We start from the raw sequence: 52,738 nt of genomic DNA on the forward strand, positions 1-52,738 counted from the left end.
AGTGGAGAAATTCTTCTAAGCTTATTAATAATCCCCTCAGCAACTCATCGTTGTGTGATCCGTATTCTGTGTTTACGTCGTTATGACTTGTGATTAAAGCGGAGAAATCTTTGTAAGCTTATCAATAATCCTTCTCAGTAACTAACATTACTGTGTTTTTTACTTCTTATTAGATTATGGTGAAGTAGATGACAATATTTTGATTTTTCTAGTTAATGAATTGATTTTATTATTTTTTATTAATTAATTTGAATTGGTAGACTCTTTTAGTTAAGGGAAGAAGAAGATTAGATTAGCTCTAATTAATATCAAAAGTGTATAAGTTAAATCAGTATCTATAAATTATCATGAGTAGATAAAAAATATATAAAATCAGCTAGTTGCGTCTCTGCTATATTTGAAAAGAAATCAAGACAAGTTACTTGGCATGAAATTATTTCAATCACCCTTGAAATACTCGACAAGGTGCTTAACATTAGTTAGATTATTTAGCATTCTAGAAGTCTAAACGTATAAAAGTGTAAAAAGGGGATGAACGATGCCGATTCGTTTACCAGACGAGTTACCTGCTGTGAATTTCTTGCGCGAAGAAAATGTTTTTGTCATGACAACGACAAGGGCTAGCCTTCAGGAGATCCGTCCCTTGAAAGTATTAATATTAAACTTAATGCCCAAAAAAATAGAAACTGAAAACCAGTTCCTAAGGCTATTGTCGAATACACCTTTACAGGTTGATATTCAACTATTGAGAATTGACCAAAGAGAGTCAAAAAATACACCGATAGAGCATTTGAATAATTTTTATTGTGATTTTGAGGATATTAAAGGCCAAAATTTTGATGGCTTAATTGTCACTGGAGCTCCTTTAGGTTTAGTGGAATTTGATGATGTGTGTTATTGGAGCCAAATTGAAAAAGTGATTACATGGGCTAAAGATCATGTGACTTCAACACTTTTTGTTTGCTGGGCGGTACAAGCAGCATTAAAAGTGCTTTATGATTTGCCAAAATGGACACGTACAGAAAAACTTTCGGGTGTTTATCAACATGATACATTAGAGCCACATGCATTACTAACTCGGGGATTTGACGCCTCATTTTATGCGCCTCACTCACGGTATGCTGATTTTCCTGAGGAGCTTATTCGAGAGTATACGGACTTGGAAATACTAGCGAGTTCTGAAGAAGCTGGAGCTTACTTATTTGCGTCTAAAGATAAACGCCTTGCTTTTGTTACAGGGCACCCTGAATACGATAAAGATACGCTTGCTCAGGAGTATTGGCGTGACTTTGATGCGGGGATATCTCCAGAGATCCCATGTAATTATTTTAAAAATAATGATCCAAACAACCCGCCATTGATCAGTTGGCGGAGTCATGGGCACTTACTTTTTTCTAATTGGTTGAATTATTATGTGTACCAGATCACACCTTTCGATCTTAGTCACATGGAGCCGACTTTAGACTAAAAAAGAATCATTATTTTGCTGGTTTTTTAATAATCATTAGGAATGTGGGACTTTATTAATTTTTATGGGGTTAAATTCCAGTTAAAAGATCATTTACAGTATAAAAGCAGCTACTTTGTAGCTGCTTTTTTGTTTTTCGGACAAACTATTCTAATTATAAATCGTTTGATAATTACTTTATTTAACAGATAGTTAACATATATTATTTTAATAACGAAAATAAAAACCTAAAAAAATTTATAAAAAAACTCATATTTATCATTTAGTTATTAGTGTTTTTCATTAAAATGGAAATCGTTTTTGATTTATTTTGTTTTTGAGATTAAGCTTAATTCATAAACAAATATGAATGAGGGTTGCTCAATGGAACACCAATTATTAGCATCAGATTTAATATTTACTAAAGGAATAGCTGATCGAGATAATCGAGTATTACATAATGATTCTATTGAATTTCTTGTTCATTTAGTTGAGGTTTTTTTACCTCGCAGAAATAAATTACTGAAAGAAAGGCTGGAAAGACAGGCAAAAATTGATGCAGGTGAATTGCCAGGTTTTATTTCGGAATCGAATTCCATAAAAAATGAAAATTGGAAAATACAAAATATTCCAGAAGACTTACGTGATCGTCGTGTTGAAATTACAGGCCCTGTGGAACGCAAAATGGTTATTAATGCCTTGAACGCTAACGTTAAAGTTTTTATGGCAGATTTTGAAGATTCTCTTTCGCCTTCTTGGGAAAAGTTAATTGATGGGCAGATCAACTTAAGTGATGCTATTAACGGTGATATTTCCTATACCAATGAGAATGGTAAGGTTTATCAGCTTAAATCAGATCCTGCTGTATTAATTGCCCGCGTCAGAGGTTTGCACCTCGATGAAAAGCATGTGTTATTTGGTGACACGCCAATTCCTGGCGGGTTATTTGATTTTGCACTGTATTTTTTCAATAACTATCAAGCATTGTTAAAAAAAGGCAGTGGTCCTTATTTTTACATTCCAAAGCTAGAATCTTGGCAGGAAGCGAAATGGTGGAGTGATGTTTTTAGTGCTGCCGAAGACTTTGCAGGATTACCTCGAGGAACAATTAAAGCAACGGTTTTGATTGAAACATTACCTGCCGTATTTCAAATGGATGAGATCCTTTATCACATGCGCCACCATATTGTTGGATTAAATTGTGGACGCTGGGATTATATTTTCAGTTATATCAAAACATTAAAAGAGCACTCTGATAGGGTGTTGCCCGACCGGCAAGTCGTCACAATGACCCAAGACTTTTTAAGTGCATATTCTCGTTTGTTAATTAAGACGTGCCATCGTCGCGGGGCGTTTGCCATGGGGGGGATGTCTGCATTTATTCCGAGTAAAGATGAAGAAGAAAACCAGACGATTCTAGCCAAGGTAAGAGCTGATAAAGAATTAGAAGCAATAAATGGCCATGATGGCTCCTGGGTAGCGCATCCAGGTTTAGCTGATGTTGTCATGGCGGTTTTTGATAAGACACTTGGTGAGCGGGCTAACCAACTTGATGTGTCTCGTGATTCTGACCCAGAAATCACCGCTGAGCAGCTTTTAACACCTTGTTCTGGTGAAAGAACTGATGCTGGAATGAGAGCGAATATCCGCGTTGCAGTGCAGTATATCGAAGCTTGGATATCGGGTAATGGCTGTGTCCCTATTTATGGACTAATGGAGGATGCGGCAACAGCTGAAATTTCAAGAACCTCTATTTGGCAATGGATAAGGCATGGTAAATCCTTGTCAAATGGTGAAAAGGTAACCAAGGTTCTTTTCGAAGAGATGTTAGATGAAGAGCTTCAGGTTATCCAAAAAGAGCTGGGAGATAAGCGCTTTCAAAGTGGGCGTTTCAGAGAGGCGGCAGATTTAATGAGGCGCATTACAACGCAAGACGAGCTCATTGAGTTTCTGACTATCCCTGGATACCAATTATTAGACTAATAATTGCAAATATAACATTCGATAAACCCTACATATTTTTATAAAGGAAGTGGATCATGACGACATCGCGCTTAGAGCAAATTGCCCAATTAGAAAATGAATGGAAAAAACCACGTTGGAAAGGTATTACACGCCCGTATTCGGCTGAAGACGTTATTAAGTTACGTGGTTCAGTTAATTTGGAATATACATTAGCACGTAAAGGCGCTGAACGTTTTTGGGAACAGCTGCACGGGAAATCTAAAAAAGGCTATGTTAATGCACTTGGTGCATTAACGGGCGGGCAAGCTTTGCAACAAGCAAAAGCAGGCATTGAAGCGATTTATTTGTCAGGTTGGCAAGTCGCTGCTGATGCAAATACTGCTTCGAGTATGTATCCAGATCAGTCACTTTACCCTGTTGATTCTGTACCTTCAGTTGTGCAGAAGATTAATAATACTTTTCGTCGAGCTGACCAAATTCAATGGGCTAATGGGATTGGGCCAGATAACAAAGAATATATTGATTTCTTTTTGCCTATTGTTGCGGATGCCGAAGCGGGTTTTGGTGGAGTACTAAACGCCTTTGAATTAATGAAGAATATGATAGAAGCGGGTGCGGCGGCTGTACATTTTGAAGACCAACTTGCGGCAGTGAAAAAGTGTGGTCATATGGGGGGTAAAGTTTTAGTGCCGACCCAAGAAGCTATCCAAAAATTGGTTGCTGCAAGGCTAGCTGCGGATGTGTCTGGTGTTCCAACTATTTTAATTGCTCGTACAGATGCGGATGCTGCTGACCTTTTGACTTCCGATTGTGATGAGTATGATGCAGGTTTTGTGACGGGAGAACGTACATCAGAAGGCTTTTTCCGTACTAATGCGGGTATTGAGCAAGCGATCAGTCGTGGCTTAGCTTATGCACCATATGCTGACCTTGTTTGGTGTGAAACATCAAAACCTGACTTAGAAGCTGCAAGGCAATTTGCGAATGCTATTCATGCGAAATACCCTGGAAAGCTACTGGCTTATAATTGCTCTCCATCGTTTAACTGGAAGAAGAACTTAGATGATGCCACGATTGCCCGCTTCCAAGATGAACTCGCAGCTATGGGTTATCGCTTCCAGTTTATTACATTAGCAGGTATCCACAGTATGTGGTTTAACATGTTTGACCTTGCACATTCTTATGCCCAAGGAGAAGGAATGCGCCATTATGTAGAAAAAGTTCAGGAATGTGAATTTGCGGCAATGAATAAGGGGTATACCTTCTCTTCACACCAACAAGAAGTGGGCACAGGCTATTTTGATAAGGTGACAACTGTTATTCAAGGTGGAACTTCTTCAGTGACGGCTTTAACGGGGTCAACAGAAGAAGAGCAATTCTAGTCAGTATTTTCTTTATTCGGTGTTTCTGTTTATTTGATGTATCGGTTAACTTTCAGGCACGTTAAGTGCCTGTTTTTTCTTTAAAGAAATAAATGGGGGGTCAATATGATCCTGACAACTGAGCAGATCATCGCCCAAACAATCTTGCAGGGATTTGATGCGCAATATGGGCGCTTCCTTGAAATAACATCGGGGGCTCAAGAACGGTTTGAGCGGGCAGACTGGCATGCTGTGCAATCTGCGATGAAACAACGTATTCAACTATATGATCATCATGTTGGATTAGTTGTTGCTCAGTTACAATTTATGGGGTTAGTACAATCATTAACACCTGATAAATTGGCGTTAATCAAAAATGTTTATAAAACATTGTTACCTGATTATCCACGCTTTGAAATTGCAGAAAGTTTTTTTAACTCAGTATACTGCCGATTATTTCAGCATAGAGAACTGACCCAGGATAACTTATTTATCTTTACCTCGCAGCCAGCGAGGCGCTTTTCTTCTTCTCCGCGGCCTCTCGCGAGGGAATACCATGCGGATGATAATTTAGCTTCTTTGCTGTTTTCAATTTTGAGTGGGTTGCCATTAAGGTTACCTTGGAGAAATTTAAGTTTTGATATTCAATGTATTATAAAATCTCTTGAACATCAGTTTTTGAATGCTAATTTGCAAAAATGTAGCCTGCATATTGCAAATGAGCTGTTTTACCGCAATAAAGCAGCTTGGTTGGTAGGCAAAATTTATATTAACGATAAAGTGTATCCATTTTTATTACCAATTCATCAAGATGAACATGGCAAAATATATATTGATACTTGTTTAGTCACATTTGATGAGGTGAGTATCGTATTTGGTTTTGCTCGTTCTTATTTTATGGTATATGCCCCTTTTCCTGTAGCACTGGTGTTTTGGTTAAGGGAAATCCTGCCAAGTAAGTCGATTGCTGAGCTTTATATGGCGATTGGGTGCCAAAAACATGGGAAAACAGAATATTATCGAGAGTATTTAGCGTACATTAACTTTTCTAGAGAGCAATTTACCATTGCGCCAGGGGTTAAAGGGATGGTGATGTTGGTGTTCACTGCACCTGCTTTTGATCGGGTATTTAAAATTATTAAAGATACATTTGCACCGCAAAAAAATGTGACAAAAGAAAGGGTGCAAGAGTGTTATCGGATCGTCAAAGAACATGATCGAGTCGGGCGAATGGCGGATACCCAAGAATTTGAAAATTTTGTGATAAATAAAAGTGCGATTAGCCACGAATTAATGAGAGAACTGTTAAATGAAGCACCATCACAGATTGAAGATCTGGGGGACAAGATATTAATTCGTCATTTATATATGGAAAGAAAGATGGTGCCGCTGAATATTTACATGGATAACGCAAATGGTGAGCAGCTAAATAATGCATTGAATGAGTACGCCTGGGCAATTAAACAGTTGGCCGCTGCAAATATTTTCCCAGGGGATATGCTTTTTAAAAATTTTGGTGTCACACGGCATGGGAGAGTTGTGTTTTATGATTATGACGAAATTTGTTATATGACGGAGGTCAATTTTCGTCATATACCCGAAGCACAGTACCCTGAGCAGGAATTATCTGGGGAGCCGTGGTATAGCATCGGCGAGCATGATGTTTTCCCAGAGGAGTTTGCTTCATTTATTTGCCAAAATAGGCAAATTCGTGATTATTTACAGCAACATCATGCCGATTTGTTTTCAGCGGATTATTGGCAAACACGACAAAAACGCATTTTAAATGGTCATGTAGAGGATGTTTATGCATACCGTGAAGAATTACGTTTTTGCTATCAATTTAACGAATTACTACCTTGTTGAGTGGTCGTATTATCCCTTGTAAGGCGAGTTAGATAGAGACTCGGTGATAGCCGAGTCGTTGATAAATTTAGGCTTGTATACCTTGAATTGCATCTTGAGCTAACTGTGTGATTTTTTCATAGTTCCCAGAGTTCAATGCATCTTCAGGGACTAACCATGACCCTCCAATACAAAGCACGTTATCTAGAGCTAGATAGTCACGATAGTTAGTTAATGATATTCCACCAGTTGGGCAGAATTTTACTTGCGAAAATGGGCCTGTAATGGCTTTGAGTGCTTTAACGCCACCATTCGCTTCAGCGGGGAAAAATTTGAATTCTTTTAAACCATAATTCATACCAAGCATCAGCTCTGAAACGGTAGAAATACCTGGAATTAAGGGGATATTTCCTTGAACTGCGGCGGCTAATAGTTCTTCGGTTAAACCTGGGCTGATAGCAAATTGAGCACCTGCTTGGGAAACTTCCATGAGTTGTTTTGCATTAATGACAGTACCAGCTCCGACAATGGCCTCTGGTACTTCTTGAGCAATTAAACGAATTGCATCAATGGCACACTCAGTTCTTAGAGTCACCTCTAACACGTTGATACCACCATCAATAAGGGCTTTTGCGAGAGGTACGGCTTGTTCTAGTTTTTTGATAACAATGACGGGGACGACAGGACCTTGTTTAAGAATAGCCTCTGCTGACGTTTTCCAATTATTCATATTTTATTCCTATTAGTAAAAATAGATTAAAAATCAATACTGCAGGCGCCTTTTTCGGCATCAGATAAATTGCGTCTTAATGCACCGAAAAGCTCTCTGCCGCAACCCATATGCTTATCACTCAAGCCATGTTTACATACGGGACGTTTCGCGATTTCTTGCTCATCAATAAGGAGTTGTAGTTCACCAGTTAGCGCATTCACTCTGATCATATCTCCATCTTTGACTTTTGATAGGAGCCCACCAGTGTATGCTTCTGGTGTCACATGAATGGCAGATGGTACTTTACCTGATGCGCCTGAAAGTCGTCCGTCAGTCACTAGGGCAACTTTATAGCCCCTATCCATTAGCACACCAAGAGGTGGCATTAATTTATGAAGCTCTGGCATGCCATTAGCGGATGGGCCTTGAAAACGAACGACGATGATACAATCCCGATTTAAAGCTCCTGACTCAAATTGGGCGGCAATATCATTTTGATTATTAAAGACAACCGCAGGAGCCTCAATAATCTGATTTTCTTCAGGAACCGCAGATGTTTTCATCATTGCACGGCCTAAATTACCAGAAAGTAATTTTGTTCCACCATGATGGGAAAAAGGCTTATCAATTTGTGCAATGACTTCGGGATTATATGAATCTTTAGGGCCATCACGCCATTCTAAATGACCGTTATTTAGCCAAGGTTCTTGTGTATAACGGGAAAGGCCAAAACCTGCAACCGTGTTAACATTTTCATGTAATAGCCCTTTTTGTAGTAATTGATGAATTAATAATGCAACCCCCCCTGCTGCTTGAAACTGATTGATATCCGCCTGCCCATTTGGATAAATACGGCAAATCAGCGGGACAATCTCAGAGAGATCAGAGAAATCATCCCAATTAATGATAATACCTGCGGCACGGGCAATGGCAACGAGGTGCATGGTGAGGTTGGTTGAACCTCCCGTTGCAAGTAGGGCAACAATACCATTGACGATCACTTTTTCATCAACTAAATGCCCGATAGGTAAATATTGGCCTGATTGTTCAGTTAAACGAGTGATTTGTTGTGCAGCTGCGTTTGTTAATGCATCACGTAGGGGCGTTTCGGGAGGAACAAAAGATGCGCCTGGTAAATGTAAGCCCATGACTTCCATAACCATTTGGTTTGAGTTAGCTGTTCCATAAAAAGTACAAGTTCCAATACCATGATAGGATGCGGCTTCGGCTTCTAATAATTCGCTTCGGCCAACTTTCCCTTCAACATATAGCTGGCGAATACGCACTTTCTCTTTGTTGGGTAATCCTGTAGACATGGGACCTGCGGGAACAAAAATCGCGGGAAGGTGGCCAAATGATAAAGCACCAAGCATTAAACCAGGCACAATTTTGTCACAAATGCCTAAATATAGTGCACCATCAAACATATTGTGAGATAAGCCAATTGCTGTTGACATTGCGATGACATCACGACTGAGCATAGATAGTTCCATACCATCTTGTCCTTGAGTCACGCCATCACACATGGCAGGAACGCCAGCTGCGACTTGTCCGATAGAGCCTGCATTAAGTAATGCTTTTTTTAATTGTTCTGGGTAGTGATCGTATGGACGATGCGCAGACAACATGTCGTTATAAGAATTAATAATGGCAATATCCGCCCGAGTCATACTTTTGAGTATTTGTTTTTCTTCTGTCTGACAGGCAGCAAAACCGTGAGCGAGGTTACCACAAGCTAACGAAGCGCGATGAACAGTTGTGGTACGAGCCTGTTCAATTTTGCTCAGATAAGCGGCACGTGTTTGTGCTGAACGACAAATAATGCGTTGAGTGATATGTGCCAGTTCATCATGGATAGTGGTTAATGTCATGGTTTCAGAGATACTTTTGCTCATGATAATTGCTCCATAAGGCGGATAAAAAATAATGATTTCTACTTGGTTTTAGATTGTGTCTTGTTCATTCAGCAGCCGTTATTTTTTCAAAATCAAACATTGTTACCGGTAACATTGTTTAGCTAAAAAGTTTAAATAGCAATCATCAAAGTGAAAATTAAACACTAACTGTGACTTTAATCAAAATTAGCCAATCAACAGTTCTGTGCAGAAAAAGAGCAAATCGCATGCTATAGTGATAAAAATAAAGGTGTTAATGGCTGATTGATGCTATTTATACGATGATTGAGTTAAATGTAGCGGATAAAAATACAAGAGTCTTCGAATGCTAAAACACGTTGTTATTGTTGTAGTGTGGTTATATGCATCCATTGTGAATGCACAAGTAGCGCTATCCGCAGGGTCGTATACGGTTTTGATGAATATACTCAGCCAGCAACGTGAATTAAGTCAACATCATCAGCAAGCAGAAAAAGTTGAAATGATTACTCAGTCTTTAATAGGCACACCGTATAATAAATATACGTTAAATCAATCTCGGGCCACCATAGAAACACTCGTTGTGAACTTAAAAGCGATGGATTGTATGACGTTTATTGAATATACAGAGGCATTCAAACGCTCTGAAAGTTATGAGCAATTTATAACAAACTTAACAGATATTCGTTATGTTGATCAGAATATTAGCTTTACTAATCGGCGTCATTTTTTTTCGGATTGGGCACAAGAACCTAACCCAATCGCTTGGGATATTACTCAACAAATCAGTCCACATGCGGTAATGGTAAATAAAAGACTTAATTTGAATAACCAGGGTAGTTTTTTTATTGCAGGGGTGTCTGTAAAAGACAGGCTAATCCACTATATACCAGTGAGATTTGTTGATAATAATGTCATTAACCATTTAAAAACAGGGGATTATATTGGTATTTATTCTGAAAACAGTGGGTTGGATGTCTCACATGTCGGTATCATTATTAAACAAGGAGATAATACTTTATTTAGAAATGCATCGTCACTAAAAGGAAACTTAAAAGTCAGTGATACCGAGTTAAAGCATTATTTAGCAGGAAAACAGGGCATTATTATTTTTAGGGCAAAATAGATTAATTATCAAATCATAAGGATTAAAATAATAGCTATTTAATCATTTTTGCTGATTATTTGTCATAAATAAAAGGGAGTTTCATTTAGGTAGCCAATTAAACAGTTAGTTTCACTTTTTTTAAAAAATGAAATTAAATTAAGAATATGAATTGGTATGTATTTTTATTAGTTACTAATTATTACCAGTAACATTAAAAGTGTAAAAGGATATTAAATTATCGATTTGATCAATAAAGTATCACAATATATTTTAAATGCATTAAATTTAAAAAAAGCTTTTATAAAGCAATAGATTGCTTTATAAATAATACGAAAGTCTCTTTTTTTTGTATATAAAAAACAGGTTTACCTATCAATTTCTGTTATTTTGATTGTTCATAACTATTTTAAATGTATTCGATTAATTTTATAATGATTAATACTAGCTAAATTTTATTTTCTTATTTAGGAGATGGTTATGCATATCGTTAACAAGAAAAATATTTATGCATTATTGGGAAATCATTTACGAAAAGCTAGAGTGAGCAAGGGGTTATCTGGGAATGAGCTAGGTTCAGTTATTCAGTTAAGCCAGCAACAAGTATCTCGTTATGAGTTAGGAATTAACAAATTAAGTTTAGATAAATTAATTGAAATAGTCATTTTTCTAGATATCGATATTAATGAAATTACTAAATTGATCATAAAGCAGGTTGAGTATGAAAAAAATGAGCTAATACCAAGTTAAAAATTTTTTATGATATTTCAATAAATTTCATGGTTAATTTGCTGTATTAAAAAGTGATTCTACCTACAAGGAACTGATTTCTCATTTATTACGTTGCCTAATAAAAATAAATTAATGGATTGTACTTACTGTTATAAGTATCGTTATGATGATAAATTCTTAAGAGTGAAAAATATTCAAGTCTATTTTGCACAACTGTAATTAATTGAATTAATATTTTTTCAAATTAAAGCGATTAATATCTTCTTAATAATTTTTTGTATTTTTATTTCATTTTTTAAGTGGGTAACAACAAGCGCCTATTAGTAAAAAATGGTGATTGATGAAAGTTTTTTTGTTTCATTCTGAACATAAAAAATGTATTGTAGTATGAAAAACAAGCTTACTTATTTTTTCTATAAGAGATAGAAGAGGGTAGGTAAGCTTTAAAAAAATGCACCTATGCTAATTTATTCTACCTACAATTTTTCTATTAAGTTCTACTATAGAAAAGCTGTACGGTTTCTATAGTGTTATCGATAACCTTGTGTTTAAATATGCAACACACTACAGGTAGGATAAGGTTAAAGTTTGATGTTGAAATATATAGGGATATTTTTCATTTTCTTACTTGTTGGGTGTACAGCTCCCACGTCAAATAATGGTTATTACGTCGATAAACGCTACCCTTCTCAAAATACCAGTGAACGCATCCAGTATGTTATTTTGCACTATACGGTGTCTGATGATAATCATTCTATTAAAATATTGACGAAAGGTAAGGTCAGTTCTCACTATCTAATTCCAAGTCATCCAGATACTAAAGAGGGTAAACCTATTGTATTGCAACTCGTTCCTGAAGAGTTAAAGGCTTGGCATGCAGGTGATAGCCGGTGGCTTTACCATACCAGCCTGAATGATTCTTCAATAGGGATTGAAATTGTGAATGCTGGCTTTCAGGGAGATAAAAAAGGGGACAAAAGCTGGCCTCCTTTTAATGAGTCACAGGTTACAGCCTTAATTCCGTTATTAAAAGATATTATGCAGAGGTATAACATTCCTCCCGAGAATATCATTGGTCATAGTGATATTGCACCGTTACGTAAGCAAGACCCTGGTAGAGCCTTTCCATGGCAACGCCTTTCACAACAAGGTATCGGGGCTTGGCCTGATCCTAAAACAGTGAGTAAGTACCTTGCAGAACGAAATGTGAATGAGCCTGCTAATATACTTCGTCTCCAGAAAGCGCTGAAGTTTTACGGGTATTCAGGTATTCCGTTATCAGGTCAGTTGGATGTACAAACGAAAAAAACCTTACGTGCATTTCAATTACACTTCAGACCGCGGGATATTGAGGGGTTAGCGGATGCAGAGACAGAAGCTATCGCCCTTGCATTGATTGAAAAATATCGCGATATATCAAAATTTAAAGCCTTTGAGAGAACGAGGCAGCTAGAACATGTCCCTACTACACAGCAAGGGGATTAGTTTTTTAAACACCCTTGGTTTTACAGTGTGTTACCAATAAAAGTGCGGGTTTCCCCGCATTTTATGTTTCTGAGATGCTGAAACTAGCGATTTGCCCCATACTCGCGGCTAATTTCTTTTGCCGCTTTGATGACCATCGCACCTAACTCTGTAATGCGGTCATCTGTGATTCGAGATAACGGCCCAGAGATAGATATCGCAGCAAAAGCCTCTTTGTGTTCATCATAAATACAGGCACCAATGCATCTTAAGCCTAAAGCATGCTCTTCATCATCATAAGAAAACCCTTGTTTCTTGGCTTGCTGTAAATTTTCTTTTAATGCAGAAGGGTTGGTTAAGGTAAAGGGGGTATAAGCATGTAACCCTTTACGGCTTAAAAGTGGAATGAGCTTATCTTCAGGTAAATTAGCGATAAACGCTTTACCTGCACCAGATGCATGTAAAGGGAGTTTGCCACCAATTGGCGCAGACATGCGCATTAATGCAGTACATTGTACTTGGTCGACAATAACGGCATCGTACTCAGTATGGTCAAGAATCGCTAAATTGACGGTTTCACCAGATTCATCCATTAAACGACGTAAAATAGGGTGAACTAACGCTAACAAATTCCGACTTTCTAAGAAACTACTACCAATAATAAAGGCGTTGGAGGCGATAACCCACAAACCTAAGTCACCCGTTTGGCGTACAAAGCCGTGCTGTTCTAAGGTCATTAATAGCCGGTGTGTTGTTGAGTTTGGTAAGCCCGCTTGTAATGCGAGATCAGTTAAAGCAATGCCCCCAGTAGATTCAGAAATATATTCCAACAGTGTGAGTCCACGGCTTAATGATTGAACTTGCCCTGCTGCGGTTGCACCACTTGCTGGCCCTTTTGCTTTTTTAAGTTTTTTTGTAATTGGTGCCGTTGCCATTAAGCCTCTCCTGACTGTAATGAAATTTGATTCTATTATGAACTAACTAAGCTGAAAATACTCATCGGATCAGTGAGGAAGTGATCGTCACATAACCTGAGAAACTCTCATCATAACAGTGAATTTCAAACACAAAAGTTATGGTAGGATGTTAAGTGTAAAAATTTGACTTATTTCTCAGTGTTTCCGATCAGGAGGGCAGTGCAGTGTCCGAAAAAGTGAATCAATTAGAACAAGAATTAAAAAAACGTATATTGGTATTAGATGGTGCGATGGGGACAATGATCCAGCAGCACAAACTAACAGAAGAACAATTTCGTGGTGAGCGTTTTGCGGATTGGCCAAGTGATTTAAAAGGCAACAATGACCTGTTAGTCCTCACTCAGCCTGAGATCATTCGAGAAATTCATAGTCAATATTTTGAAGCGGGCGCAGATATTGTTGAAACCAATACATTTAACTCCACATCTATTGCGATGGCGGATTATAAAATGGAAGCAATTTCCGCAGAAATTAATGAAGTCGCTGCACGTATTGCTCGTGAATGTGCAGATGAGTGGACACGGAAAACCCCTGAAAAGCCACGTTATGTTGCTGGGGTATTAGGGCCAACCAACCGAACTGCATCGATTTCTCCAGATGTGAACGACCCTGCTTTTCGTAATATCACCTTTGATCAATTAGTTGAGGCATATAGAGAATCAACTCGATCACTTGTAAAAGGTGGCGTTGATCTGATCATGATCGAAACTATTTTTGATACGTTGAACGCCAAAGCAGCTATTTTTGCAGTAGAAACTGAGCTTGAAGCGTTGGGCGTGTCATTGCCTATCATGATTTCAGGAACAATAACTGACGCTTCAGGCAGAACACTTTCAGGGCAAACAACAGAAGCTTTTTATAACTCATTGCGTCATGCGCAGCCGATATCATTTGGGCTGAATTGTGCATTAGGGCCAGATGAGTTGCGTCAATATATTGCAGAATTGTCACGAATTGCTGAATGTTATGTGAGTGCTCACCCTAATGCGGGGTTACCAAATGCTTTTGGTGAATATGACCTTGATGCACAAAACATGGCGCAGCAGATCCAAGAATGGGCAAAAGCAGGTTTCTTGAATATTGTTGGTGGGTGCTGTGGAACAACACCGCTGCATATTCGTAAAATGGCGGAAGCTGTAAAGGGGATATCGCCCCGTCAATTACCCAGTTTACCTGTTGAATGCCGCCTTTCAGGGTTAGAACCGTTAAACATTGGGGCAAAATCGTTGTTTGTGAATGTGGGGGAAAGAACCAATGTCACAGGATCAGCAAAATTTAAGCGTTTGATTAAAGAAGAAAACTACCAAGAAGCCTTAGATGTGGCTCGCCAGCAGGTGGAAAGTGGTGCCCAAATTATTGATATTAATATGGATGAGGGCATGTTGGATTCCCATGCGGCTATGGTGCGCTTTTTGAATTTGATCGCGGGAGAGCCCGATATTGCTCGAGTGCCAATTATGATTGACTCCTCGAAATGGGACGTTATCGAGGCAGGCCTTAAGTGCATACAAGGCAAAGGTATTGTGAATTCCATTTCAATGAAAGAGGGAGTTGAGGCCTTTGTTGAACACGCCAAATTATTGCGCAAATACGGTGCTGCTGTTGTCGTCATGGCATTTGATGAGGTAGGCCAGGCTGATACACGTGAACGGAAAATTGAAATTTGCCGCCGTGCCTACCAGATTTTGACGGAAGAAGTGGGATTTCCCCCTGAAGATATCATTTTTGACCCTAATATTTTTGCTGTCGCGACAGGTATCGAAGAACATAATAATTATGCAGTTGATTTTATTGAGGTTTGTAAGGATATCAAAGAACAGCTTCCCCATGCGATGATTTCTGGTGGTGTTTCCAACGTTTCTTTCTCATTTAGGGGAAATGATCCTGTTCGAGAGGCGATCCACGCGGTGTTCCTGTATTACGCGATCCGTAATGGCATGGATATGGGGATCGTCAACGCGGGGCAATTAGCCATTTATGACGACCTGCCTACGGAGTTAAAAGATGCCGTCGAAGATGTGATTTTAAACCGCCGTGATGATAGTACGGAGCGTTTGTTGGAGCTGGCTGAAAAATATCGCGGTTCAGGCTCGGTTGAGCAGCAAGTTCAACAGGCGGAGTGGCGCAGTTGGGATGTGGAAAAGCGCTTAGAATATGCTTTAGTGAAAGGGATTACCGAATTTATTATTCAAGATACAGAAGAAACGCGCCAGCGTGCATCGAGCCCCATTGAAGTTATTGAAGGGCCATTAATGAACGGCATGAACGTGGTCGGAGACCTGTTTGGTGAAGGGAAAATGTTCTTACCTCAGGTGGTGAAATCGGCTCGTGTGATGAAACAAGCAGTGGCTTATTTAGAACCGTACATTCAAGAGCTTAAGCAGTCAGGTAGTAGTGCAGGGAAGGTATTACTCGCCACCGTAAAAGGCGATGTCCATGATATTGGCAAAAATATTGTTGGGGTAGTACTTCAGTGTAATAACTATGAAATCATCGATTTAGGTGTAATGGTACCATGTGAAACAATTTTAAAAACGGCGCGTGAGCAAAATGTCGATATTATTGGGTTGTCTGGTTTGATCACTCCATCTCTTGATGAAATGGTGCACGTCGCAAAAGAGATGGAAAGGCAAGGTTTTACATTGCCATTATTGATTGGTGGCGCAACAACCTCGAAAGCACATACTGCGGTAAAAATTGAGCCAAATTATACAGGGCCAACTACCTATGTACAGAATGCATCACGTACTGTTGGGGTTGTTGCTGCACTCTTATCTGAAACACAAAAAGAGGATTTTGTTGCGCGCACGCGTCGTGAGTATGACACTGTGCGTATACAACATGGGCGAAGAAGGCCGAAGACCCCACCCGTTACGCTGGATATCGCACGAGCGAATGCCGTGAATATTGACTGGCAAGCTTATCAGCCTCCTGTACCAAAATCGCTAGGCGTTCAAGAAGTTAGTGCCTCAATAGCGACCTTGCGAGAGTATATCGACTGGACGCCATTTTTTATGACATGGTCATTGGCAGGCAAATACCCGCGTATTTTAGAAGACGAAGTCGTCGGGTCTGAAGCTCGTAAGTTATTGAATGATGCCAATGAGATGTTAGATAGACTTGAAAAAGAGCATTTACTGATTCCCAAAGGTATTTTTGGCCTATTCCCTGCCAACCGTGTTGGTGACGATGTTGAAATTTATACGGATGAAACTCGTGCTAACGTTCAAGCGCGGAGTTTGAATCTACGCCAGCAAACCTTAAAAACGGATTTTCCGAATTATTGCTTATCAGATTTTGTGGCTCCAAAAGATAGCGGTAAAGCAGATTATATTGGGGCATTTGCTGTTACAGGTGGCCTTGAAGAGGATGCGCTGGCGGATGAATACGAAAAACAGCATGATGACTATAATAAAATTATGGTCAAAGCGCTGGCGGATAGGCTCGCGGAAGCATTTGCAGAATATTTACATCAGCAGGTGCGTACCCAATATTGGGGCTATGCGGCGGATGAAAATTTGAGTAATGAAGAGCTAATCCGCGAAAATTACCAAGGTATTCGTCCTGCACCAGGGTATCCTGCTTGCCCTGAGCACACAGAAAAAGAGAAAATTTGGCAGTTATTAGACGTTGAAAACCAAGTGGGGATGAAATTGACAAGCTCCTATGCAATGTGGCCAGGGGCGGCGGTATCGGGCTGGTATTTTAGTCACCCAGACAGTAAATACTTTGCGGTGGCGCAGTTGCAAAAAGACCAAATAATGGACTATTCACAGCGTAAAGGGATGTCGGTAACGGAACTGGAGCGCTGGTTAGCCCCTAACTTAGGCTATGACCCTGAAGATTGATAAAACAGTGTATTGATTTTTCAGGTGTTTGGCACCATCTTATGGATAAAGACATTAAAGGGGTCCAATGATGAGCTATGAATTTATTATTGAAAATGAACTGCCACAATCTGTGGCATTTCCTTATCAGAGCCAAAACAGTGCGGCACCTGGCACTTTTCTGATGAGTGAAGATGCGGTTAGTGCCATGATGAGCATCTTACAAATTATGGATAAGCTCGATACAGATGAGTCCCTTGATGAGCACTGTTTTAACCAAATTTGGTTAAAAAGTGAGTTAACCCCCGCACGTGCAGAAGAAATTTATTTGTTTTTGGAAGAACGTTTAGCGGTAGAACCCTTGCCTTCGCAAGAAGAGATTGCGGCATTTCATCAGGCACAAGTGGATGAAAACAAGCTACTATCGCAAGAAAGTAGCAAAGAGGGCATGATCCCAGTCCATAAGTTTTCCACTAATGATGGTTGGTTAGTGACGACGAAAGAGTGCGAATGGATAGCAGAGGTATTCGCTCCCGAGTTGGTGAGTGAAAACCACTTTGTGGTGTCGCAAATTTCTGAGTTATGCAAAATTAGCCATCAAAAACTGGAGCATTTACTGATTGAATGGGGCAAATTTAATTTATTTGCTAGTAAACATGGTGGTTACCGTGTTAATTAAGTTTCTGATGGTTTAATCTTTGATTTAGGTGGTGGTCATTTTAGTCGTGAATGAACATCACCTAAGCTTTTCGACGAAATTCCTTTCTAATCGTGTTTTTTCAGCTTGAATCCCTTATGAATTTTTTATTGGAGTGTTATGTTAGCAATATAACGCCAATGAATAGGTTGTGGTGATGAAATTACGGTATTTATTTTTAGTAGTTTGTTTGGGTATAACTTCTCTTGCTCAGGCGACTTCTGAAGCGCCTTCCACAAAAAATAAACCAGCAGAAACGACAGCGCAGAGTCGTGATGTGGTGCTTCCCGATGATTTTAAAGCTCAGTTAAGATCGGCTAAAGCAGGGGATGTTGATGCGATGGTGGATATTGGGCTTGCCTATATGGAAGGAACTGATTTTTTAAACATTGATGATAAAGAAGCTTATCGTTGGTTTAAAAAAGTGTCTGATTTGGGTAATACTGATGGGGATTATTATCTCGGTATGTTATTGCAAAATCAGGAAAAATATAAACAAGCTGAGCGTTGGTATCGGCGTGGTGCAGAAAAAGGGGATGCATATTGCCAATATGCGCTGGGCTACTTTTATGAGCATGGTTTAGGTGTTACGCAAAATTTCAAGCAAGCCAAAGCGTGGTATTCGGAAGCTGCAGAGCAAGAACATGCTAATGCACAATTTGCTATGGGGCTTTTTTACCATGATGGTCTTGGTGGGAATGTGGATTACCAAAAAGCTCGTGAATGGTATGAGCGAAGTGCCGTCAATAATATCGCCGCCGCCGTTAACAACCTTGCCGTGATGTATGAAAATGGTGAAGGTGTTGAAAAAAATGATGAAACCGCTATTTATCTCTATCGCCAAGCGGCCAATATGGGCTCTGCGATTGCGCAAAACAATATGGGTGACTTTTATCAACAAGGCCATTTGCTCATCGAAAAAAATGGCTATCAAGCAATGTACTGGTATAAACGAGCCGCCCAGCAAAATAACGTTGATGCGCAACTGGCTATTGCAAGTGCCTATGAATCTGGAGATGGCGTCGGGAAAGATTTAGCCGAAGCATTTGTTTGGTACGAGCGTGCTGCACAAAATGAGTCACTGGATGCGGGTATGAAAGTGGCTGAATTTTATGAAAAAGGATTAGGTGGTATTGAGAAAAACCCAGCAAAAGCCATTGAGCTATACAAAGCGTTAGCCAAGAATGAGTCTGATGATGCGCAAATTAAATTAGCGAAGATGTATGTTGCTGGTGAAGTAAATGATGTGAATATCAAGGATGTCGTTAATTGGCTGCAGCTGGCGGAAGACGATAGCCTTGAAGCCAAAAACCAATTAGCGATTTTCTATTTAACGGGAACGGGTGTTGCGCAAAATACACAGAAAGCACGCCAACTATTGGAAAAAGTGGCTTTTAAGAAAAATAGTGATGCGCAAAATAACCTTGCGGTGATGTATGCCCGAGGTGAAGGCGGAGAGAAAAACATTTTTCGTTCTGTGATGTGGTTTGAGCGAGCAGCAGAGTTAGGGAATGAAACGGCAAAACGTAATTTATCGCTCTTGCAGAATAATAAAGAGGTTAAGGCCTCGATGCTGCGCTATACCGATAATATCAATCAATCGATGGAAAACTTGAAAAAGCGTTAAGTTTCCAATTAAAAGGCGATCATGAAGATCGCCTTATCGTTTTTTGATCGGATCGTGTGGATTATTCGAATAAGTTACTGTGTAATGTACGAACGATATCTTCCGCATCATCACCTGGAACTAACAAGCAAATATTGTGGCTGCTTGCTCCGTAGCTGATCATACGAATATTGAAGGACTCTAATGCACCGAAAATTTGTTTCCCGAGTCCATTCACTTGCGACAGTTCATTACCGATAATTGCCACTAACGCTAAGTTTTCTTCCACTTCAACACGGCATAATGCAGAAAGCTCTGTCATGAGAGCGTTGGTGAGTAAGCTGCCATTTGTCCCTGTTGAACCTGTGGTATCTAACGTTAATGCAACGCTCACCTCTGAAGTGGTAATTAAGTCCACGGAAATATTGTGGCGCAATAAGATAGTGAAAATTTCTGCTAAGAACCCACGCGCATGCAGCATTTTCAGGCTATGTAATGTTAATAATGTTTGTTTACGACGCAGTGCCAATGCCCTAAATTGCGGTGGATTCGTGGTTTTGTCACTGACAATTGTCCCACCCGCTTCTGGAGCTTTACTGGAGCCTACGAACACAGGGATACCTGAGCGTACCGCGGGTAGTAATGTGGCTGGATGCAGAATTTTTGCCCCAAAAGTTGCCATTTCTGCCGCTTCATCGAAGGCGATTTCATCAATACGCTGTGCATTTGCTACTACGCGCGGATCAGTGCTGTAGATACCAGGAACGTCTGTCCAAATATCGACACGAGATAAATTCAATACTTCAGCCAATAGGGCTGCGGTATAGTCGCTACCACCGCGTCCCAATGTGGTTGTTCGGCCTTTTTCATCGCGGCCAATAAAGCCTTGCGTAATCACGACTGACTCGCCTAAGCGAGTTTGTAAGTGTTGTTCTGAAAGGGCTTTTAACTGGTTGAGATCAGGCTCAGCACGTCCAAAACTGTCGTTGGTTCTCATGATCTTACGCACATCAAACCATTGTGAGTTGGCATTGCGTTGGCGTAGAACTTCAACAAAAAGCAGAGTCGACATCAATTCCCCATGGCTTACCATTTCATCTGTCAATGCATCTGAAGTGGCAAGAGATGCAGAATCTGCTAAATGGGCAATGTTATCAAGTAAGCGATTGATTTCTTCACGAATAACCTCTGCAGTCTGTAAGTTATCAATAATTGCATATTGAATATCTTTAACCTTTTGCAGTAGCGCATTGCGTTTATCAGCGTCACAACCTTCAGCCAATTCAATCAATAAGTTAGTAATGCCTGCGGAGGCGGAAAGTACCACAACGCGCACGTTGGGGTTGGAAAGAACAATATTTGCGCTGTTGTTCATTGCCTCAAAGTTCGCGACACTGGTGCCACCAAATTTTGCAATAACAAACTGATTGTTGTCTGACGAAGACGCTACGGTATTCATGGTGTCAATCCCTTTGGTTAAACCTAAACTTTATATAGATTTATCGGGTAAATAGAATCGCGTCAATCAAGAATCGAAGCAAATCAGTAATTCTAATGATGGGGGGGTTATTATCGGTTTTCGTCATACGCGTCATCCTTCAAGCTGCATGGGTGTTGACTACGTTCAGATAGCCGAATCACATACTTGTGTATGCTCATCGGTCTATCTTCACTTGTCGCCTACATGCAACTCGAATGATTTAGCGTATGTAGATTAGTGGCTTTTTCAAGCTGCATGGGTGTTGACTGCATTCAGATAGCCGAATCACATACTTGTGTATGCTCATCGGTCTATCTTCACTTGTCGCTTTTTTTAAGCTAAATGGCATTGAAAGTGCGTATTTCATATAAAAGGGATAATTAAGTCTGGAAAAGTACGGCAGAATTGGGGAATATCAATATAACGCAGAAAACCGATAAGCCCTGTTTCCTTGACGGGTTACAATCTATTTCTATTGAAAATTGTTTGGAGAGTGTTATCCATGAGAAGTATTAATCCAAGCCAGACGGCTGCATGGCGGGCGCTAGAACAACATTTTGCGCAAATAAAAGATGTGCATATGCGTGATTTGTTCGAGCAAGATAAAGACCGCTTTACCAAATTTTCGGCAACGTTCGATGGTCAAATCTTAGTGGATTTCTCCAAAAATAGAATAACGCAAGAAACCTTAGACAATTTATTAGCACTGGCAAAAGAAACTGAGCTAGAAAGTGCCATTAATAGTATGTTCAAGGGTGAAAAAATCAACCGCACGGAAGACCGTGCTGTGCTGCATACGGCTTTACGTAATCGCGACAACACACCAATTTACGTAGATGGCAAAGATGTGATGCCTGACGTTAATGCTGTGCTGGAAAAAATGCAGCAATTTAGCCAACGCATTATTAGTGGTGAATGGAAAGGCTTTACGGGTAAGGCGATTACCGATGTTGTGAATATCGGGATTGGCGGTTCTGACCTTGGCCCATTCATGGTGACTGAAGCATTACGCCCTTATAAAAACCACCTGAATATGCACTTTGTTTCTAATGTGGATGGCACGCAAATCGCTGAAACGTTGAAAACACTGAATCCAGAAACGACATTGTTCTTAATTGCGTCTAAAACATTCACTACGCAAGAGACAATGACTAATGCGCATTCAGCTCGTGATTGGTTCTTAGCATCTGCAAAAGATGAAAGCCAGGTTGCTAAGCACTTTGTGGCACTTTCCACCAATGGTGAAGAAGTCGCTAAGTTTGGTATTGATACCAACAATATGTTTGAGTTTTGGGATTGGGTTGGTGGCCGCTACTCATTATGGTCAGCGATTGGTTTATCCATCATTTTATCCGTCGGCTTTGATAACTTCGTTCAATTATTGAATGGCGCTCATGCAATGGATAAACATTTCACTCAAACACCGCTGGAGAAAAATATCCCCGTATTGTTAGGGTTGATTGGCATTTGGTATAACAATTTTTTTGAATCAGAAACTGAAGCGATTCTGCCATACGACCAATACATGCATCGTTTTGCGGCATACTTCCAACAAGGCAATATGGAATCCAATGGTAAGTATATCGGCCGTGATGGAAAACCCGTTTCATATCAAACTGGCCCAATTATTTGGGGCGAGCCAGGGACGAACGGGCAACATGCGTTTTATCAATTGATCCACCAAGGGACAAAAATGATCCCTTGTGACTTTATTGCGCCAGCAGTCACACATAATCCACTGGGTGACCACCACGAGAAGCTGCTTTCTAACTTCTTTGCGCAAACAGAAGCGCTAGCATTTGGAAAAACGCGTGAAGTGGTCGATGCTGAATTTGCTGCGCAAGGCAAATCAGTGGCCGATATGGAATATGTGGCACCGTATAAAGTATTTGAAGGTAACCGCCCAACGAACTCGATTTTACTCAAAGAAGTTACGCCATATTCATTAGGTGCGTTAATCGCGATGTATGAGCATAAAATCTTTACTCAAGGGGCGATTTTAAACATCTTCACGTTTGACCAATGGGGCGTAGAATTAGGTAAACAATTAGCGAGCCGCATTCTGCCTGAATTAGAAAGCAGTGAAAAAGTCAGCAGCCACGACAGTTCAACCAATGGCTTAATTAACAACTATAAAGCTTGGCGTTAATGGTTTATTGAAATTACGTCGTGAAATTAAGCGGGAAGCGTCGGTGGCTTCCCGTTTTCTTTATTAGAAGAAACATCAGAATAAGTTAATGTCAGCTAGATTATTAAAGTATTAACGAATTTTATTTTTGTTTATAACATGTTATTAATTATGGAATATTTCACTATTTTTTTACAATTTGTGTTGAATTTGTGACTTTTTATATAAATTGTTAGCTAACTTTAACCTTGTAGCAAAACAACGTGATATTCTACTTGGTAAGAAATACAGAAATCATAACCATGTTATTCATGGTGGAATTTACGTAATGGATGAAATGCTATTTACCTCGCAGCCAATTGAATGGATTGCGCAGGATGATGAAAGAGTTCCCGCTAACATGCTCGATTGGTTACTTGAACTTGGCTCCATGACAAAACGTTTTGAACAACATAGCCAGAAAGTGACTGTCATTCCATATTTAGAACGCTATGTATCGCAAGTGATGCTGAGTACGGAAGAAGCACAAAATTTACCTGCAAGTCATCGTTACTGGGTGCGCGAAGTGGTTATGTATGGAGATGGTACTCCGTGGTTGCTTGGTCGTACGGTCATTCCGGAAGAAACACTCACCGATGATGACCAGCAATTAGTGGATATTGGTCGGATGCCATTAGGGCGCTATTTATTTAGTCGAGATAACCTAACGCGTGATTACATTCATATTGGTCGTTCCGCAGAACGTTGGGTTCGCCGCTCTCGATTAAGGTTATCCGATAAACCTTTATTGTTAACCGAGATATTTTTACCAGAATCACCTGCATATCGTTAATTATCCAAACTATTTCAAATTATAGATTTTGGCAAAACACGACACTAATACACAAAAATCCGTGATTTGCTCAACTGAGTGGTGTGAACACCTACCTATTTTGAAGTATGATGGAGTGAGAAAAGGAGCACGACAAAGTGGAGGGAAGTATGACGCTAAGTAAATGGCATGCATACAGCCGTTTAATGCGTATTGATAGACCCATCGGTTCACTGTTATTACTTTGGCCGACGTATTGGGCACTCTGGATAGCTGCTCAAAGCACGCCCAATTTGCACATTTTGATTGTGTTTACTGCGGGGGTGTTTTTCATGCGCGCCGCAGGTTGTGTGATTAATGATTTCGCTGACCGACATTTTGATGGTCATGTGGAACGCACCAAACATCGCCCATTACCCAGTGGGGATGTGACGGAAAAAGAAGCTAAAATTTTGTTTGCAAGTTTAGTGGGTGTGTCCTTCTTGCTGGTTTTAACTTTAAATTTAATGACAATTTGGTTGTCCATTGCGGCGCTTGCTTTGGCATGGATTTACCCTTTTGTTAAAAGAGTCAGTCATTTACCTCAGGTTGTACTGGGCGCAGCATTTGGCTGGTCGATTCCAATGGCTTTCTCTGCGGTGGGTGAAACACTTCCGTTAGTATGCTGGGTATTGTTTTTAATAAATATTATTTGGTCAGTGATTTACGACACGCAATATGCCATGGTTGACCGTGACGATGATTTAAAAATCGGCGTGAAATCAACAGCCATTTTATTTGGCCAGTATGACAAATTAATTATTGGGTTACTGCAATTACTGATGGTCGGCTTGCTGGTGGCTGTGGGATCATTGGCTGCTCTGGGGAGCATTTACTATTTTTCTCTGGCGCTGGTTGTGGGGTTATTTGTTTATCAGCAAAAACTGATGATGAACCGCGAACGAGCTCCCTGCTTCAAGGCCTTTATGAATAATAACTTCGTTGGCTTGATTTTGTTTATTGGCATCATGGTGAGCTATTTTTAGCAAGTGAATGATGTTCAATAGACCAACAAAAAAGGTAATGTTTTTCAACATTACCTTTTTGTTTTTTATCGGTTTACAAAACCAGATTAGTCTTTTTCTGGCTCTGTGATTTGAGCGGACTCATCGGGCTTAGCCACTTTTTTCTCTTCTGAAAACTCATCGTCTTGGCTAACACTTTCAATGGTTAAACGGATTTCTGGGGACATTAACCGCGCAAGAACCGCATACAGTTTTTTAGCGTTAGTGGTGAAGATATCATTTTCATTGTTATCGATATAGCCTTCTTCTCTAAGCGTATCAACGAGCGTTGAGAACACTGCTTTATCAAAGAACTCAGGGGCATTAATACCGTGAAGTACAGAGAGACGTTGTGCAAGAATACGGCTTTCTTTTTCCAACGTATTACGGCTTATTTCAGGGCTGGCATTGAGTAATGACAGCGTGATTGCGTAGCGTTGTAATGTTTCACGGACACCAGCGGCTAAGAGTTGTAATGGACGAATACGGCGTGGGTTCAATACCACCATTTCGTCGTCTCTTAGACAGATAAGTTTTTGATTATTTAGCTCATCAATCAGAGTATCGACTGTTTCACGCAGCTGTTCGTCGTTATAACGCATAAACAGTTCAGCTTTTAAGAACGGATAGATTTGGCTGACTTGATGGTGAATTTCTTGACGACTGATACGCTCATGGTGCAACACAATACTGGTGATCAGTGACGGTAACACCAATAAGTGGTGGATATTATTACGGTAGTAGGTCATTAATACGGCATTTTCACGAGGAAGAATAATAATATCCCCCATGCTGTCTTTTTCTACCTCGAATTTATCCATTTGCAACGCGTGTTCGAGCAGTTGTTCAGCCGTTTTATTTGGCGTAGTCGCATCGGCGGTGTATGGCACATTGCGTAATAATTGCAGATAACATTCCACTTGCTCAATTAACTGCTCACGGGTTAATGAACGTTGACGTGAGGCCAGTAAAGCCGTTGCGCACAAGTTGATAGCGTTAGCTGCGGCAGCATTATTGATATTCACCATGATGTTATCTGCTAACGAGCTGACTGTTGGGTTTAACCAAGTTGGGCGCTGCGGCTCAATAGGGTCAATCGAATCACGCCAATCTGGCACGCGTTGGTTAAGGTAATGAGAAAGGGAAATTGGCTGGCCAAAGTTCACATACCCTTGACCTAAGTTACGCAGCTTGCGCAAGCCGCGGATCATTGAAAATAAGCCTTCTTTCTCTTTTTCTGCACCGCGCAGCTCTTTTGCGTAAGTGCCTACTTCCATCACATGTTCATAACCAATATAGATAGGTACGATAGTGATAGGGCGCGAATCACCACGTAGCATGGCTTGCAGTGTCATTGATAGCGTTCCCGTTTTTGGCTGTAATAAACGGCCAGTTCGGGAACGTCCACCTTCAACAAAATACTCAATAGAGTAACCGCGAGCAAATAACTCACTTAAATACTCACGGAAAACCGTGGAATAGAGTTTATTTCCTTTAAAGGTGCGGCGGATAAAGAAGGCACCAAGGCGGCGGAAAATTGGGCCAGCTGGCCAAAAATTCAAGTTGATCCCTGCGGCGATATGCGGCGGGACTAAGCCTTGATGATAAAGAACATAAGACAGCAATAGGTAGTCCATGTGGCTTCGGTGGGAAGGCACATACACAATTTCATGGCCATCTTGCGCTAATTGGCGAACGCGCTCAGCATGCTGCACATTAATGCCTTGATAGAGGCGGTTCCATGTCCAGCTCAGTACACGGTCAGTTAAACGCACGGCTTCATAGGAGAAGTTCGCAGCAATTTCTTCCATCATATTCACCGCATTTTGCTGTGCTTTTTTCAGTGGAATTTTTTTACTGCGTGCTTCATCCTCGACTGCTTTTTCAATCGCTTTTGAGGTCAAAAGCTTATTGAATAGTTCATAGCGTGCGGGCAATTTCGGGCCGACAGCCGCAAGGCGTTGGCGGGAATAGTGAATGCGGGCGACACGCGCTAATTTATTCGCAATAATGGTATCTGTGCCGTGGTCTTGCGCCATTTTCCCGATGGAAACGGGGGGCGATAGGCGAACAAAGCTATCACGACCTAACCACAGGACAGCAAAGAATTTTTGCACCCCGTTTAATAGCTTCAGTGGTGGTGCAGGGGTATGCCCTTCACGACCTGGAGAGCGCCCAAACATAACCGATGCGGGGAGCATTTGAATATCCAGATTCGGATTGTTTTTATGCAAATCTAAATACGCATGGAATGTTTTGACGGAATCTTTACGCGGATCTGGTGAGTAATAACGAAATACGCGTGGGCCATCATCGATAAACACATAAGCAGGAAGCTTTGTTCCATTGATGTCGTTATCAACCAAAGGGTCAGGCAGACCGATAGCCAAGCATTGATGCCGTAGCGTTAGGAGGTCGGACTTAGAGTGATAAGGCAATACATACAGCGTTGGCCTGTTGGTATCAAGCTGCAGCTCTGTAATTGGGTCCGATGGAATTAGTTTACTTTTTACCAATAATTTAAGTGGTAAATTCAACGTGTTGTAATATATTTTACGCCATAGTGACATAAATGATTATAGCCTCTTGTTAACAATGCTGCGCAATCATACCAGAAATCCACTGGTAGATCTGTTACTGACGATTCACTTTGACTGTAAAAATCGATTATTGTTTGAATTTTTTAAGGAATAAATATGGCAAGTCAAACTAAGGGTTTTACCCGCGTGATTAAAGCAGCAGGGTACTCCCTTAAGGGGTTAAAAGCGGCTTGGATAAATGAAGCGGCATTTAGGCAGGAGTCTGTTGCAGCAGTCATTGCGATTATTATCGCCTTTTGCTTAGATATCAGTTACGTGGATAGAATATTGCTGATCAGCTCCGTTGTGCTGGTGGCTATCGTCGAGTTACTAAATAGTGCAATAGAAGCTGTTGTTGATCGTATTGGCAGTGAATATCATGAACTTTCAGGGCGCGCTAAAGATATTGGGTCAGCGGCTGTATTCATCAGTATTGGTTTAGCGTTATTTATATGGGCACTGATTTTATGGCAGCGTTATTTTTCTGCCTAGCCAATAAACGTTGTTTAGAGTCGAGAAAAGAGAGTCAATCGATAGCAAATGCCTAAATTCAGCAATTTAACTGTTTCAAATCTTCATTTACCTGTATATACTCACAGTTTGACTGTATAAACAAACAGGGGAACGGAATGAAAGCACTGACGGCTCGACAACAGCAGGTTTATGATCTGGTGCGTGACCACATTTCGCAAACAGGTATGCCTCCTACACGTGCTGAAATAGCAGCAAGTCTTGGTTTTCGTTCGCCTAATGCGGCAGAAGAACATTTAAAAGCCTTGGCTCGCAAGGGTGTAATTGAAATTGTTTCTGGGGCATCACGAGGCATCCGTCTACTTCTTGAAGAAGAGGCTGAAGATCAAGGGTTACCTTTGATTGGGCGCGTTGCCGCTGGCGAACCTTTATTGGCACAAGAACATATTGAAAGTCATTATCAGGTTGATCCTGAACTTTTCAAACCTCACGCAGATTTCCTATTACGTGTGAATGGTATGTCGATGAAAGACATCGGTATTATGGACGGTGACTTATTAGCAGTTCATAAAACACAAAATGCGCATAATGGCCAAGTGATTGTTGCGCGCATTGATGATGAAGTGACTGTTAAACGTTTTAAACAACAAGGTAATCGTGTTGAGTTAATCGCTGAAAATCCTGAGTTTGCGCCGATTGTTGTCGATTTACGCGAGCAAAGCTTCACCATTGAGGGTTTAGCAGTTGGGGTGATCCGTAATAGTGATTGGTATTAATTCTTAGATTATCAGGTAGGTAGCGGCGCGCTGCTTGTTTGATTTTTCCATTATTGCTGGCAGATTTCACATTGATGTATAGAGATCTGCCTGCTTTACTTAGTTCTTATCTTTTATATCCTTTTTTATACTACTTTTCGTATTCTTTTCTTATATAAGTAATGTCGTGGATTCTACAACGTTATTTGCTACTTTTTTTTGCAGTGATCGGTTGCTCATGGTCATGGCTACAGTGTGCGTGGTCTTTGCAGCTATCAATTTCATCACACTTTTTACATAAACCATGGTTTTCCACAACAGTATGCCTTAAACGGAACTGATTAGTTTCCGCTAGGCTAATAATGGCGGCTTCTATTGTTGCGCAATCACTTTCAGTCACACTACCGCAATGATCACAAATTAGCATCACTGAGATATGACTTGGGTTATCAAAGTGATGGCAAACAACGTAGCTGTTGGTTGACTCTATTTTATGAATAAAGCCTTGCTCCATTAAAAACTCAAGCCCACGGTAAACAGTGGGTGGTTTTGCTTGTGGTTCAACTTCACGCAGTAAATCTAATAAATCGTAGGCACTGATAGCACCGTGTTGCTGTGCAATAAGACGTAACACGGTTTCTCTCTGTGGAGTCAATCTAACGCCCCTTGATTGGCAGATACGCTCTGCCATCACAAGTATCTTATCTTCACTCATTTTTTTCATTTTTGACTCCAACTTCGAAAACTAAGTATCGACTATAGGAACAAGTTTATCATAGTTTTCTGACTGAAATAGCTTGAAAAGAGAAAGTAGAAGGGAGAAGGGCATGTACTCAACTGAATTTTGTTAGATAAAAATGAAAAATAAAAGAAATAATAAATGGAGAAAACAATGAATATATTTTTATTTATTAATAATAAATATTGGAATTCTATAGATATGATAATAAATATTAGGCAAAGAATTAAATCTCTGCCTAATATATTATGGGTTAGTATTTATATTCAATACCTAACCAATAGTTGCGACCTTCTTCAATATAGCCATTGGTATATTCATAAGACTTATCAAATAAGTTATTCACTGAGCTATTGACGGAAACGCCTTGCCCTAAGTCATAATCTAAACGCAGGTCAGTTTTAGCAAATCCGCGCACTTTACTTTCAGCATCCACATAGTTAAATGCCCAGCTTCTGGCTTCTTCAGTCACCGTAATACTAAACGGTTCGTAAGGGGTAAATTTCACCCAAGCAAAGGCTTTATGGGTTGGCAGCTCAGCCACATGCTTGACGCTGTAGTGTTTTGGATCGGCATGAATATACCCGTAGCTTAAACCTGCTTCCATCCAATCGGTAATTTGGCCTGTCGTGCCTAAATCAATACCGAAGTAGTCGACTTTTCCGCTATTGCGGTTTTGTAGTAAATCGCCACCATCGTTATTTTTTCCGATATGGTGTGCCATGATGGCATCCGATACATGATTATAATAAGCGCTAGTTGTATAGGTCCATTGAGGAGTAACGTATCCTTTATAGGTTAAATCGTAGGTTAGTGCACGTTCTGCATCAAGATGAGGATTGATCTCGAAGGAGTCTTTATTTCTGATTTTATTCTTTGTATAGCGTTCTTTTTGTGTAGGGAAACGACTTCTTTCAGAAATAGAGAATTGTACTGTGTCTTCATTTGCTAAGTGGTAACGCGCCATGACTTCCCAATTAAAGGCATTTTGGTTGTTGCTATCATAGGTTTCAATGCCAGTGACGACATTCTGCTTATTATAAATATAACGTTTTCCATCATCGCTTTTACGCCAGTCGTAACCAATACCACCAATAATATCTAGTTTATCAGTTGCAACCCATTGGTATTCAGCAGCAGTAGACCACGTTTGGTCTTTATAACGATCAAATGGGACAACCTTATTACCACGAGAACGGTGAACGTCTTCTTTCCAGTGTGCGGCGAATGACAACATATCGAGTTCACGCACGGTGAAATCAACACGCATGTCGGCACCGTTGCTGTAGTCATCGTAACGACTGTAATTCATATTCCACTTTTTGTATTCGTCATAGCTAGTGCTTTTCACCTTACTTTTAGCATCAGTATATTGGTGAAGGGTATTTTTAAAGCTATCGTGATAAATCCGGCTTTGTAAGGCGATATCACTGGTTATCTGTGTTGTTCCGTTAAAGTAAATACTTTCTTTATCGTATGCAGGCCATTGCCAACGTTGTAATCCTTTTTTTACATCGGGAGCAATATCTGTAGCGCTATCTTTTTGTCCATCTTGTTTAATATAGGTCACCACATACTCATCGCTTTCTCGAGGTGTCCAACCTGCTTTAATCATTAAGCGTTTATCATCACTAGATGAGTTTGTTCTGCGGCCATGTGTGCCTGCAAAAGCATTATTATCATCAGAGCCAGGTAAGCCAGCAAAACGCTGCTTATACTGGCTACCACTGACTTGAATAAACCCTAAGTCATTGCGGCCACCTAATCGTGCGCTAATATTGTGGGCATTATCTGCACCACGAGCAAAACCTTGGTTTAAGCTGATATTGGCTTCAAACGGCTTTTTCGGTGTTGCGGTGGTTAAGTTAATTGCACCACCCATCAAGTTTGGCCCTTGCAGTAACGAGGTATAGCCCGTCGAAAGCTCAACACTCGCCAACTCGCTAGTCATAAAGCGGCCTAAGTCCAACGTACCATCATAGGGCACGTAGGTTGGGATACCATCAAAGAAGATAGGTACTTGGCGGCTATCGAAACCACGCACATTCACCTGTGTTTCGTTACGGTTACCTGATTTTTGAATAGAGACCCCTGGCATGGTGCTCAATGCTTGCGCTACGTTGGTTTTATTCAATTGCTTCATTTGTTCTTCAGTGATGACATTGGCATCCGCTGCAAGTGGCGTACTCCAAACAGACATCACGTCAGTATTTTTCTCTGCTTTAGGGTCAGATGCGGCGTGCCCTTGTGCTGCGAATAAAGCCATCCCAACTAAATAGGTTATTTGTTTTATTTTCATTATGTCTTTCCAGTTTCATTAATTACGATATATTATTTTTTATATAACGATGTGCGTCATTAGCCATAAGTCAGTACAGCCTATGGGGGTAGGCTGTTTTAGCGAATGGTTTTTTTAACGCAGACTTCTTAGGTTACTGCTTAAAAATCTTCACTTTTATATCTCGAGGTGCCGCATAATATGGTGCGGAAGTCACCAACAATGGCACGCCTGTTTGGGCGAATTCTTCAATGGTTTTTAAATTGATTCCACCCGCTAAAGACAACTGACAAGGCCGATTCTGCGCGTTAGCCAGCTGCTGTAATTGCTGAATTTGGTTTGTTGGCAATTTATCGAGCTGCACAATATCTGCTTGCGCTTTGATGGCAAGTTCAGCTTGTTGATAATCGTCGGCTTCCACAATGATTAACTTTTCGGGTGCATTTTGGCGTAAAGCTTGCACATGCGCATTCCAATCATCTGGATTTTCAAGGCACTGGCGATGGTTAGTAAACAGCAAAATACTTTCTGCGCTGCCTGTTCGGTGAATAATGGCGCCTCCTGCCAAAATCGCAGTTAAGGCAAGAGGCTTAGTGTTTGGAATGGTTTTTCGCGTACAAGCGAGTTGCCCATTAGGTTGATACTGGCGCAAAATAGAGACCATTTGCTGGGTGTAGTGGCTAACACCCCCGCACCATTCAAGGACGTTTTGCACCGCTTTCCAGCCTTGATGTAACGCTTCAATCGGCCCTGTGGCACGAACTAAAATACTTTGCGGTTCGACAATCTGCCCATCATGAAAATGGCATTCACAGGTAATCCCTAGCTTTTCTAGCATGCGTTTTGCAATGTGAATACCACTGACGCAGCCCCCTTGCTTGGAGGCAAATGTCATTACGCCAAGTTGTGAGTGCAGCCCCAAGGCGCGGGTGGTTAAGTCTCCATATTGAATATCGTCTAACAGTAGCTGGTCAATTAATGCATCAGGTAGATAAATCATAATGTCAGTTCCGATTCATCCACAACATCCCACGAGACCATCGCCCAGTCCCTTGATGGATAAGATATTTTCTTACCTGATGCTGTTTGAACATCGTAATAGTGGCGAAGAATATCCGTTTCTTCTGGCGTGATATTTTTGAGTGACCAATTGACACTATCTACAAAGGCTTCAAAGTTATCAAAGCCGCCTTTATTTGGGCTCTTAATAAAATCGACACGGGCATTGATACCCATTTGATGCAGGATGTTCACCGCATAAATATAGGTTGGCAAACGAATTACTTCACGGCCAATTTCACGGATAATATTTTCATCAATAAAGGTTGGGTTGATGGTATGCGTGGTATAAACGCGCAGTTTTGTCTGGCGATTTAGCTTAAGTAGTGCCGCTTTTAAATCATCGACTAACGTTGAGCGGGAAGCGACGGATATATCCACTTTAGGCAGAGTTGCCCAACTGTCTTCCCAGGCAAGTTGCTCAAAGTGGGCATTGGGAATACCAAGTTCTTTAGCGCGAAGCCGTGCCATCTCTAGCATGCCACCGCTGTAATCAATACCAATAACCTCTTTAAATTCATTGGCGAGGCACAGGCTAATCGAACCTGGGCCACAGCCCACATCTAGCAAAGTGTGTGCGCCCGTAAAATCCATCAGTTCACGAAAGCGTACTAAATAGGGGTCATTAGGATTTGCACAATTTTGTGCCATTTGCTGGGCTTTTTTATCCCAATGTTCGGGTTCTTTGCGGGTTCTATGCGCTTGCTGCATATGCTCTTGGTACATTTTAGAAAAATCAATTTGGTTGATTAACATGATCCCTGACCTTAATAAGAAAACGTTGATGGAAGCTGGAAGTGAGCTTGAATACTGCGCTCATCCACATTATAAAGTGCTGCCAAGTTAGTAAGTGTTAACATACTTTTTGATAAGCCTTGTCGCGCTTTTTGTTGTTTGTCTAGCAAAATGACGTTGTCAGCGATGGCGGCGGCGTGTTGTGGGTGGTGGGTCGACATCAACACGGTCATGCCATGGGCTTTCAATTTCTCAATTTGCTCAAGTAGGCGAATTTGGTTACCAAAATCGAGGCTAGCGGCAGGTTCATCCATAATCAGTAGCAAGGGTTTTTGTATTAACGCACGGGCGATTAAGACTAATTGTTTTTCGCCGCCACTGAGTGTGCTGTAAAGGCGAGTCGCAAGGTGAGGGATGTTCAGCCGTTCGAGTTGTTGAAGAGCTTGGTTTTTTTCGCTATCACCAGGGACAGAAAATAAAGAAATATGAGGGGTTAAGCCCATCATAACCATATCTAATACAGTAAAGGTAAAAGGCGTATCGTGGGCTTGTGGTACGTAAGCAATCACTCTTGCGATGTCCCGCTGTTTTAGCGTTTTTATGGACTGATTATTGAGCAAAATTTCGCCATGGATTGCGGGTAGCAAACCTAATAACGTTTTCATTAAGGTGGTTTTGCCGCAACCATTTGCACCCAGCAGGCAAGTAATTTCCTTTTCAGGTAAGGAAAGATTGATGCCATCAATGATTGTGGTGTTGTGGTAGCCAATGGCAACGTTATTAAGGGTCATTATCGTCATTTGACCCGCCTTGTTTGCAATAAAATAGCCAAAAAGAACGGTGCACCGACCGCAGAGGTGAGGATCCCCAACGGTAGTTCAATGGCGGCAATTGTACGAGCGAGGGTATCCGTGATCAGCAGCATAATTGCTCCAATCGCCAGTGATGCAGGGAGCTGGTAACGAAAGTTAGCGCCCACTATCATCCGAGTGATATGGGGGACAATCAACCCTATCCAACCAATAATCCCCGCAATGGATACCGCACTCGCCGTGAGTAACGTGGCGCAGACGATAAAGATAGCGCGCATTAAACTCACATTAATACCAAGGCTTTTGGCTTCTTCATCCGATAAGCTCAGCAAATTCATTCGCCATCGTAATAATAGCAGGGGAATGATGCCGATTATCATTAATGGCAAGACGGACAAAAGGTCTTCTTGCGTAATGGATGATAACCCGCCTAACAACCAAAATGTAATTGAAGGTAATTGGGTGTAAGGGTCTGCCAAAATTTTCATCAAAGAAATGGCAGAGCCACAAATGGCGTTGATGGCAACACCGACAAGGACTAACGATAAAATTGGATCATGTTGGCGTGCAAGACGCGCAATAAAACACACGACGGCCACGGTGATTAAGCCCCCAATAAAGGCGGCTAACTGAATATAAATCAATGATTGTCCAAAGAAAATACCGACAACAGCGCCAACGCCAGCACCTGCTGAAACCCCTAAAATATCGGGGGAAACCAGTGGGTTGCGAAACATACCTTGGTAAGCCGCACCTGCAATGGATAGTGCTCCGCCAATAATAATTGCAGCTAATGTGCGAGGGAAACGTATTTGCCAAAAAACGGTTTCATTACGTGGGTCACTAACATCAACTTGAGAGGAAAATAAACTGGCAAATAGGCGGTACAGTTCATCGAGGGTAAGTGAATACTTACCACTCGTTAAAGCAATCACTAAGCTAACGAATAAAATGAGAATTAATAATAAGGGTTTAACCCCTTTGTACGTCATTCCACTCATGATTTTTCCATCAGTAAATCAACCTGCTCAGAGGTTAATGGTGAATGATAGAAAAGGTCAAAGAATTCAGCGATATCTTGCTTTATCGTCGCGGCAATATGGCCATCAAAGTGGCTTTGTAAACGGCGCATGCCAAGAAGGCGGTTAACGCCAGGAGGGCCATCTAACCAGCCAAATGGCATGCCCGTAAAGACAAGCAATTGCTGATTGGCGATAGCATCTAGCCCTTTCCACAGTGGTGAGGACGTCATAAATTCAATGGCTTCATCATATTGCGTTATAATAATATCAGGGTTCCATTGATAAAGTTGCTCCATGGAAATGGAGGTGAGCCCGCGAAAATTAGGGATATCTACGACGTTACGCAAACCGAGCATTTCTATGGCTTCGGTATGAATCGAGCCTTTAGCGCCTGTTTCTAGCCCTTTTGCCCCACGAGCAAGGTAAAAACTTAATGGTTTTTGTTGGGGTTTATTAGCAAAGGCAACCGCATCATCCAGATAACGCTGGGCGAGTTGGCTGAGTTTTTGTGCTTGAGGTTCAACACCGAGAGTTTCACCAAGCTGAGTGAGTTGTTGGGGGGAGTCTTTTAATCCACCTGCAATCAATAAATAGGGAATATTGGTCTGTTTCGCCACTTTCTCTGCTTGTGAGCGATAAGTATCATCAATATTGCCAGTGTCTATAATTAAGTCAGGGTTATAGGATAAAAGTTGTTCTAATGATAGCGTACTGCCTCGACCCGCTAAGCGGCCGTAAACGGGAAAATTGCGCCATTGTTGTGCGAAAAGCCCAGTATGGCCTTTGTTTAGTGAAATCGAAGCAAACCCCACCATTTTTTCTGGGGCAAGAGCAAACATCAGTAAATCAGAGGGTGGTCCCGAGCTGATAACGCGCTGAATATGGCTTGCAAGAGGAAGTTCGCCAAAGAGAGCTTCTTCGACAAAGCGCTGGCCTTTAGCGAAACTAGGCAAACTGTAGAAAGCCGCAAGTAAGGCACTGGATTGAAGAAATTGTCTACGATTGATTGCCATAATAAATATGAACACACCCGTTATGATAATAGTTATATAGCGCGAAAATTAGCGGAGTCATAGTAGAGAGTCAACCTGAAAAGTCGAGTTGTTAGAAAAACTCGACATTTGTGTGATGTAAATCAGTAACAAACATTGCTATCAATAAAAAGATAGCTGAACATAGAGAACGTTAATTTAATGAATATCACTTTGGACTTATGAAGAAGAAAAGACCCTCACTGCAGGATGTAGCAGATCAAGTCGGCATCACGAAAATGACGGTGAGCCGTTTTTTACGTAATCCAGAGCAAGTTTCAGAGCCTTTGCGCGAGAAAATTGCCGAAGCGCTCGAAAGTTTGGGCTATATTCCCAATAAAGCCCCTGATATTTTGTCAAATTCAACTAGCCACGCGATTGGTGTTTTGCTTCCTTCATTAACTAACCAAGTCTTTGCGGAAGTGATCCGAGGGATAGAAGCGGTCACTGATTGTCATGGCTATCAAACCATGTTAGCTCACTACGGTTATTTACCTGAAAAAGAAGAAGAAAGGCTAACCTCATTACTCTCTTATAACATTGATGGCGTGATTTTGGCAGAGAGGACGCACACTGAGCGCACCTTACGTATGCTAAAAACTGCAGGCATCCCTGTTGTTGAGATTATGGACAGTGTTTCACCTTGCTTAGATGTTGCCGTGGGGATTGATAACTTTGAAGCTTCTCGCCAAATGACACATGCGATGATAGAACGAGGTTGTCGCAAAGTGGTGTATATCGGGGCGAGGCATGATGAGCGAACGTTTATCCGCTTAAAAGGCTACGAGCAAGCCATGTTAGATGCCCATTTAGAGTTCCGTAATGTGATGACACAGGAGAGCTCATCTTATTCGCTAGGGGCGAAGTTATTGCATGATTGTTTAGAGAAGTACCCCGATACAGATGGGTTGTTTTGTACCAATGATGACTTGGCGATAGGGGCGATATTTGAATGCCAGCGGTTGGGGATTCATATTCCGCAAGACTTAGCTATTTCAGGTTTCCATGGGCACGATGTGGGTCAAGTGATGACACCGAAATTGGCCAGTATCCTTACGCCAAGAGATCAAATGGGGCGCAAGGCGGCAGAAGTGCTCCTAGCCCGCATGTCAGGTAAGAAGCTTACGGAGACGCACTTTGATGTGGGGTTTTCTGTCCTTACCGGCGAAAGCATCTAATTATTCCTCGTCATACTTCGCGCTGTCGCGTTGTTGCCTGCACTCGCCAACTCTAGTCACATACTTATGTATGTTCCCAGGGCTTGGCTTGTTTGCCGCCTAGCGACAACACGAATTATTTAGAGGAATGTTTGAAGGGGAATGCTTGAAGAGAAAGAATAAATTTTAAATATACTTTTTGTTTTTTATTTACGAGTTTTGCTTTGTTCTTCACCTGCCTTTTCTGATTACAGATTGAGAGTGGTATCACAGATCTGTTCTCTTATTCGCCAATTTGATTGCAATAAATCCGTACTGATAATAATGTTACCCGTAACAACGTTACCGGTAACATATTACTGGATGATGAAAAGAATAGAACAACAATAAAGTCTAAGGAGTTTCCTATGAGTGATACCCAAAAACAAAACTACACATTTGTCCTAATGGGGGTATCGGGTAGCGGTAAATCTGCTGTAGCAAGCGGTGTTGCTCAGCAATTGCAAGCGGCCTTCCTTGACGGTGACTTTCTGCACCCTAAATCAAATATTTTAAAAATGGCATCAGGGCATGCTCTAAATGATGAAGATCGCCAGCCTTGGTTGGTGTCGCTGAACCAAGCCATTTTTGCTATGCAAAGAACGAATGAGATTTCGTTAGTGGTATGTTCTGCACTGAAGAAAGCCTATCGTGATATTTTAAGAGAAGGTAATAAGAACTTATTTTTTATCTATTTAAAAGGCGATGCTAGCGTTATTGAAGAACGACTCAAAGCGCGTAAAGGGCATTTTTTCAAGCCAGAAATGCTCAAAACGCAATTTGCTACTTTAGAAGAGCCAAATGAAGCAGAAACTGATGTGCATGCGGTTGATATTCGCCAGCCTCTTGAAGACGTCATCGGTAATACCTGCTCAACGATTACACAGGTTGTCGCAGGAGATAAAGTATGAATACCGTTGAAACGCTCAGTACGCTCACGTTGGTGCTCACCGCAGTGGGCTCTGTTGTTCTGCTGCTATTTTTAGTGATGTACGCACGCTTGCATGCTTTCGTCGCGTTGATGATTGTTTCCATAGGTGCAGGACTATTTTCAGGGATGCCTGTGCAGCAAATCACGGAAACCATGCAAAAAGGGATGGCGGGAACATTGGGGTTCTTGGCAATTGTGGTCGCACTCGGTGCGATGTTCGGTAAGATTTTGCATGAAACAGGCGCATTAGACCAGATAGCGAATAAGCTACTTAACTTGTTTGGTGAGAAGAATGCCCATTATGCAGTGGGTGTTGCTGGGCTAATTTGTGCACTGCCTCTTTTCTTTGACGTGGCTATTGTTTTGTTAATCGGTGTGGTGTTTGCCGTCGCAAATCGTACTGGTCATAATGTTGTTCGCCTTGCTATCCCATTATTTGCTGGGGTTGCAGCCGCAGCGGCCTTCTTATTACCTGGGCCAACACCGATGTTGGTTGCATCGCAAATGGGTGCTGACTATGGCTGGATGATTTTAATCGGCTTGTGTGCCGCTATTCCAGGTATGATCTTAGCTGGACCTTTATTTGGTAATTTTATCAGCAAGTTTGTTCATATTGATATTCCTGCGGATTACCAAGCACCTAAAACAGAGCATGGCAAAATGCCAAGTTTTGGATTCAGCTTATGTTTAGTGCTGTTTCCATTAGTGTTGGTGGGTTTAAAAACGATTGGAACACACTTAGTTGAGAAAGGGACCCCGCTTGAACATTGGCTAGAATTTATTGGGCACCCTTTTACTGCATTATTGTTAGCCTGTTTACTGGCAATCTATGGTTTAGGCTTCCGTTATGGTATGGATAAAGAAAAAGTCATGGCGGTGTGTTCTGCGGCTATCCAACCTGCTGGGATTATCTTGCTTGTAACAGGTGCTGGTGGGGTATTTAAACAAATTTTGGTGGATTCTGGTGTTGGCCCTGCGCTAGGTGATTCTTTAATTGGTGCAGGTTTACCTATTGCTGTTGCGTGTTTCGTTCTCGCGGGAGCTGTACGTGTGATCCAAGGCTCAGCAACAGTAGCTTGTTTAACAACAGTTGGTTTAGTGTTACCTGTTATCAATGAACTCGGTTACTCTGGTGCGCAGTTAGCCGCACTCGCAATCTGTATTTCAGGTGGTTCATTAATTTTAAGTCATGTGAATGACTCAGGTTTCTGGTTGTTCGGTAAATTTACGGGCGCAACAGAAGCACAAACCCTGAAAACGTGGAGTGTGATGGAAACGATTTTGGGCACGACAGGTGCGGTTATAGGAATGATTTTCTTTGTTTTTTTGTAAGTTAGCGCAGTAAGAAATTATTGATCTTCATACATCACGAAAGCCTTCACTTCATATTGAAGTGAAGGCTTTTTGATATTTAGTTCAATGTGATTTTAGGAATAATAATTTCGTCTCTCTGTTTTTTAGCTCCTGAAACAAGCCGAATATTTGTATCCGTAGGGGATAATGCAATATGTTGTGTAAAAAGAGGTAATAGCCCCATATCATGGGTGGAAAAGAAAATAATGGAATTTTTTAGGTTAAACTCATTGATGAGTAATCGGATAAATACTATCGCATCATGCGTTGCCATAAACGAAGTTGATTCATCTAAAAAGAGAATTTCAGGCCTTTTGAATAATGTAATAGCTAACATTAACTTCTGTTTTTCACCAGTTGAAGCTTGAACGTCACTGATGAACATATCATCCAATGTTTCTTTGCTAATATTCAGTCTTGGGCAGCATAATTTGATTATATGAATGATGATGGCATTGTCGAAAATGCCATGAAGGTTAAAGTTATCCCGGATGCTGCCATTAATAAAAGTAGAAATGCCAGAATGATAAGCCACTTTTTCTTGAAAATAACGTACGGAAATTTCATTGAGCTTCACGTCATTGATTGTTACTTCGCCAGTATAATTTGTTGATGTGCCATTCAGTACATTGATAAGAGATGTTTTTCCAGAACCAGATAGGCCTGTGATACCGATAATATCACCTGCTTTTGCTTCAATATTCAGGTCATTAATAATTGTTTTTCCATTGAAACTTATCGCTATATTTTTTGCATCAACACTGTTTATAGAGCCGATTAAAACACCTTCTTCTTTGTAATTAATGATAGCATTTTGAGTTAGCTGATTAATACTCGATTTAATATGAAATAAATGTGTTTTGGCTACAAAACAGCGGTTAATTGTACTTGTGATCGAAGCTGAAAGCCGGCCATTAATAATGAGTACTGCAATTATTGATGCCAGGCTAAGAGCTCCGCTGTCGATAGCTAGATAACAGGATACATACATGACTATCATCGATATAAATGAATTCATTTTAATGACTTCCATCCAATGATGATTTGCTTCGTTAAGCTGTAATTTTATTTTTTCATCTTCATTGGTTTTAGCATCAATATAGTATTTAAAATGCGAATCATTGATAAAGTTAAGCTCTTTTTTCTTCTGCTCTAATGAGTAAAGCATAGCGGACTTTTCATAATTAAGCGTATTTGCTTTTAACATATTTTTATATGATTTAAAACGAATATGCAGGCAAAGAAAAACTAGTCCTGTGTAATAGAGTAGGAGAAAAATGGAGAAAAACCCGAGCATACCGATGATGCATAAGGAAAATAAAGCTGTAAGGCCAATATCATAAATTATTTGTGGTCTAATTTCCCATATTTGTGAAATAGATGTTTCAATGGTTCTGATTTTGATGGCCGCATTTTTGCAATTAGATTTTTTCAATAAATTAATAAAATATCGATTACATATACCAATATTTAACTTAATCTTTTTTAGATTTTTTTCATGAATAAGATGTTTAAGAAAAAATTCAAATCCAACAACAAAAAGAAAAATAAAACTAATATAGATTAAAGATGTAACTGATTCGCTATAGACTAACCTAGAGTTAAAAAGGTTAGAGTATAAAGGCAATAATAAAGCGAAAAGGATTAAAGGCAGAGAGAATAAGTTTGAATTAGGTGTTAGTTTTATCAATGATGAATATATTCCATCTTCACTTAATGGCCTTTCACTAGCTCTAAAGAAAAATAAATTTTTATTTTCAAGAAGTTCTTTATTAATAATTTCATTAGTCGTCAGGTTTATAAATTTATTTCCTTGATTTTTAATGACTATATACTTATCTTCAAAAATTTCCATTATGAATAATGTTGGCTTTGCAGTATCGTTATTATAATCTATAGCAGCATATTGGTATGTGAAAAAATCATTATCAATAAATTCATTAATATGTGTTAAAATATATTTTTGGTCATAGGATAATGATGATGACATCAGTGGCTCACCCAGTAAAAAAAAATATTTCTTAATTGCTTCATGAAAATTATGTTCTTTCATTATCGTTACTCTTCAAATAACATGTGTTAATATTTTCAGTATCTTCAATAGGTGAATTGGCCGTTACATTAACTTTTTGAATGTTTCGTTTAATTAATATTGTGTTATAGATAGTGTAAGTTAATGCTGCATCTAAGTTTAAGTTATGACCATAACTACAATAAAGGTCGATATTTTTAGTTTGAGTTTTTTTTATTGCTGTTAAAACCTCACTACTGAATATCAATGATTTCATCATTTTTAAGTTAACATATTCACCTTCACCTTCACCTTCACCTTCACCTTCACCTTCACCTTTTCCTTTATCTTGATAATCAATATTCATTAAAACTGCTTTATTTTTATTTTCTTCCTCTGTTAATGCACTTGCTAAGACGTTTGCTAATAGTACTGACATGAGGAGTATCATGGTTGCAACGGCTGCTGATAAGGCAGAAATGAAACCTAACATATAATCACCATACGTTGAATGAAATATTATCGCTAATTAATGCCGTTAAGTAACTCAGAACTGATACTTTCTTACTTGATATATAAACCATGACAGGTAAACCATCATGTTCAGGTAAAATAACAGTATCTTGTATAGGCGTTATTTGGATTGAATAAAAACGTTCATTACTCATCCGTTCTTTATCTGCAAAAGAGTCTGCACTAATTTTTGTCACTTTCCCAAGAATGATTTTCTTGAATCCAGGGGAGTTCACAATCACCTTTGCAGGAAGTTCGAGACTAATGAATGGTCGATATTTAGCAAGTACTTTTGCATCAATAACCCGAGAGTCTTGATTCTTTTTGATCACCATAACAACGTTTGAAGCTTCGACATAGGATCCTTGCTCCAGATCTTTTTCTATACTTAATACAATACCATCAGTTGGGGAGAGGACACTATTTGCTCTAATTTTGTTTTGCAGTAATTCCACTTGACCTATATTTTCTAGCCTTTCTTTTTTCAGTCGATTAAGTTGATCTTCATTATCTTGTATTTCACTAATTAATTTAGTTGTATATTTTTTTTCTGATAATGCAATTTCTCTTAGTAATCCTTGAGCATTCAACTCCCCTGTTGTTACTAATGAGGTTGTTCTACTGATATCTGCATTATTATTCAGTTTTTCTATTTCAGGGGCTCCAGCTGAAGCCAATAACTTTCCTTTTCTTTTTAGAATTGTAATTTGATTTTTTAGTTCAATTAAATCTTTATTTTGAGCAATATACTGCTCTTTTAGGTTATGGATCTCCATGTGTAATAAAATATTTTCATATAACCCTTTATAAGCACTGAATGTCTTACTTTTTTTATGGGTGGTTCTAGCAAGAAACTCTGATTCATTATTAATCTCGCCATCTAAAATATTATTTAATAATTTTTTGTTTTCCTCTAATTCACTAATTCTGTCACTAGCAAAACTAACTAAATTGGTGAGTGTTTTCTCTTGATGAAAAGTATCCAAGTTAGTATATGAAAATAAAATTTGGTCTTTATTAACATTATCACCTGATTTTATATTAAATTGATTAATAAAACCCGATGCAGGGCTTACAATCTCTAAACGATTAGATGTGCCAGAAATAACCCCCTCACCAGGAGAAGAAACATCAATTTCAGCAAAAATTAAATATGTTATAAATATGGATATTATGCCTATGAAAACACGAATTTTTTTCGATGTACGGAAAATGTTACTGATGCAGTTTTTTAATTTCATTTATATTTCCAATTAGTTGTATATATTCCATCTTATTTTTTATGTCTGAAATCGTTAGTTCTGCAATACGCCTTTCTATTGTCAGTATATCGAATAAGGTATTGACCATTTCGTAAAATGACGATTGTGAAATACTATATTCTCGCTCTTGGCTTTTTATAATAGAGTACATAGTATTACGTTGCTCTTGGAGTCCTGCCAATTCCGATTGGTTAGAGGATGATATCAGTTTTAAATTTTTTATTTTTGCAGTGAGTTCTTGATATTTATAATCAGCTTTTTTTTGTACAGCGGCATATGTTTTTAGCTGAGCTGATTCGGAAAAAATTTTGTCAATATCAAAAACATTAACTTTGAGATCTAATCCAATATAAGACTCATTATGACTTCTTTTTTGCTCGGCATACTTTTCTTCTGCAACTAAATTAATACTGAACAGGGAATTTTGCTGATAAGCATTTTCTTTTATGGCATCTGCTTGCATCTTCAGCATGTTGTAATCTATATTTTGATTGGTATGGTCATTATCAATAAAGGTTGACTTTAAATTTTTAATTAACCTACTAGGAATGTTAACACCTTCTTTAGGAAAGGTGATACCAGAGATCACTTCAATATTCGATTTATATTGTTCGATTTCCTTTTCAATGTTTTTTCTTTCTGTCTCAATGCGTTGCATTAGCAATGTTGCTTGTTCAACATCACTGATTTTGGCAACGCCACTATTATAGCGTCGGTTAATTAGGTTAAAGATATCTTGTGCATTATGATGTAATTTTGTTGTGCTTTTAGTTAATTCAGATAGGAAATGAATGCCAATTAAATTTCCCGTTACTGCTGTATAAAGCTCCTCTTTTTCTTTATTGAGTGCAAGCTCAGAAATTTTTAGCTTGAGATTCTTCTCTGAAAATCGATGCATTAGAGCGCTGTCATAAATCAGTGATGTTGCCGTCAAGCTTCCATCTGCTGGCTCTTTGTTATTTTTAATCTTGCTAGTAGCAGATACTTTGGGTAAATAAAAATATTCAGTTTGTTTGGCTCTATATCCTTCAGCTTCTAGTTCTAGCTCTTTTATTTTTACTGAAGTTGAATTATTTAATACTTTATCAATAAATAAATTGAAGCTTTCACTATTTGCAAAACAATGATTGATAGAAAAAATAACCATAGAAATAGCTAATGTATAATATATTTTACGCATGCTTTAATCCATCGATAGCAATGCTATCATTTTGTTTTTATTTTCAAGGGATTTTTCTTTCATCCATTGCGTGGTTTTATTGATTTCTAATATAATTTCTGCCATTTTGGCATTATCAATTTTTCTTATGTTTTTTTCTTCAGTTAAGTGATTTTCGAGTATTTCTTTCCAATCATCATGAGATGTTTTAATCGATTTCAAAACATTAAGATTTTCCATCGTACAAGATGATAACGTTGCTAAGTGAACAGATATTTCCTTGGCTAAATCATTGTTTTCTGAAATGGAAATTATTTTTTCAGCGATATTAATATTGATATCTTTTAATGAAGCCAGCTTTTTTTGAATATCATCGATTTCGTTGGTGTATTTTGAAATAGATTCCTTTTTCTCTTTTTTCTGTTCCTTTTTATAAAAGAAATTAAAGAAATTTAGACTAATCAATAGCAAAACTGAGATGGCCACACCAAGAATTGAGGTTAAAAAAGCAAATGACATTAAATTTAGTGCCATAGAGATCGACGAAATCATGGCATTCATTTTTGCCGAGACATCGCCATCGCCACCGAGTGATGCAGAAATCGCAGTTATCATCCCTGTTAAACCGATAAATGTACCAATTAGCCCTAATGACACACTAACAGATGCAGAGAGTTTGGTTTGGTTAGATAGAAAAATATAGTTTTCCTGTTCATTCCGTTTGAAAATTTTGTGATACAAGAAAATAATTAGCGGATAAATATATATACCAATCATGGCATAGCTTATCTCGGGTGCTAATAAAAGACATTGTGCTATCATTTCTCTAACTTCTTTTAGTAAAAAAGAGGCTGAAAAAGTCACCGCATAAAAGAATAATCCAATATAATACATATTATTTGTAATCCCAATAAATACATGAATTCCATCCTGAACAATACTCACTCATTCCTTTTTCAAAAAGTACGGTTTTATTCAATTCAAGATTTTTTATTAATGATGCTATATAAATAAGGTTATAGATGTTTTTATCTTTACTTTCAGATATTTTATTATCAACATATCCTTTCAATATTATTTTGTCACCAATGCTATTTCTAAATTCCTCAATGAGTATTTTAGCGTTATCTTCTTGTAAGTTAATGCCTCCTTTGAAATAAATAACTCTTTTTTTTATATCAATATGAACACTTTCAAAATTAAGTTTTTCATAGTTTATATATGAGATAACGCTTTTCATGCCACTGAATATAAAAACCATAGAAACTAAAATTATAATACATAGTGTTCCACTTAATCCATCAACCATGGGGGCGAGTTCTTCATCCGAGCCATCATAGTCCTCTTCTTTCATTTTATTTTTAACTCCACGAGCATTTTCTACTGCGAGTTATTATAGGTATTATTATCTTTAGCTCATAAGATAATCAGCTCAAAATAATGGAGTATCAGTTCATATGGCGCTGTGAGTCTAATTATTTTTTATAAAGCCTATATAATGTAAAAATAGAAATATTTATTTTTTAAATTAATAGAAGATTAAGTGGGAAAATGGAAAGTATAAATAATTCGTCAGATAAAAAAGATATAGTGATTAAATCCTTTAAAGTTCAAGGGTTAGATCTCATTGTTATTAAACCAGATGGAACATCGAGTAAAATTCCTAATGGACTATCTGATATTATTTTGGGGAATATTACCTTAACAAATGAAAATGGTAACTCAATATCTCAAGATGAAATTATATCTTCAATAAAAATGAATATTGGTGTGGATTCAGTATATATCAAAGAGCAGTTCTCCAGTGACTTTGTTGAAATGAACGGTAATGAAGAAATTGAGGATGACATAGAAAATGATTCACAGAAATTTATTGAAAAATTAGATGCTTTAAATAAAAAGAACGAAGAGTTAGCTGAGATTGTAAGCGGTTTGGAGTTGATAAATGAAAACCAAGAGGCGCAAATAAATGCGTCATTGGCAAAGTTAGCTGAAGCGAATAGCCAATTAGAACAACAAGCAAAAGCGAAAGCACAGGCGGCTGATAAACAAGAGGAGGCTGCTACACAGCCTTCAGTTCCCCCCTCACTTCAGCCTGCTCCACCGTCTTCATCAGTGTCAACAAGCTCTTCTGCGAGTAAACCTAAAGATAATAATGCTGCTATTCTTCCTCCTTCGACAGTATATATATCAGGGAAATTGAGCGAAGAGAGCGATTCAGGCAAAGCTGGGGATCACATTACTCAAAATAATACCCCAACTTTTACGGGAACTGTTTCATTAGACTCAAATGCCTATTTAATGATTGGTGGTACACGCTACCCCATTACCGCCGATAACAATGGTAACTGGGTATTGCAAATTACTCCCCCGCTCAAAGATGGGGTACATGATTATGAATTAGGAGCATCGCGAGGTAATGAGGCACCTATACTGGTTAAAGGGCAACTGACAATTGATACAGCGCTTAACACATTAACTGCTGATATTGATGTGCATGCTGACAGTGGCACGTTAGGAGATAAGCTGACGCATCATTCACAACCGACATTTACTGGTGTATCGGAAGCTGGGAGCACTGTTGTTCTTACAATTGATAAACAGGTACTGACGACTGTCGCGGATGAAAAAGGCATCTGGCGGGTGACAGTAGGAAATTTGCTTCAGGATGACCAATATACATACCATGTGACAGCAACGGATGCAGCTGGGAACCAAAATACGACCACGAACACGTTGACAATAAAAACCACGGCACCAGAAATTACCGCTACTCTTGATGGGGGCAATGGTTTTTTAACCAATCAGACGCAGCCAATGTTAATGGGGAAAACGGAAGCGGGATTAACGGTTAAGGTATCTATTGATGGTCAAGAGTACAGCGCGCAGGCAGATGACCAAGGAAATTGGTCATTACAAATTCTGCAAGGGTTGCCAGATGGAAACCATTTGTTTAGCGTCAAGGTAATGGATGCGGTGGGAAATCAGAGTACGGTTACCGATAGTATAGTGGTAGATACGCGAAAGCCTTCTGCTACGGCAAAACTCACAAGCGAAAGTGACAGTGGAAATGAAGGGGATAATATCACCCAAGACCCTCAACCTGTATTGACGGGGTCCACGAAACCTGATTCAGCGATCCGCATTATTTTTGATGGCAATTCATATCCAGTGACCACCGAAGCTGATGGTTCATGGCATTTGACTCTGCCAACGCTCACTCAAGATGGAAATTACGACTATCAAGTACATGTTACTGATTTAGCGGGAAACGAATCCTCATTCAATGGGTTTTTTACCCTTGATACGACAGTAGAAAACGTTACCGTTGCTTTAGATACTCAAACAGACAGCGGCGCGGTAGGGGATAAGCTAACTAACAATAAACAACCTATTTTTTCAGGTACGGCGGAGGCAAACAGCAAAATTACCCTCAATATTGCTGGTCAAATACTGACTACGGTTGCGGACGAAAACGGTGTTTGGGATATTCTGGTCAAACAACCGTTACCAGAAGGGCTATATAAATACCAAGTGACCGCGGTTGATGCGGCGGGAAATCAGAAAACGGTAGAAGATACGGTCATCATAAAAACATCCTTGCCCAATGCAACGACCATTTTAGAGGGGGGGCATGGCTTTCTAACAAACCAAACCACACCAACGTTATCAGGAAAAACCGAAGCAAATGCGACCATTAAGGTAACAATAGGAAAGCATGAGTACAGCAGTAAAGCCGATGAGAATGGAGATTGGTCGTTACAAATCTCTGATGCGTTGACTGATGGCTCCCATTTATTAACGGTTAAGGTAACCGATAACGTGGGTAACCAAAGCGTATTCATGGAAAATGTCCAGATTGATACCGTCCCTCCTTCTGCGGACGCGGCCATGAAGGCTGGAACTGACACAGGTGTGATTGGGGATAACATTACACAGAATATACAGCCATTTATTTGTGGTGTGACGAAGCCTTATTCAACCGTAATAATTAATTTACCTGGTTATGCGGGAGGCACGCGAGAGCGAATTGCAGATGAAAATGGCTATTGGGAAGTTCGCCTTACCGTTCCACAATCTGATAATACAAGCACGTATACTGTCACAGTCACCGATTTGGCGGGTAATACCTCGTCATATCAAGGTCAATATACCATTGATACTCAAATTGCATTGACGGTGGATTTGGATCCTGCGAGTCAGAGTGATACCGTATTTGATGGGCAAACAACGCATTTAGCCCGTCCACAGATTAGCGGGACATCAGAGCCAGGGGCTAAAATTACAGGGCAGTTCAAAGACACGACTAAAATTGTATATGCTGATCAAGATGGGAAGTGGTCATTGGTATTTGATGTCGATGCAAATACTGATACAGGTAATACGTACACGATTACGGCGAGTGATATCGCAGGTAACGAGAAAACAATCACCAAAGATTTTAACTTTTTACCTATCCTTGTCGGTGCAGAAAGAATCCCTGAGCTGACAGCCAAGTTACATATTGACAGTGACAGCGGTATACAAGGTGATAACATTACAAATGTTAATACACCTAAATTTGAAGGAATTGCGACAGCAGGGGCATCAATTACCTTAACTATTAATGGTGTAGATTACCCAACCACCGCGGATATGACCACAGGTGAATGGACAGTTACGACCAAACCATTGCCAGAAGGAAATAATAGTTATGTGGTTACCGCGACACACCCTGATTATAGCAAACCAACGGAAGTACACGGACATACATTTGTTGATACGACTCCCTCCGTACCTACGATTCATTTAACGGATAATACAGATTCAGGAATAAAAGGGGATTTTATTACTAATAATCGTAGGCCTATTTTTACGGGAAAAGGGGAGCCAGGACAAGAAATTACCATTACATTAAATAATATAACGGTTTCTACAATAATAGATAGTAACGGTAATTGGCAATTAAAGTTTGATAAAGAATTACCTGAGAAATTTATGGGTGATTTTAAAATAACTAGTATTGATGCGGCTGGAAACCTATTTGAAAGAATAGATACATTAGTTATTGATAATACGCTACCTTTACTTGATAAAATAACACTAGATATAAACTATGTATGGTATCGAGGCGCGCATGCAACTAATGTATTGACACCGATTTTTAAAGGGAAAATAGATCCTGATACTAAAGCAGATATGCTATTTACATTTACAGCGAATGGTAGGCCTTATTCATATAGAATAACAGACGTTGGTAAAGATGGAACCTGGTATTTGCAGATACCCCCTGGTTTATTTAAAGAAGGTCAACGTTATTCTGTAGATAATATTAAGGTTACGGCTACGTCATCCTCTGGAAACGTATCAGTTGAAAATTTTCATTATAAAGGTCTTTGGGTAATGAAAGGTGATCAGGTTTTAACTAGCCATGTTGCTGCTGATTCTAGCTCCACAGGGGAAAGTCACGATTATTCTAGTTTTACCCGAAAACCTAATTTATTTGGGGAGATTACGGGAAATAATACATATCATCAACTCAGTGGACATATTTTTATTGGGGGGAATAAGTACCCAATAACGATATCAGATAATGGAGCTAAATGGTATTTTAATGCACCAGACACTCTTATGTTATCGTCGGGGGATAATTCTTACACTGTTACTTTAAATGATGGCTATGGCTCTAGCCAAGATTTTACCTTTAATGTAGTAGTAAATGAATTAAAGTACTGGCTTGATGTAGATACAGATTCACATGTATTAGGTGACCATGTTACCAATACTACGAAACCAGTCTATAAAGGGATTGCTGAGATTGGTGCAAAATTATCCGTAAAAGTTAATGGAGTATTATATCTAATTGATGTTGATAACAATGGAGAATGGAGTTTTGAAGTTCCAATAACAGGGGATGGGGATTATCAAATTGAATTTATTCAAGCCAATAATGGGGTGATTGTCGCGAAAAATACGCTCACTATTGATACGATAGCCCCTGAATATATAGATGGAAGTGTTTATTCTGGAAATGCCCATCCAGGTACTTTAGTCGCGAATAATAATAAATTTCATATTTTCTTAAATTACAAAACGCCAGTTGATTATTATACGATTGAAATCAATAACCAAACAATTACACATAATCGGGTGGAAAAACCCTTTGATGGAAATAGCACGCAAATTGGTGGTGTATTAACACTACCTAATGGTGTGCATCATGGTAAAGTGATTGCTTATGATAAAGCCGGTAACATATTAGAACACGATATTATAATACCTGTATTAGCGGGAGACCAAGCAACTCATCCCCCTAAAATTTCAGTGGGTTTACATGATAAATTATTAATATCTGAATCAGATAAGCATGTGGCATTTAACAACAATACCCTGAAGTTAATTGGAACCACAACACCTGGCAGTAATATCGAAGTCATGGATGCACAAGGCCATTTATTAGGAACAACTCAAGCGAATAATGACGGTGTATGGGAACTACAATTATCTGAAAGTCTTATTCCTATTGGGATCTTACATGATGAAAGTATTCAGTTGGTCGTTAATGTAAAAGATCTACTCGATCGCGAAAGTCAATTAAACTTTAATCTTACTTATGATAATCAACCCCCCGAAATTACAGGCGCTGTCGACGATGTTTTATTAGAAGATATACAGCAAATCAATATTAATACACCTACCTTTAGTGGCGAAACGGAAGCATATGCAGATGTTAAACTGACGATTGGTCCCCACGTATTTACAACAACAGCAGGTTCTGATGGAAAGTGGAATTATACTATTCCCCCAGAAACGCCTCTCGATGATGGTTCTTATTTATACAAGATAGAAGCAACCGATGTTCTCGGGCAAGTCAGCACACAAAAAGTCAATGGTAATTTAATCGTCAAAACGACGGCATTTATTTCAGGTGGTTTAGATCCCAATGAAGATTCTGGCATTCAGGATGATGGAATTACCCATTTCAATAAACCTAAATTTGAAGGTATAACAGAACCGAATGCGATTGTACGACTTATCTTTGATAATAAAATAGCTTTTGCTTATGAAACGATAGCCGATGATCAAGGTCAGTGGGTAATAGAGGTTACATCTAAATTAGAAGATGGTCCTCATGATTATGTGATCACCACTAAAGACCTACAGCAAGGCATTTCTGGTCAAATCAGCGGTAAGCTGACCATCGATACAATAGCACCAGAGGGGCTTATTGGTGGCGTTGTTGATCACCAGGATCTCATGATTAAAGACCATATCCTGACTAATAACACAACACCCACTTTCAGTGGATTTGCCGAACCAGGGGCTAATTTGCAACTGATGTTTGGCCAATCTGTATTTGCCCTAATTGAAGTAGACAAACAAGGCCAATGGACATACACCTTTCCACAACCGTTTCCTGATGGCGAGTATGAATATACTATCATAATGGAAGATATTGCTGGAAACCTCAGCAGTACTGGGCTAACCGGTAAAGTTGTGATTGACACGACACCTCCGTTGTTGACATTGGATATTGCAGGGGTAGATGCAAACAACGGCAAAAACCAGATAACGACCAATCACAAGAAACCTGTTTTTAGCGGTACGAGTGAGGAATATGTCAAGATTGTATTGATGATTGATGGTAAGTCATATAAAGAGGCCACTGTTGATGCATCAGGGAAGTGGGAAATAGCCGTCACAGATGAATGGGAAGATAAAGCTTATCAGTATGAAGTGATAGCTGTTGATGGTTCAGGTAATGAAGTGAAGAACTCT

The 52,738-nt window shown here is 39.6% G+C and carries 37 protein-coding genes; 19 read left to right on the top strand and 18 right to left on the bottom strand.

Annotated features, from left to right (window positions below; all coding sequences use genetic code 11):
* The first annotated feature begins 538 nt into the window (after positions 1–538).
* From metA to aceK, 4 genes are all read left to right on the top strand, one after another.
* On the top strand, positions 539–1,468 hold the full coding sequence (metA, locus tag PR808_RS19610) for a homoserine O-acetyltransferase MetA (protein ID WP_272539930.1): 930 nt from the start codon (positions 539–541) through the stop codon (positions 1,466–1,468).
* 363 nt (positions 1,469–1,831) lie between these two features.
* Entirely contained in the window at positions 1,832–3,430 is a 1,599-nt protein-coding gene (gene aceB / locus PR808_RS19615) for a malate synthase A (RefSeq protein WP_272539931.1), read from the top strand.
* Positions 3,431–3,486: 56 nt separating this feature from the next.
* Complete coding sequence (gene aceA / locus PR808_RS19620; RefSeq protein ID WP_206086209.1) at positions 3,487–4,794, top strand: isocitrate lyase; 1,308 nt, start codon at positions 3,487–3,489, stop codon at positions 4,792–4,794.
* A gap of 105 nt (positions 4,795–4,899) precedes the next feature.
* The gene (gene aceK / locus PR808_RS19625) at positions 4,900–6,639 is read left to right on the top strand and encodes a bifunctional isocitrate dehydrogenase kinase/phosphatase (RefSeq protein ID WP_272539932.1); all 1,740 of its coding nucleotides are present in this window, start codon (positions 4,900–4,902) and stop codon (positions 6,637–6,639) included.
* A gap of 67 nt (positions 6,640–6,706) precedes the next feature.
* Here aceK and PR808_RS19630 read toward each other — a convergent pair whose 3' ends face one another.
* Both PR808_RS19630 and edd read right to left on the bottom strand, forming a co-directional pair.
* Entirely contained in the window at positions 6,707–7,348 is a 642-nt protein-coding gene (locus tag PR808_RS19630; protein ID WP_206086211.1) for a bifunctional 4-hydroxy-2-oxoglutarate aldolase/2-dehydro-3-deoxy-phosphogluconate aldolase, read from the bottom strand.
* Between the two features lie 26 nt (positions 7,349–7,374).
* Positions 7,375–9,201 (bottom strand): phosphogluconate dehydratase, encoded by a 1,827-nt coding sequence (gene edd, locus PR808_RS19635; RefSeq protein ID WP_375084293.1) that lies wholly within the window; start codon positions 9,199–9,201, stop codon positions 7,375–7,377.
* Positions 9,202–9,550: 349 nt separating this feature from the next.
* On the opposite strand from edd, the gene PR808_RS19640 reads away from it, so the two are divergent.
* The 3 genes from PR808_RS19640 (at position 9,551) to PR808_RS19650 (ending at position 12,526) form a co-directional block, all read left to right on the top strand.
* Positions 9,551–10,330, top strand: a complete 780-nt coding sequence (locus tag PR808_RS19640; RefSeq protein ID WP_272539933.1) for an N-acetylmuramoyl-L-alanine amidase-like domain-containing protein — start codon at positions 9,551–9,553, stop codon at positions 10,328–10,330.
* A 459-nt stretch (positions 10,331–10,789) separates the two neighbouring features.
* Positions 10,790–11,059 (top strand): helix-turn-helix domain-containing protein, encoded by a 270-nt coding sequence (locus PR808_RS19645; protein WP_225820633.1) that lies wholly within the window; start codon positions 10,790–10,792, stop codon positions 11,057–11,059.
* Between the two features lie 573 nt (positions 11,060–11,632).
* A complete protein-coding gene (locus PR808_RS19650) occupies positions 11,633–12,526 on the top strand; it encodes an N-acetylmuramoyl-L-alanine amidase (RefSeq protein WP_206086215.1) in 894 nt (297 codons plus the stop codon).
* An 83-nt stretch (positions 12,527–12,609) separates the two neighbouring features.
* Here the strand turns inward: PR808_RS19650 and iclR are convergent, their stop codons facing one another.
* Positions 12,610–13,440, bottom strand: coding sequence for a glyoxylate bypass operon transcriptional repressor IclR (iclR, locus tag PR808_RS19655; protein ID WP_225820635.1), 831 nt, complete (start codon positions 13,438–13,440; stop codon positions 12,610–12,612).
* Between the two features lie 206 nt (positions 13,441–13,646).
* Here iclR and metH point away from each other — a divergent pair, with 206 nt between their 5' ends.
* The 3 genes from metH (at position 13,647) to PR808_RS19670 (ending at position 19,633) form a co-directional block, all read left to right on the top strand.
* Positions 13,647–17,330: a methionine synthase gene (metH, locus tag PR808_RS19660; RefSeq protein WP_206086217.1), complete on the top strand. Its 3,684-nt coding sequence runs from the start codon at positions 13,647–13,649 to the stop codon at positions 17,328–17,330.
* A gap of 67 nt (positions 17,331–17,397) precedes the next feature.
* On the top strand, positions 17,398–17,988 hold the full coding sequence (locus tag PR808_RS19665; protein ID WP_206086218.1) for a hypothetical protein: 591 nt from the start codon (positions 17,398–17,400) through the stop codon (positions 17,986–17,988).
* 175 nt (positions 17,989–18,163) lie between these two features.
* Complete coding sequence (locus PR808_RS19670) at positions 18,164–19,633, top strand: tetratricopeptide repeat protein (protein ID WP_272539934.1); 1,470 nt, start codon at positions 18,164–18,166, stop codon at positions 19,631–19,633.
* 61 nt (positions 19,634–19,694) lie between these two features.
* Here the strand turns inward: PR808_RS19670 and lysC are convergent, their stop codons facing one another.
* Positions 19,695–21,071: a lysine-sensitive aspartokinase 3 gene (gene lysC, locus PR808_RS19675; protein ID WP_206086220.1), complete on the bottom strand. Its 1,377-nt coding sequence runs from the start codon at positions 21,069–21,071 to the stop codon at positions 19,695–19,697.
* 523 nt (positions 21,072–21,594) lie between these two features.
* On the opposite strand from lysC, the gene pgi reads away from it, so the two are divergent.
* The 3 genes from pgi (at position 21,595) to ubiA (ending at position 25,056) form a co-directional block, all read left to right on the top strand.
* On the top strand, positions 21,595–23,241 hold the full coding sequence (gene pgi / locus PR808_RS19680) for a glucose-6-phosphate isomerase (protein WP_272539935.1): 1,647 nt from the start codon (positions 21,595–21,597) through the stop codon (positions 23,239–23,241).
* A gap of 298 nt (positions 23,242–23,539) precedes the next feature.
* The gene (gene ubiC / locus PR808_RS19685) at positions 23,540–24,052 is read left to right on the top strand and encodes a chorismate lyase (RefSeq protein WP_442960070.1); all 513 of its coding nucleotides are present in this window, start codon (positions 23,540–23,542) and stop codon (positions 24,050–24,052) included.
* A 149-nt stretch (positions 24,053–24,201) separates the two neighbouring features.
* Complete coding sequence (gene ubiA / locus PR808_RS19690) at positions 24,202–25,056, top strand: 4-hydroxybenzoate octaprenyltransferase (protein WP_272539937.1); 855 nt, start codon at positions 24,202–24,204, stop codon at positions 25,054–25,056.
* Between the two features lie 86 nt (positions 25,057–25,142).
* On the opposite strand, the gene plsB is transcribed toward ubiA, so the two are convergent.
* A complete protein-coding gene (gene plsB, locus PR808_RS19695) occupies positions 25,143–27,644 on the bottom strand; it encodes a glycerol-3-phosphate 1-O-acyltransferase PlsB (RefSeq protein WP_272539938.1) in 2,502 nt (833 codons plus the stop codon).
* Between the two features lie 126 nt (positions 27,645–27,770).
* Between plsB and PR808_RS19700 the strand changes: the two genes are divergently transcribed.
* Positions 27,771–28,145, top strand: coding sequence for a diacylglycerol kinase (locus tag PR808_RS19700; protein ID WP_206086228.1), 375 nt, complete (start codon positions 27,771–27,773; stop codon positions 28,143–28,145).
* A 137-nt stretch (positions 28,146–28,282) separates the two neighbouring features.
* Positions 28,283–28,900 carry a transcriptional repressor LexA gene (lexA, locus tag PR808_RS19705; protein ID WP_206086229.1) on the top strand — a complete coding sequence of 206 codons (618 nt, stop codon included), beginning with the start codon at positions 28,283–28,285 and terminating at the stop codon, positions 28,898–28,900.
* A gap of 181 nt (positions 28,901–29,081) precedes the next feature.
* Here lexA and zur read toward each other — a convergent pair whose 3' ends face one another.
* The 7 genes from zur to PR808_RS19740 all read right to left on the bottom strand — a co-directional run bounded on the left by zur (position 29,082) and on the right by PR808_RS19740 (position 36,537).
* Positions 29,082–29,603, bottom strand: coding sequence for a zinc uptake transcriptional repressor Zur (zur, locus tag PR808_RS19710; RefSeq protein ID WP_272539939.1), 522 nt, complete (start codon positions 29,601–29,603; stop codon positions 29,082–29,084).
* A gap of 268 nt (positions 29,604–29,871) precedes the next feature.
* Positions 29,872–31,917, bottom strand: a complete 2,046-nt coding sequence (locus tag PR808_RS19715; protein ID WP_272539940.1) for a TonB-dependent receptor plug domain-containing protein — start codon at positions 31,915–31,917, stop codon at positions 29,872–29,874.
* A 133-nt stretch (positions 31,918–32,050) separates the two neighbouring features.
* Positions 32,051–32,896 carry a ModD protein gene (gene modD, locus PR808_RS19720; RefSeq protein ID WP_272539941.1) on the bottom strand — a complete coding sequence of 282 codons (846 nt, stop codon included), beginning with the start codon at positions 32,894–32,896 and terminating at the stop codon, positions 32,051–32,053.
* Positions 32,893–33,711, bottom strand: a complete 819-nt coding sequence (locus tag PR808_RS19725; RefSeq protein ID WP_206086233.1) for a class I SAM-dependent methyltransferase — start codon at positions 33,709–33,711, stop codon at positions 32,893–32,895. The genes modD and PR808_RS19725 overlap by 4 nt, the downstream gene beginning before the upstream one ends.
* Before the next feature lie 11 nt (positions 33,712–33,722).
* Positions 33,723–34,490, bottom strand: a complete 768-nt coding sequence (locus PR808_RS19730; protein WP_272539942.1) for an ABC transporter ATP-binding protein — start codon at positions 34,488–34,490, stop codon at positions 33,723–33,725.
* On the bottom strand, positions 34,487–35,494 hold the full coding sequence (locus tag PR808_RS19735) for a FecCD family ABC transporter permease (protein WP_272539950.1): 1,008 nt from the start codon (positions 35,492–35,494) through the stop codon (positions 34,487–34,489). Before PR808_RS19735 ends, PR808_RS19730 begins: the two co-directional genes overlap by 4 nt.
* A gap of 5 nt (positions 35,495–35,499) precedes the next feature.
* Positions 35,500–36,537: an ABC transporter substrate-binding protein gene (locus PR808_RS19740; protein WP_206086235.1), complete on the bottom strand. Its 1,038-nt coding sequence runs from the start codon at positions 36,535–36,537 to the stop codon at positions 35,500–35,502.
* A 200-nt stretch (positions 36,538–36,737) separates the two neighbouring features.
* Between PR808_RS19740 and gntR the strand changes: the two genes are divergently transcribed.
* The 3 genes from gntR (at position 36,738) to gntU (ending at position 40,014) form a co-directional block, all read left to right on the top strand.
* The gene (gntR, locus tag PR808_RS19745; RefSeq protein WP_206086236.1) at positions 36,738–37,733 is read left to right on the top strand and encodes a gluconate operon transcriptional repressor GntR; all 996 of its coding nucleotides are present in this window, start codon (positions 36,738–36,740) and stop codon (positions 37,731–37,733) included.
* 386 nt (positions 37,734–38,119) lie between these two features.
* Entirely contained in the window at positions 38,120–38,662 is a 543-nt protein-coding gene (gene gntK / locus PR808_RS19750) for a gluconokinase (RefSeq protein WP_206086237.1), read from the top strand.
* Complete coding sequence (gene gntU / locus PR808_RS19755; RefSeq protein WP_206086238.1) at positions 38,659–40,014, top strand: gluconate transporter; 1,356 nt, start codon at positions 38,659–38,661, stop codon at positions 40,012–40,014. The genes gntK and gntU overlap by 4 nt, the downstream gene beginning before the upstream one ends.
* Before the next feature lie 79 nt (positions 40,015–40,093).
* Here gntU and PR808_RS19760 read toward each other — a convergent pair whose 3' ends face one another.
* From PR808_RS19760 to PR808_RS19785, 6 genes are read right to left on the bottom strand one after another with little or no spacing between them, the layout of a single operon-like run.
* Positions 40,094–42,088, bottom strand: coding sequence for an ATP-binding cassette domain-containing protein (locus tag PR808_RS19760; RefSeq protein ID WP_272539943.1), 1,995 nt, complete (start codon positions 42,086–42,088; stop codon positions 40,094–40,096).
* On the bottom strand, positions 42,075–42,539 hold the full coding sequence (locus tag PR808_RS19765) for a hypothetical protein (RefSeq protein ID WP_272539944.1): 465 nt from the start codon (positions 42,537–42,539) through the stop codon (positions 42,075–42,077). The genes PR808_RS19760 and PR808_RS19765 overlap by 14 nt, the downstream gene beginning before the upstream one ends.
* 4 nt (positions 42,540–42,543) lie before the next feature.
* Entirely contained in the window at positions 42,544–43,800 is a 1,257-nt protein-coding gene (locus PR808_RS19770) for an HlyD family efflux transporter periplasmic adaptor subunit (RefSeq protein WP_272539945.1), read from the bottom strand.
* Positions 43,775–45,001, bottom strand: coding sequence for a TolC family protein (locus tag PR808_RS19775; protein ID WP_272539946.1), 1,227 nt, complete (start codon positions 44,999–45,001; stop codon positions 43,775–43,777). The genes PR808_RS19770 and PR808_RS19775 overlap by 26 nt, the downstream gene beginning before the upstream one ends.
* 3 nt (positions 45,002–45,004) lie before the next feature.
* Positions 45,005–45,925, bottom strand: a complete 921-nt coding sequence (locus PR808_RS19780) for a hypothetical protein (RefSeq protein ID WP_272539947.1) — start codon at positions 45,923–45,925, stop codon at positions 45,005–45,007.
* On the bottom strand, positions 45,876–46,334 hold the full coding sequence (locus PR808_RS19785; RefSeq protein ID WP_272539948.1) for a hypothetical protein: 459 nt from the start codon (positions 46,332–46,334) through the stop codon (positions 45,876–45,878). The genes PR808_RS19780 and PR808_RS19785 overlap by 50 nt, the downstream gene beginning before the upstream one ends.
* 197 nt (positions 46,335–46,531) lie before the next feature.
* Between PR808_RS19785 and PR808_RS19790 the strand changes: the two genes are divergently transcribed.
* On the top strand, positions 46,532–52,738 hold a 6,207-nt coding region (locus PR808_RS19790; RefSeq protein ID WP_272539949.1), incomplete at its 3' end, for an Ig-like domain-containing protein.

Source organism: Providencia sp. PROV197 (assembly GCF_028479625.1).
Taxonomy (GTDB): domain Bacteria; phylum Pseudomonadota; class Gammaproteobacteria; order Enterobacterales; family Enterobacteriaceae; genus Providencia; species Providencia vermicola.

What these genes read in the sequence shown, in the direction of transcription:
- PR808_RS19785 (WP_272539948.1), bottom strand. Translation starts at nt 46,334, where the DNA reads ATGAAAGAAGAGGACTATGATGGCTCGGATGAAGAACTCGCCCCCATG.
- PR808_RS19640 (WP_272539933.1), top strand. Translation starts at nt 9,551, where the DNA reads ATGCTAAAACACGTTGTTATTGTTGTAGTGTGGTTATATGCATCCATT.
- PR808_RS19650 (WP_206086215.1), top strand. Translation starts at nt 11,633, where the DNA reads ATGTTGAAATATATAGGGATATTTTTCATTTTCTTACTTGTTGGGTGT.
- gntK (WP_206086237.1), top strand. Translation starts at nt 38,120, where the DNA reads ATGAGTGATACCCAAAAACAAAACTACACATTTGTCCTAATGGGGGTA.
- pgi (WP_272539935.1), top strand. Translation starts at nt 21,595, where the DNA reads ATGAGAAGTATTAATCCAAGCCAGACGGCTGCATGGCGGGCGCTAGAA.
- lysC (WP_206086220.1), bottom strand. Translation starts at nt 21,071, where the DNA reads ATGAATACCGTAGCGTCTTCGTCAGACAACAATCAGTTTGTTATTGCA.
- PR808_RS19735 (WP_272539950.1), bottom strand. Translation starts at nt 35,494, where the DNA reads ATGACGTACAAAGGGGTTAAACCCTTATTATTAATTCTCATTTTATTC.
- aceA (WP_206086209.1), top strand. Translation starts at nt 3,487, where the DNA reads ATGACGACATCGCGCTTAGAGCAAATTGCCCAATTAGAAAATGAATGG.
- iclR (WP_225820635.1), bottom strand. Translation starts at nt 13,440, where the DNA reads ATGGCAACGGCACCAATTACAAAAAAACTTAAAAAAGCAAAAGGGCCA.
- PR808_RS19645 (WP_225820633.1), top strand. Translation starts at nt 10,790, where the DNA reads ATGCATATCGTTAACAAGAAAAATATTTATGCATTATTGGGAAATCAT.
- PR808_RS19770 (WP_272539945.1), bottom strand. Translation starts at nt 43,800, where the DNA reads ATGAAATTAAAAAACTGCATCAGTAACATTTTCCGTACATCGAAAAAA.
- PR808_RS19670 (WP_272539934.1), top strand. Translation starts at nt 18,164, where the DNA reads ATGAAATTACGGTATTTATTTTTAGTAGTTTGTTTGGGTATAACTTCT.
- PR808_RS19725 (WP_206086233.1), bottom strand. Translation starts at nt 33,711, where the DNA reads ATGTTAATCAACCAAATTGATTTTTCTAAAATGTACCAAGAGCATATG.
- gntR (WP_206086236.1), top strand. Translation starts at nt 36,738, where the DNA reads ATGAAGAAGAAAAGACCCTCACTGCAGGATGTAGCAGATCAAGTCGGC.
- edd (WP_375084293.1), bottom strand. Translation starts at nt 9,201, where the DNA reads ATGACATTAACCACTATCCATGATGAACTGGCACATATCACTCAACGC.
- PR808_RS19775 (WP_272539946.1), bottom strand. Translation starts at nt 45,001, where the DNA reads ATGCGTAAAATATATTATACATTAGCTATTTCTATGGTTATTTTTTCT.
- aceK (WP_272539932.1), top strand. Translation starts at nt 4,900, where the DNA reads ATGATCCTGACAACTGAGCAGATCATCGCCCAAACAATCTTGCAGGGA.
- modD (WP_272539941.1), bottom strand. Translation starts at nt 32,896, where the DNA reads ATGATTTATCTACCTGATGCATTAATTGACCAGCTACTGTTAGACGAT.
- zur (WP_272539939.1), bottom strand. Translation starts at nt 29,603, where the DNA reads ATGAAAAAAATGAGTGAAGATAAGATACTTGTGATGGCAGAGCGTATC.
- PR808_RS19715 (WP_272539940.1), bottom strand. Translation starts at nt 31,917, where the DNA reads ATGAAAATAAAACAAATAACCTATTTAGTTGGGATGGCTTTATTCGCA.
- PR808_RS19760 (WP_272539943.1), bottom strand. Translation starts at nt 42,088, where the DNA reads ATGAAAGAACATAATTTTCATGAAGCAATTAAGAAATATTTTTTTTTA.
- gntU (WP_206086238.1), top strand. Translation starts at nt 38,659, where the DNA reads ATGAATACCGTTGAAACGCTCAGTACGCTCACGTTGGTGCTCACCGCA.
- aceB (WP_272539931.1), top strand. Translation starts at nt 1,832, where the DNA reads ATGGAACACCAATTATTAGCATCAGATTTAATATTTACTAAAGGAATA.
- PR808_RS19665 (WP_206086218.1), top strand. Translation starts at nt 17,398, where the DNA reads ATGATGAGCTATGAATTTATTATTGAAAATGAACTGCCACAATCTGTG.
- PR808_RS19700 (WP_206086228.1), top strand. Translation starts at nt 27,771, where the DNA reads ATGGCAAGTCAAACTAAGGGTTTTACCCGCGTGATTAAAGCAGCAGGG.
- PR808_RS19630 (WP_206086211.1), bottom strand. Translation starts at nt 7,348, where the DNA reads ATGAATAATTGGAAAACGTCAGCAGAGGCTATTCTTAAACAAGGTCCT.
- lexA (WP_206086229.1), top strand. Translation starts at nt 28,283, where the DNA reads ATGAAAGCACTGACGGCTCGACAACAGCAGGTTTATGATCTGGTGCGT.
- PR808_RS19740 (WP_206086235.1), bottom strand. Translation starts at nt 36,537, where the DNA reads ATGGCAATCAATCGTAGACAATTTCTTCAATCCAGTGCCTTACTTGCG.
- ubiA (WP_272539937.1), top strand. Translation starts at nt 24,202, where the DNA reads ATGACGCTAAGTAAATGGCATGCATACAGCCGTTTAATGCGTATTGAT.
- plsB (WP_272539938.1), bottom strand. Translation starts at nt 27,644, where the DNA reads ATGTCACTATGGCGTAAAATATATTACAACACGTTGAATTTACCACTT.
- metA (WP_272539930.1), top strand. Translation starts at nt 539, where the DNA reads ATGCCGATTCGTTTACCAGACGAGTTACCTGCTGTGAATTTCTTGCGC.
- PR808_RS19765 (WP_272539944.1), bottom strand. Translation starts at nt 42,539, where the DNA reads ATGTTAGGTTTCATTTCTGCCTTATCAGCAGCCGTTGCAACCATGATA.
- PR808_RS19730 (WP_272539942.1), bottom strand. Translation starts at nt 34,490, where the DNA reads ATGACGATAATGACCCTTAATAACGTTGCCATTGGCTACCACAACACC.